This is a genomic window from Pseudomonas sp. A125 (genome assembly GCF_055409485.1).
In genome coordinates, this window is sequence record NZ_JBUZVP010000001.1 from 167,358 (window position 1) to 225,028 (window position 57,671).

Here is a 57,671-nt window from a genome sequence, read left to right on the forward strand (position 1 = left end):
AAATAAAATAATTCACCGCGTGAGCGATCGCGACACCTTCAAAGTCAAACACTTTGACAAATAATACCGTGAGCAAATAAAAACTCAGAGAAAATATTATTTCAGTGACCACGTAGAGTTTTACAAGTGGCCTGCTCAACATGATATAGGCAAGCATCCAGCCGCACGTCTTGAACAGGTCTCCCACCAATTGCCAGAAAAACAAATCACGCATTGGCGAAAAATTTTCTGTGAAGAGAAGAGAAATAACCAGGTCGCGCAATCCAAATACGACTGCGCCCCCCACCATGACCAAAGGCACCAACAACTTAAGACCTGACAGCACTTCTTTTTTTAGAATTGCTTTATCGCTCTCCGCTGAAAGCCTCGGTAAAAAATAGACACTCAGGGTCGTGGTAATCAACAAGAGGTACGCAGCACTCAAACGCCACATGGCCTCCCAATACCCTGCTTCGTCCCAACTCAGGTTTTCACCGAGGTAGTTACGAACCAGAATATGACTGACCGGCACGCACAGCGCAGAGGTCAAGGCCATGAGTGTGTACTTCGATAAATTAATCGCCGTGGCAGCGTCTATTCGCCCTATAAACAGATCAAGCTTGAACCATTCCAACCGGATGCAGAATATAAACGTCGCCAGAAAACTCAGCGACTGATAAACCGCAAGCCCAACAAGCGCGCCATACAAGCCTAGTTTTATCGCCAGCACCGCGGTGATCACCAGCGAAAATATGCTACCTGTTATATTGGCGAGCACATATCGAACGATTTCCCTTTTTCCGTTCAGGATCGCCAGTAGCAGCGAATTCAACGAGAAAAAAACCAAAGCCAAAGAAAACCATACGAAGACACTGGCAAACTTGACGTCCTTCAGAAACCAGCGGGACAGATCGTTCGCGAAAATAAATATCACCGCGCTCAGTAACACTGACGCCCCGATGGAGATAGTGCCAGCGGTACGCCAGACTGTCCGTTGCTTCCCTACGTCACCTTCGTACTCGGCGGTATACTTGGTAACCCCGGTATTGATAGCCCCGCTTGCGAATGTCGTTATCATCTGGACAGCGTTCTGAAACTGCCCGACGGCAGCGTAGCCGGCGGGCCCTACATAGACAGCGAGAACTTTATTGATACCCAGCAACGCTATCATCTTTATGATGACAGCTACGCCGTTCAACAAGCTCGTCCGAATCAGGTTCATCTTACGAGTCGCTGACAGAAAAACGATTGCACGCTTCTATTACCGCGCTCACTTCAGCATCTGTCATGACGGGGCTAATGGGCAAACTTAACACTTCCTTATGCATCGACTCAGAAATCGGGTAGCTCTCGTCATGAAACTGGGGATACGCCTGCTGCTTGCTTGGGGGTATTGGATAGTGGATCAGCGTTTGAACGCCGCTGGCTGTCAAATGTGCCTGAAGGGCATCACGGTACTTGGAGCGAATTACAAACAAGTGCCAGACATGCGACTCAAATTTCTCAGCATCCATTGACGCAGACAACGGCAAAACAATAGCTTTATTAACGATACCCTTAAGGTAAGCGTTCGCAATCACTTTACGGCGCTGGGTATGTTCATCGAGATAACGAAGTTTGACGCTCAGGACTGCCGCTTGAATTTCATCCAGCCGACTATTCACACCTTGGTATAGATTTTTGTACCTTTCGTGAGAACCATAGTTGCGTAACGCACGTAGCGTTTCCGCAAGCTCATCATCATTGGTGGTAATTGCTCCGCCATCTCCCAGTGCACCCAGGTTTTTCCCTGGATAAAAACTGAAGCCGGACGCATTGCCCCAGCTTCCTGCTTTACGCCCCCCAATACTGGCGCCATGGGATTGCGCAGAGTCTTCAAGGACCAATAAACCGTGTTCTTCGGCAATCGCAAGGATAGCCGGCATATCGGCCAGCTGGCCGTACAGGTGAACAGGCAAGATTGCCCTTGTCTTGGAGGTGATCGACTCGCGTATAGCCTGCGGGGAAAGGTTATAGCTAAACGCGTCAGGCTCCACCAATACAGGCACCAAGCGATTTTCGGTAATCGCGAGGACGCTCGCTATATAGGTGTTGGCCGGGACAATAACCTCATCGCCCTCTTTCAGCTTGCCCAGCTCCTTCCAGGCGCGCAATGTCAGCGTGAGCGCGTCAAGGCCATTGGCAACGCCAATGCAGTGCTGGGTACCGCAATAATCGGCAAACGCCTTTTCAAACTCAACCAGTTCATTACCCGCAATATACCAACCTGACTCAATGACACGCTTGCAGGCGGAGAGAAGTTCTTCATTCATTACTGAATTCAAGCTCTTCAAGTTGAGAAAACTGATCATTTACAACTCCATCCGATAAAAATCATGGACCACAGCTCTTGCGCCAAAGCCTTCTTTTTGTGATACCAGCCCCTCGTTCAGGACAGTGCCACTGTCTTCGGTAGATATTCCGAAGCTAAAATACTTTCTTGAACCATAAACATCCGTTATGAGATTGTTCAATACAAAATCCAACGCGCCTACCTGCCTGCCGCTATCACTGGCAGCCAGATACTGGGTATGTACAATATGCCCAAAGTCAAATACCAGGGCACCGGCCAGTAGGGAATTATCTTTCACCGCACCGTACAGCTTTATTTCGTCAGGAAATCGTGACATCAACAACTCTAACTCAGCCAACGAATGCACGGGTTTGGAGTCAAATCGTTCAAGCACTTTTGATAGCAACCCATGAAAATCGGACGCGCTCACTTCTGCACTGAATGACACGTCATTTTTTTCAGCCTTTCTGATGACGCACTTTCTGGAGTCGGATAGCTTAGGTGCTTTTGCAATCTCGATAACCGATGACACATCTCGACGAAACAGCTTCGCGTCGTTTCTAAACAACGCATACAGGTCTTCCTCGGCTGGATAGCTGGTAAACACCGAAGGAATACATTTATATACTAAACTTGACGCGCCAACTTCCTTATAATACGTTTTCAGCGCATCAAAAATAGACAATATTGCGCTGCAGCCAATGTCCTTGGAAAAGATCAGCCCTGCATAGGTCAACCCGGAATGGCTATACACGGTATCGCCGATAAGGTTGGCCGGAAAAATTGCAACTGGGCGATTTTTTTTGTAAACAATTATCGAAACGTCCTCAAAACGTTCTTCGTGATAACGAAAATACTGAGACATATGTAAAAAGTTGCCGTTCTTTGAGTTTTCGACAACCTGGTCCCACTCGACACTCAAGGAAGCGTGATACTTTTTAATTTCAAACATTAAGGTTACCGCCTATGTCAATTTTCATTAGGCGGAGCCCTTCAACGTCGCCATTTGCCTTAAATCCAATTTTTTCGTACAGCTTTATAGCGCGGATGTTCTCGGGGCTTACCTTAAGAACAACGCACGTCACACCGATTGAACGCGCAAAAACAAAAACCTCACCGATAATTAACTGACCGAGGCCTTTGCCCCACAGCTCTTTTTCACCAATATACCCCCAATACTCACCCACTCCGGCTTCGATATTTTTCAGCCCGGCAGCACCAATCTTTCGGCCCTGGTAATCAATACCGAAGATCCGGTAATCTTTTCTCGAGGGTAGGGAGGAGAAAAAATCACGTTGTTGCTGATCAGTAAAATCGGGGGTATGGGTTAGATTTTTTATTTCGCTATCACGAAGCCACTTACTGCTAAGCGCAAGATAACTTTCATCATAATCGACTAGCTGGATCATCAATTACTCTCTTACCAGCTTTACAAATTCATTGTAATCTCGAATATAGTCACTTTCTTCATACGGCTCACTGGCAAGCACCAAAAGTACACAGTTTTCGCTGAAGTCGTGCATTTCACGCCATGTAAGGCCTTCAATAAGAATCCCCTTGGTAGGGCAATCAAGGATTACTTCTTCTCGACTGAATCCATTATCGAGCACCATGCGGCATTGGCCCGCCATACAGATGGCGACCTGCTTTAACTGGTGATGTGCATGAAAACCACGGCTCACGCCTTCGCTAGTTCGGTATATGTAGTAAACCCGCTTTATCTCAAAAGGGATAAGCTTCCCTTGCTCGATTGAAACCAGGCTTCCTCGGTGATCACCAAGGATTTGAAAATCTATCCACTTTACCAGACTCACCACTCACCCTCCGTGTCATATCAGTGATAACGTAATTAACATACTTATCTAAAAACCGCGTATCCACGCATTCTTGTTATTGTACTGATGGACTTCATATTTCGCTCAGGCGCCCGGATTGGCTTCATCTGCTCCAGGGACGGCGACACATGCCTAACCGCATCCGAGCTCGCCGCCCCAGGGCGCTGCAAAATTCTCAGGCCGTGGTTGGGCTCCACAGTGCTTCAGAGCCTCAAACGGCTAACGCGCACGCGCGTTTTTGAAAATTAGTGTCCGCATGGGAGCTTGGAATTCTATCACCTGCGTGGCACCAAGACATCCCTGCTGCCACTCTTTCCCAAGCATAAGCTCGACGGAGCGCCTCAGCGCTGCCGTTCCAAGCAAAGGTTTTCTTCGATAAGGCGCATTTTGGGAGGGCCCGTGGATATCCGATGCTGAGGCCAAAAAAAACCCGCCGGAGCGGGTTTTTTTATTAACGCAATGTCATACGCGATAGTGCGGGCTCACCATAAAATTTGAGTTCACCCTCCTCCCACCAGGTGGCGAAGTTCTGTCCAATGCCACCGGGAACAACTGCTTGAGTGGTGTCTACCGCAAAAGGCAAGCCCTGGCTCGACACCTCAGGCAACGACAGGAACCCGGTTACAACACAGCCCTTTGGCGAAACGTCCGGTGCAGCATTGCGTCGCTCCAGCACCACAGAGCCAAGTGCTGATGTGCCTGTTTGCTGGACGAAAACATTTGATACCCGAACATAATCCACGTCGGTTACCAATACTGCTGCGTCGCCACAGTCTCCGTAAACGCCATCGATCTCTACGTCGAAGCTACCAACCCCAAAAATATCGACCAACTGGCCGGTTACGTTATCACCAACGTTGTCAATAAACTTGTTGTTGCCGTAGGAAGTAACAAGCTCGTAGCAGTCTTCCGGCGCCCCATCTGCCCAGCACTCTCGGACCAAGAGCCCGGAGGTTTCCCAAAACTCACACACTTCGTTGCCCGCATTATTAGTTCCATCGACCTTGTGGAAGTAACACTGGCGCAGAGTGACATTTGTAGTCCGGCGCCATTCAAAAAGGCGGCGTTCAGCGACGTTACCTTCGAACGAGCAATTTTCAAATACGCAGTTATCCGCACCATTACCATACGCCGCAGTTTGGGTAACCTCTGGCGTATAGGTGAAGCGCACATTCTTGAAGGTGCTGTTTTTGATCATGTTGGGGATCTGGCTATAAATATTGCCCCCGGGCTTCAGATAATTGAGATCACCGATGCCAACCGCACAACCGCTGATAACCGAATCGCGAACCATCGCGTACTCAATTGTCCAGCCATTGCCGATGTGCCAATGGAAATGGCTGGACGCAAACAGGCATCGGTAGACCTCGACATGGAATTCACCTGCACCGTAGGCATAGAAAACCCCATTGGTCGCCGTACTCTTCGCTGTCCCCGACACAATACAATCGGTCAGCTTGACGCTCTTCGCAGCCAAACCGTTGCCAAAGAAGCAGTAGTTCGACACGCCTGCAATTTCACAGCCGTACATCTCGAGCGAGCCGCTGGTGAGGTAAGCGAGCAACTCATCAGCCGTACCGTTCGCACCTTGGAACTTGCAGCGCTCAAACACTACCGGTGTACCGAAACCAACCAGATTGATGATCGAGGAACCATTCGAAGATCCCGAAGCAAGGACGTTATAAAAACGAATGTAATAGGTTGCCTGGGGATCATTCAAAACGAAACTTGGGTTACCACTCGAAAAGACAATGTTCTTGTCCTTGATAATGTAAGGGTCAGCTTGTGTCCCCGTTCCCGTTGCCGCCAAGGCAGCAGCGCTCGCTTGAGAGGTAATCGTAATGATTGCGGCATCTGCACGGGCATCGCCAGTAATGCCAACTTTTGTGATATCCGCAGGGCCAAGAGTAACCCACGGCTGACAGCCGGCATTACGGCGAATGGCCTCCGCCTTGAACATTGCTTGTGTCCTTACAAGTTCAGAGAGGGACGCAGTGCCTACGGTTGTCGAGATAAAGGAATCCCCGGCGAGCTCTTGGCCCAGATCGAGGGTGTTATTGGTGTTAGAAATCATACATTTATCCTTTTATAGCAGGTCATATTGTAGGTCGACTGGCAATGCACGCCTTGGAGTTCAGCAACTCAGATGAACCACTCGGTGCCAGCACACGAGGAACCAATCTCACTCCGACGCTAACTCACGGCTATTACCGTCATTTCGCAGCCTTTCTGAGTGGCTCGCAGCCATAATATGCACAAATGCAAAATCATTCAATGCAAAAATGCATTTATGCGAAAATATTTGCACTTGTGCATTTTTCCGAAAAAAGATGCCCAAGGTAGGCCAAGGGTAAACGTTAAGGTCATTGCGGGATGAAACGCATGGAGGGAGATGTGGCTACGGCGGGATGCGCGGGGAATGGTGTGCGAGCAGTCTGAGACGTCTTTATTCTAGACAGATGTAACCGGCTGGCCAGGGTACCAGCCGGTTCAAAACATTGAAGCAAATGAGTTGACTTGAACCAGCGCAACTCTCCAAGTTTATCTGTGCGAAAAACCCTAGGCGCAGCTTCGGGACCTTACGACTCTAGTCGACGCTGCTGGTAAATCCAGTCGACAATTTCACCATCCGGTGTGTACCCGCTGACTGTCTCACGCAGCAATTGGCGTACACGACTGTAGTCGTCCCGGTCCACCGCTGCGAGCAATTCGGTCAGTTTGGCCTTGAGCACATCCCAATGCAGATGATCTTCATTGGCGCTCATGATCATCGGATGCTGAGTGGCGACAACATTGTCCCCGATCAGCAATTCTTCATAGAGTTTTTCGCCAGGGCGAAGGCCAGAAAACTCGATGGAGATATCGCCATTAGGATTTTTTTCAGATCGAACGCTCAGGCCTGAAAGATGGATCATTTTCTCCGCCAATTCGACAATTTTCACCGGTTCTCCCATGTCTAGGACGAAGACATCCCCCCCCAACCCCATGGAACCCGCCTGAATTACAAGCTGTGCCGCCTCAGGAATCGTCATGAAATAACGTGTGATTTTCGGGTGCGTGACCGTCAATGGTCCACCGGACTTGATCTGCTTGTGAAACAACGGAATCACCGAACCGGATGAGCCCAAAACATTTCCGAAGCGCACCATGGTGAAGCGGGTCTTATTGACCCGCGAAACGTTTGAGCTATCACCAAACAATACGGGCGCCAACTCACGGCTCAAAGCCTGAAGAGTCAGTTCAGCCAGGCGCTTGGTGCTACCCATCACATTGGTTGGACGGACAGCCTTGTCTGTAGAAATGAGCACGAAATTCGCCACGCAACACTGAAGTGCAGCTTGGGCCGTATTCAGCGTACCTATCACGTTGTTCAACACACCTTCGGCAATATTGTGCTCGACCATTGGTACGTGCTTATAGGCGGCTGCGTGATAAACCGTGTTGACTCGCCACGTCTTCATAACATCCAGCAGCTTGGGCTGGCTACGTACGGAGCCAAGAATAGGCAGCAGCTTTATTGGCAGCGATTCGCGGGTTATCCGTTGTTCAAGCTCCGACAGGATACTGTAAAGATTGAATTCGCTGTGTTCGAACAGCAACAAAGTCGTTGGACGTAACGACAGGATCTGGCGGCAAAGCTCTGAACCAATCGAGCCACCAGCGCCGGTCACCAATACGCACTGACCTTTTATACAATGCTCCAGCAACTCTTCCTGCGCGGGTACCGCGTCACGCCCCAGCAAGTCAGCAATATCGACTTCCTGGATATCGTCGACCTTGACCCGCCCGCTGGCTAAATCCATAAAGCCGGGCACACTGCGCACATGCAGCGGAAGCCCTTCGAGGAAGCCCAGGATTTCACGGCGGCGACCCCGATTGGACGACGGGATTGCCAGCAGTATTTCCTGCGCACCGGTAGCTTCGATCATGCGCTGAATATGCTTGGGCTTATAGACCTGCAACCCAGCGATAACCCGATCCGAGATGCTTGTATCATCGTCGATAAAGGCAACAGGGCGCATCACGCGCCCCATCCGCAACGCTGCAACTAATTGGTTTCCCGCAGCACCGGCGCCATAAATGGCAACGCGCGGAAGACCGTCTTCACGGTTGGTGAATGGAACATGCTGCGCCGCCGTGAACCAGTCGCCGAGGAAGTATTGGCGCATGGCCAGGCGCAAGCCGCCAACCATGATCAGGCTCAACCACCAGTAGTTGAAGATGATAGAGCGCGGCACGACGTTCTGGTGATCGCTATACCAATAGACGACAACCCCAAGGATCAAGGATGAAAGACTAACCGCCTTGATAATAGCGATCAGCGCGTCGTTCCCAAAGTAGCGCATGACAGCGCGGTACATTCCGAAACGGATAAATAACGGGATGGCTATAACAGGCGCGCTCAGAAACAGCCATCGATGCAGGCTTAGTGGATTGATCATTTCATCCACGCCCAAACGGACGACAAAAGCCATCCACAGCGCCACCCACACCAGGATAACGTCAGCCACGACTTGCAGAATCCGCTTTTTACGGCGGGGTAGGCCTAACAAAAATGACCGCATCGTATCCATAAACCCGTTCAACACCTCTTGAAACTCCTGACGCCACGACCACCTTATGCCGATTGAGCACTAGAGTGAGTCAATAGCCCTTAAATCGACCGGCCCGAGGAGCTAGACAACCTTTTCCAATTCGCCTGCCTTGTATTTTATAGCCAGCAAGACGAGTGGTAGATAAGCGATAACCAGCCCAAGCAGGCCGTTCAACCCGTACAGCGCGACACACATTGCGATGGGCAATAGCCAAAACACGTTAATAGCTACCACCGAAAGTGTCACTGGCAAATGCTTCCCGAACTGGCGCGATGCAAATTGGTAAGCATGGCTGCGGTGAGCTTCGTAAACCTTGTCTCCTCTTGCCAAGCGACGTATCAGCGTAAACGTTGCATCAACAATAAATACGCCCAGCAAGATTAGCCAGACCCAAAATAAATCAGCGGAACGCCATGCCGCCTGCAGCGAGAGCAGCCCCACCAGAATCCCCAGGAAACCACTGCCCGCGTCCCCCATGAATATCTTTGCCGGCGGAAAATTCCAGAACAAGAAACCTGCAACCGCCATGCTTAACAGGAGAGGCAGTGAAATCAGATCCTGATAACCCACCAGCCAATAAATCAGGCAAGCCCCCATGCAAACACAAATCGCTTCTGCACTGGCAAGACCGTCGATACCATCCATGAAGTTATAAAGGTTGAGCATCCACACCAGATAAAGGGCCGCAAGGACATGACCCAGCCATCCTAAATCGATAGTCAGGCCAGGCAAACTGATGGGCGGGAGGCCATTAAGCCAAAACAATGCCCAGGCAGCAGCACTGAAATGCCCCAGTAAGCGCCATCGCGCAGCAATATGCCCATGATCGTCGAGGAAGCCCAGTATGGCTATCGTTGCGCCAGACCCCAGCAAAGCCAGCATGACAGAACGGGTAATCTCGTCGTTGACCCAAAGTAACGGAACCGCGATCAAAAAGCTGACAACAATCGAAACCCCTCCCCCCCTGGGGGTCGGGACAGAGTGTGAACTGCGCGCATTAGGGATATCGATCAGGCTACGTGCAAGCGCGTAACGACGTAAGAGCCACGTAAAAACCAACGCCAGAATTGCAATGAGAGGCGCAAGCCACAGTAAATCGTTCATCAACAGCTCCAATTTCAGCTCCATGTAGGGACCACTTCTATTTCAGGCTTCCCTGGAAACTCTTGGCCGTTTTGCTTAATGCTTGCTTGACTGTTGAAGGCGGTTTCCAACTCAGCAACTCGCGAGTTTTGCGAATATCAACCTGCAAGGAACCGCACAGACGCTGGGCAACCGCTTTGCGCCCGAGCATTGATGCGCCCTTGAGCAGCAGCGCCGCAGAAACAGGAATCAGCCGAGCCGGCTTATCTAGCGCTACGCCCATGCGAGTCAGTAGTTCAGTCGTCGACATGTCGTCACCGTCACTGACCATAAAGGTTTGGTTGGCAGCGGCCGGGTGATCCAGGCAGGTCACTATCAGATCTACAAGGTTATCCAAAGCAACCAGGCTGCGCTGATTGTGAATAGCACCCAGCGGAAGAGGGATACCTTTGTTCAACCAACTCATCATGCTGCGAAAGTTGGCCTTGACGCCCGGCCCGTAGACCAGCACAGGCCGAATGATGACAATCTCCATACCTGTTCTTTGCCCCAACAAGATGAGTTGTTGCTCCGCTTCCATTTTGGAGATGCCGTAAGCATCCACAGGAGCGGGTACATCATCTGCAGTGTAGGCTTTGCCCCTAGGCGTTCCTTCTCCGTTGACCTTGACAGAGCTGATGAAGATAAATCGTCGAACACCAGCACGAGCCGCCTGCTCGGCCAATCTCAACGTGCCAACAACGTTAACTTTACGGAACTCAGCCAACGGATCGCTGGAGCGGTCGGCCATCACGTGCACTCTCGCGGCGCAGTGGATCAATACCTGGACTGCTGAAATGGGCAGGTCGCCATCGGCAAGGTAGTCTGCATCGACACGTATGGGCACTACATGCTCGGGAAGCGCCACACGGTCCTGTCGCACAAGCGCCATGACCCGGGAGTTCGTCTGTCTGGCCAAGCGCTCAATAAGCGCACTGCCTATGAAGCCTGTTGCACCAGTAACAAGAAAGGTCTGCTGCCGACTCAAACTGCACGCTCCAACTGCTTGTATACGTCCAAATGCTGATCCACGATCTGCTCGATTGCAAAAGCCTGCTTCGCCAGTTCCCGGCCCGCCTGACCCATTTTCCGACGCAGCACCGGATCCTCAATGAACACCTGAAGACTGTCTGCCAATGCGCGACTGTCACGTACTGGTACGAGAAATCCGGTTACATCCGGGTCTATGGCGTCTCGACAGCCTGGCACGTTGGTAGTGACCACTGCTCGACCGCAAGCGGCAGCCTCCACCAATACCTTGGGCAGACCTTCTCGATAAGAAGGCAACGTCACGATATTCGCCTGAGCGAACAGCGCTGCAATATCGTTGCGATAGCCGAACATTTCCAACAAGCCTTCATTACGCCACTCTTCAAGTTGCGCCGTGGTGACTGTTGCCGGGTTGCCCGGATCGATATCTCCAATCAATTGGAAGCGAGCATCCACGCCACGCCCTTTGAGGATCCTCGCAGCCTCGACAAACTCGACCACGCCTTTATCCAACAGCAGCCGCGCGGCCAGACATACGACCGGCGAGCCTACTGGTTCAGGAACGGCAGCATACTTTGAAAGATCAACGCCTGACCCTCGAATCATTACCACTTTGGAAGGTTCAAGGCCTCCCTTATCCAGCAGCAAATCACGGTCATCCGGGTTTTGAAATATCGCACGCAAGTTACGTTTGCCCAGCGCAAGACGGTAAAAAGTACTAACGACACACCTAGTCAATACAGCTTTGAACCCTCTGGACAGGAACACAAAGCCCAAACCGGAGATTGCCGCGACCACACCTTTGACCGGAGCAAGACGAGCTGCAACACCGCCATACAGAACCGGCTTTAGTGTGACCAAATGCAACAAGTCTGGCTTGAGTCGCCAAAGCAGCTTCCAGATCGAAAAGATCAACCCAATTTCTGCCACCGGGTTTGTACCGCTACGTGACAGCGGTAACGCATGAAATTCGAAGCCCTCTTTAACGATGGCGTCGACTGCGGAACCAGGCATGCAGGCAACATGGACCTCGTAACCTGCAGCCCGTGCCCCTTTAGCCACGGGCAGTCGGTGCGAGATAAAAAAACCAGGATCGTTGACTATGAATAACAGGACACGACTCATGCTTGTTCATCCAACCATGCTTGAAACATCAGAATCGTCCATAGATGTGACTGCCAACTTCCTCTACCCGCAAGGTGCTCTTCCCACATACGTCTGATTGGTCCGGGATGGAAATAGGCCTCCTGGCGTAACCGCGTTTCGTTTAGCAGCGATTCAGCCCAGTCGCGCAGGGGGCCGCGTAGCCAGTCACCCAACGGAATACCGAAACCTTGTTTCGGTCGCTCAATCAGTTCTTTTGGCACATGGCGGTAAAGAACTTCACGCAACAGCCACTTACCCTGGCCGTCACGAATTTTCAAATTGAGCGGCATTCGCCACGCCAACTCTACGATACGGTGATCCAATAACGGGACCCGCCCCTCGATACTGGCGGCCATCGCCGCCCGATCCAGCTTGACCATGATGTCGTCAGACATGTAGGTCTGGGCATCCATCGCCATCATCCAATGTTCGAAACTGTCGGTGTCTGGCCAACGAGCACTGTCAGTGAAAATGGTTGGGGGCTCCTCGCCACCAATTACGACGCTACCCGGGTCACTCCAATGGCTGTTGAGTTGCAGGTAGAACTCATGCCCATCGGCGAGCGCCAGTACGTTCGCCAACTTATGAGCCTTATCACCTGGCGTACTGACGTGCATACGTTGCGGCAGAAGCGGCTTGGCCAATCGAAACAGACTATCCCACGTGGAGGGTGACACTGATTTCAAAACCCGAGCGGCCGTATGCCGCGCCACGGGGGGCAACGACTGCATTTTCGACCAAACCTTTTTCGCACTCAGGTAACGGTTATAACCGCCAAAAAGTTCGTCACCACCGTCACCACTTAGAACCACTTTCAACTGACGGCTCGCCAATTGACTCACCAAGAAGGTCGGAATTTGCGAGCTGTCACTAAAAGGCTCGCAGTACATCGAGGGTAACCGCGGAATAACATCCAGGGCGTCCTGGGAACTCACATAAAGCTCGGTATGTTGAGTCCCCAGGTGCTGGGAGACCGCTTTGGCATGAACGGCCTCGTCATAACCACCTTCTTCGAAACCGATGGTAAAGGTACGAATTGCCTGGGTGCTCTGGGCCTGCATCAACGCAACGATGGTACTGCTATCAACGCCACCACTCAGGAACGCGCCCAACGGCACATCCGCCACCATTTGCTGGCCGATGCTAGAAAGCAGGCTCGACTCCAACAAGTCGGTTGCTTCAACTGATGTACCTACAAACGGATCTGCAATACCGTTGGCCACTGCGTCGTTAAGTCGCCAGTAGGCTTGGGAAGTAGCATTTTTCGCAGCAGGAATATCGCCTAGCGGCAGCGAAACGTAACGCCCCGGCTCAAGCTTCGATATGCCCTTGTAAATGCTGTAAGGAGCAGGAATGCAGTTGTGACGTAGCAATAACGTCAATGCGTTACGATCGATCTCGGCTTTAAAACCGGAGAATGTCTTTATTGCCTTGAGTTCCGAGCCAAACAGTAACGTGTCACCCTGCCAGCCGTAATAGAAGGGTTTTTCGCCCATCCGATCCCGAGCAAAGGTCAACATCTGCTCCTGCTTGTCCCATAGCGCGAACGCAAACATGCCGACGCAGGCCTGCAAGGTTTTCTCGATTCCCCAATTCGCAAGGCCGCACAGCAAGACCTCTGTGTCCGAATGACCATGCCAACCCTGCGAGGCCAGTCCTTGATTCTCCAATTCGTGGCGAATTTCGGCGTGGTTGTAAATTTCACCGTTAAATACGATGACAAAACGCCCGGAATCGGACTGCATCGGTTGATGGCCTGCTGCCGACAAATCGACAATTGCCAAACGTTGATGCCCTAACCCCAGGCCAGCGTGTTCATCCTCCCAAATGCCACTGCCATCGGGCCCTCGGTGGTGGATGGCTGCATTCATGCGGGCTACGATTTCCGCTACGCTGCCATCTTTAACATTGAAAATACCGCTGATTCCACACATTAATCAGTATCCCTACAAGAAGCTATTTGCTAACGACCTTTAGCTATGCCGTGACGTGGGCAATAGTAAAATCAGTCGCAACGTGCCTCATCGACGCAAAACAACAATTTCAAACAGGTAGCTGCATGGGTAGAAAGTTAACGCCCTATTCCAGCCAACGAAATCACTTTAAGAACGCTGCGTACCACGGCATGGCCACTTCAATGCCTTGTTGAATACTAAACTTGGGGGCATACCCCAACAACTGTTGTACCTTTGAGATATCCGCTTGTGAATGCCGGACATCGCCCGCACGAAACTCACGATAAATCGGGTCTTTCTCGTAGACAACACCACTGTTGAGCAGCGCTTGACGAAGCGTCGAGAACAAAAGGTTCAAATCCGTACGACCACTGACCGCGACGTTATAGACCTGATTGCGCACAGCAGGATCAGTAGCCGTAGCAGCCAACAGGTTTGCTTGCACCGTATTTTCTATGAAACAAAAGTCTCGACTGGTCTCGCCATCGCCGTTAATAAAAATATCTTCATTTTTTATCATCGACGCCGCCCACTTCGGGATAACAGCCGCATAGGCGCCGTCCGGATCCTGGCGTTTACCGAACACATTAAAATAACGCAAGCCAATCGTCTCAAAGCCATAGCAACGTGCAAAAACTTCTGCATAAAGCTCATTAACGTATTTGGTGACCGCATAGGGAGAGAGAGGCTTGCCAATGGTGTCTTCCACCTTCGGAAGACCAGGGTGGTCACCGTAGGTGGAACTACTCGCCGCGTAAGTAAAACTCTTTACGTTCGCATCTCTGGCGGCAACCAATATATTCAGGAAACCGTCAATATTAGTAGCGTTAGTAGTAATCGGATCATTTAACGATCGAGGTACAGACCCCAGGGCGGCTTGATGAAGAACGTAATCTACGCCTTCACAGGCTTGATGGCAGTCATTCAAGTCGCGTATATCGCCTTTCAGAAAACGGAAACGCGCCCATTGTTCAGCCGAAACAGTATCGCGTACTTCATCAAGGTTACGCTGGTGCCCCGTGACGAAGCTATCCAACCCAACCACGTCCTGACCAAGACCTAGCAATGTTTCCAACAAATTTGAGCCAATGAAACCCGCTACCCCGGTAATCAACCATGTTTTTGGCGAGGATGGGAGTGTGTGTAGTAACGCTTCGTAGCGGGTCATCAATTCAGCTCACTGTCAGTTAAATTTAAATCATTCTGAAATGGTTTTTTCAATAATTAAAGACGAATATCCGACTCTTCACGGCTCAACAGATACTTCAGATCGTAAAGAATATGCTCTGCCTTACCGAACTTCCGAATATTTTTAGCGCCCAAATTCCTGAACTCATCATGAGCAACGGCAAGCACCACGCCATCGTAAGCGTTGATACCCGGTTCAGTCACCGGCGTAATGCCATATTCATGCTCTGCCTCAGCAACACTTACCCACGGATCGTAGACATCAACCGCAATATTATATTCAGCCAACTCTCGAACTATATCCACAATCCGGGTATTACGAAGATCAGGGCAGTTTTCTTTAAACGTAAGCCCCATAATCAGAACCCGTGCACCATCGACATGTATGCGTTGTTTCAACATAGCCTTCACAAGCTGGGAAACAACATACGCCCCCATTCCATCATTCAGCCGGCGACCCGCAAGAATAATTTCAGGATGATAACCGATTGATTGGGCCTTGTGAGTCAGGTAATAAGGGTCGACACCGATACAGTGTCCACCTACCAACCCGGGACGGAACGGTAAGAAGTTCCACTTTGTGCCAGCAGCCTCAAGTACGGCCTCAGTATCAATTCCCATCTTATTGAAGATGATGGCCAACTCGTTAATGAGGGCAATATTGAGGTCGCGTTGGGTGTTTTCAATAACCTTGGCTGCCTCTGCCACTTTGATGCTACTGGCTTTGTGCGTACCGGCAGTAATGATCTGGTTATAGAGAGCATCTACAAGATCGGCGACTTCTGGCGTAGAGCCGGATGTTACTTTTTTGATCGTTGTAACTCGATGCTCTTTATCACCTGGATTGATCCGTTCCGGACTGTATCCCGCAAAAAAATCGACATTAAATTTAAGACCGGAGACTTTCTCAAGGACAGGAACACAATCTTCCTCGGTTGCACCGGGGTAAACCGTCGACTCATAAATAACGAGATCGCCTTTTTTCAGTACCTTGCCAATGCTTTCAGACGCCTTGATGAGAGGAGTAAGGTCAGGCTGATTGTATTCATCTATGGGTGTTGGCACGGTCACTACAAATGTATTACAACTTCCCAACTCTTCGAGGTTACAGCTGAAGCTTAGAAGATTTGCCTGCTTCAGCTCCTTATCACTCACTTCCAGCGTAGAGTCATGCCCATCCTTTAGTGCCTGGATGCGAGGCTGGTTAATGTCAAACCCAATCACCGTCCGGTGCTTGCCAAACTCGACTGCGAGCGGCAGGCCAACATAACCAAGGCCGATAATGGCGAGCTTAATATCTTCCAGTTTTTGCATATTCAACGCCTACGTAATCAAAGAATTCAGAATTTCACTGAGCGGTTCCCAGCGTAAAATGCTTAAAACGCGCTGTTCCCGCAGAATTTTGTGACAAATCTTAACAAGCAATCTGAGAACTAGCCCAGCTCCGCAATATGGGCGTCTCCTGGTAAATCGACGCCGCGACCACTGGTGTGGAATGCTCGCCCTTGGCGACCCACAAGAGGTGGACCGCCATTACGCCCGGTACGTCCTTGCATCCAGGTACACCGATCAGAAATACCAATACGTCTTCGCTTGGCTACGTCGCCTCAGAATTCACACGGGATAAAAGGTGGTGACCCAAGGGCGACAATCATACTACGCGAGGTGAATCACACAACCCGCGACTAGCCCTATCATCAGCGGCCTCGCGTAAATGAAAGAGGACAAGAAAGAAAACATTAGGGCGAATACGAGGATGGCCATTTACCAGCACCACCCAAAACGGCCTAAGCCTGCTCCAACTCGGCTAGGCGGACTCAGTACTACCTTCTTTCTGCGTAAGGGCAGCAGTAGCAGAAACAGGAAACACTACCCGTATTGCCTGCTCTCTACGCCGACTGTCAAGAGCCACGCGGATTATCGCTATCGCTATACCGAGCAAACAACCAAGGACTAAACCCAATGCAATAACCAGTGACTTTTTTGGATAGACAGGACTCAGCGGCTCAAGCGCCTGCTGGTCGATGGTTACGAGCTTCAGACGACTCATATCAAGGTTGAGGTTTTTGAGACGAGCCTGCTCCGTCCGCAGCGGCTCAACACCGCCCAGGAAAATATCTTCATTCTCACGACTATTGAGGACTTCAATCTGACGGTTCGACTGTAGTAACTGAAGCTCTTTGGCAATCTCAGCGATTCGAGCCTCGGTAAAATCATCTGACTTGCGCCGCACCAGAGCGGCACGTTCAGCCTCCAGTGCTTCGACTCCCATAAAATACAACGGGATAGCCTGATTATTGATTTCGGTGCGAATCATATTTGGCGAGCCGCCACGATCAGATTCGCCAAGAGACGCAGGTGTAGCCGGCTTCCTGATTCCCAGCGATTTGGCGATACCGATGGACTCATCCAACTGTGTTATGCGATCCGCACGCTGGACCTTAAGGCGAGACCTCAGCGCCTTTAGTTCATCCTGAAGCAAGGCGCGATTCAAGACGTCCTTCTCGGTTAGAGTCGCAATTTTTGCCTCTTTATCATTTTCATAATTAGCACGCGCGGCGTCCATCTTTCCGTTAAGTTCATTTAATCTATTTTTGACAATGACTTCCAGGTCGGCGGAAATTTGCAGACGCTCCATCGAAATAGCGTAATCAACAAAGCTGTTTAGGATTTCCGGACCATTCACCCCTTGCGGGTAATTCATTTCGAGCTTGATATACGCACTCAATGAATCAGCCTTATTTGGATCAGGAAGTATTAGGTTGATAGACTTTCGATTGAACTCCTCAAAGCTTTGCTCAAGCGTTCGCCCAGGACGCTCAAACACCTTGAAAAGTCTTTGATTAGCCCGAAAAAAACCTAAACGAGTTTCATATGATTCCAGTGAGGCACCCACTTTAACGAGTGCATCTCCCGGTGGTAATTTGTAAACATCAGACCGATTTAACGCATCTAATTCATTAATCGCAGCCGGGCGCAACACACTACTGACTTTATATTCCGGGACAACCCAAAATACATAAGCTGTCGCGATCAACCCCACAATAAGTGCGGTGACTATGATGAGTGCCTTCTGCTGCCATAGCGCACGAAAAAGCGCGACAAGATCAATTTCATCGGACGGCGGTACCGGAGGGGCATCGAAACTACGACTCACAACAAAAACCTGCCTTCAAAGAGAAACTGCGGGCTCGTTATGCAGGCATTTTGCGGTGCTTTTAGAATTATATCCGCCAACAGCCCCGGCTTCTCTGCTGGGGGTAAGGCTCACAAAATACCTGTTCTCGAGAACAGAAAGCATTTTGCCATCTAATGACTACATTACAAGCCTTGACATTCCGTAGGACCTTTCCTAAAAGGTTAAAAAACCCTACAAAAAGTCTTTAAAGTGACAGCTTTTCATACGAGGCACTCAGTTTTTGAGCACGACAGGTTTCACGCCGGCCCTATGGCCCACCCTCAACGCCGCCCCAACCAATGGGCCGATGATCATCCCGACAATCAAAGAAATCGTCACGAAAATAGAAACAGGTGCCTGTGGCGTAGACCACCCCAAAAATGACAACGTGGCAGTCTGCTGATTCTCTAAAACGAACGTCAGCACACCCAGCACGATGACCAAGATGATCAGTACCAATAAAACGCGTTTAGCCCCACGCATATTCTTCTCCTACCGCCAAAACACTCAGACGCCCTCTTCCTCGTCTTCGTTCACCCGATCACGCAATTCTTTGCCCGGCTTGAAATGCGGCACGAATTTGCCGTCTAGGCTAACGGACTGACCAGTCTTCGGGTTGCGCCCCACGCGAGGTGCGCGATAGTGCAGCGAAAAACTGCCAAACCCACGAATCTCAATCCGATCCCCAGTCGCCAGGCACTGTGACATCTGTTCAAGCATGGTCTTGATGGCCAGCTCAACATCCTTGGATGAGAGCAGCCCTTGATGGGTGACAATTCGTTCGATCAACTCCGACTTCGTCATATTTTTCCCTTCTTTTTCAAGCAGCTAGGAAAAGCGCTTCGAAGGTTTTAGCATGACCCGACGCTTTTGAACAGCCCACGCATTAACTTATCTGCGTGACGGACATATCCCCACAAAGGGCTTCTACCCGATCAATTGCAGGTCACCAGCATCGTGCGAGTAACGGCACCCGCCGGATTCCACCCGAAGAGATAATCACCCTCCTCGTCCTTGGCATCGCTGGACCGGGCCACGACCTTGTAACCCCGGCCATTGCACTCGCGCTCTGCGCGCTTCTCGCACCGGCCCCAGTTGCCCCCCAACCCCGAACAGTCAATTTCAACACCGCTTACACCATGCCGAGCATGCGTCTTGGCCCCAGCGGCGCACCCGGCCAGCATTGCCAAGGCGACAACCAAGATAAGCTTGTTCATTGCGCCCCCTATTACCGGAGAGCCTGGGAACAGGCCTCCAAGACCTATATACGGTTCTGACATCTATAAACCCTTCGAGGTTCTGGATCGCCAAGCTATTAAATTACAGGCACAAAAAAGGGCGACCGAAGTCGCCCTTTTTCTATGGTCTAGCAGAACTTAGTTCTGTTTTTCCATTTGTGCGCGCAGCAGAGCACCAAGAGTGGTGTCAACTGGAGCATCAGCAGCAGCTGGCTTATCGCGCAGGCTCTGGATTGCTTCTTTCTCTTCAGCATCATCTTTCGACTTGATGGAGAGTTGGATTACGCGGCTCTTGCGGTCAACGCTGATGATCTTGGCTTCTACTTCTTCGCCTTCTTTCAGAACGTTACGCGCGTCTTCAACGCGGTCACGGCTGATTTCGGAGGCTTTCAGAGTCGCTTCGATATCGTCGGCCAAAGTGATGATGGCGCCTTTAGCGTCAACTTCCTTCACGATGCCCTTAACGATTGCGCCTTTGTCGTTCTCTTGTACGTACTCGGAGAACGGATCGCTTTCCAGTTGCTTGATACCCAGGGAGATGCGCTCACGCTCTGGGTCAACCGACAGGATAACGGTGTCCAGCTCGTCGCCCTTCTTGAAACGACGAACAGCTTCTTCGCCTACTTCGTTCCAGGAGATGTCGGACAGGTGAACCAGGCCGTCGATGCCGCCGTCCAGACCAATGAAGATACCGAAATCGGTGATCGACTTGATGGTGCCGGAGATTTTATCGCCCTTGTTGAACTGGCCAGAGAAATCTTCCCATGGGTTAGATTTGCACTGCTTGATGCCCAGGGAGATACGACGACGCTCTTCGTCGATGTCCAGAACCATAACTTCCACTTCGTCGCCGACTTGTACGACTTTCGAAGGGTGGATGTTCTTGTTGGTCCAGTCCATTTCGGAAACGTGTACCAGGCCTTCCACGCCTTCTTCCAGCTCTGCGAAGCAGCCGTAGTCGGTCAGGTTGGTAACACGCGCGGTAACGCGAGTGCTTTCTGGGTAACGAGCCTTGATAGCGACCCATGGATCTTCGCCCAGCTGCTTCAAGCCCAGGGAGACACGGTTGCGCTCACGATCGTACTTCAGAACCTTGACATCGATCTCGTCGCCAACGTTGACGATTTCCGATGGATGCTTGATACGCTTCCAAGCCATGTCGGTAATGTGCAGCAGGCCATCGACGCCACCCAGATCGACGAATGCGCCGTAATCGGTGAGGTTCTTGACGATACCTTTGACTTGTTGGCCTTCCTGCAGGGATTCCAGCAGAGCTTCACGCTCGGCGGAGTTCTCTGCTTCCAGGACGCTGCGACGGGAAACGACAACGTTGTTGCGCTTCTGGTCGAGCTTGATGACCTTGAATTCGAGTTCTTTGCCTTCCAGGTGCGTGGTGTCGCGCACAGGACGAACGTCGACCAAAGAACCTGGCAGGAACGCACGGATGCCGTTAACGTCGACAGTGAAGCCGCCTTTAACCTTACCGTTGATAACGCCCTTGACCACTTCTTCAGCTGCGAAGGCTGCTTCGAGAACAATCCAGCATTCAGCGCGCTTGGCTTTTTCACGGGACAGCTTGGTTTCACCGAAACCGTCTTCAACCGAGTCCAGAGCAACGTGAACTTCGTCACCGACATTGATAGTCAGGTCACCAGCATCGTTGTAGAACTGTTCCAGCGGGATCAGAGCTTCAGACTTCAGACCAGCGTGAACGGTTACCCAGCGAGCTTGGTAATCGATATCAACGATAACACCGGTGATGATGGAGCCTGCCTGAAGGTTCAGGGTTTTTAGGCTTTCTTCAAAGAGTTCCGCAAAGCTTTCGCTCATTTTAATTCCTGTTGATAAGGGCGAAGAATACGCCCATCTCCACACCCCAGACGGTATGGGTCAGTTTCAATTAAAAGAAGCACCACAGGACTATGACTGGTCCCCTGCGGCCTTCTTGGTCATCCGGCGATATCGCGAATGGCGATTTCACTCAAGATGCGTTCCAGCACCTGCTCGATGGACAACTCCGTGGAATCCAGCTGTATGGCGTCAGCCGCCGGCTTGAGCGGGGCTACCGCACGCTGGGTGTCACGCTCATCACGTGCACGGATCTCATCTAGCAGACTCGACAGACTAACACCATCGACTTTGCCCTTCAACTGCAAGTAACGGCGACGGGCCCGTTCCTCGGCGCTGGCGGTCAGGAAAATCTTCAGTGGCGCCTCGGGAAATACCACCGTGCCCATGTCGCGGCCGTCCGCCACAAGCCCCGGCGGTTCCTGGAAAGCCCGCTGGCGCTGCAGCAACGCGTCGCGCACCGCCGGCAATGCGGCGACCTGGGAGGCCCAGGAACCGACTTGCTCGTTACGCAAGTCATCGGTCACATCGTCCCCTTCCAGGATGATGCGCTGAGGATGACCTTCCGTCGCCCCGACGAACTGCACGTCCAAATGCGCAGCCAGCAACTTCAGCGACTCTTCGTTGGTCAGGTCGACGCCATGGTTGCGTGCGGCAAAAGCCAGCAAGCGGTACAGCGCCCCGGAATCCAGCAGGCACCAGCCCAGGCGCTTGGCCAGGATGCCGGCGATCGTGCCTTTGCCCGAGCCGCTTGGCCCGTCGATGGTAATCACCGGTGCTTTGATATTCACAATTGAGCCTCTTGGGCAACACGAATGCCGACGTGGGCACACAGTGTAAGAAAATTCGGAAAAGACGTAGCCACGTTGGCACAGTCATGGATACGAATCGGCGCGGCCGCTCGCAGCGAAGCCACGCTGAAGGCCATGGCAATCCGGTGATCGCCATGGGCATGGACTTCACCACCGCCTATCACGCCACCATCAATAATAATCCCATCAGGTGTAGGTTCGCACTTTACGCCCAGCGCGAGCAGACCGTCGGCCATGACCTGGATCCGGTCGGACTCCTTGACCCGCAACTCCTGCGCCCCGCGCAATACCGTTCGGCCTTCAGCGCACGCCGCCGCCACGAACAGCACCGGGAACTCATCGATAGCCAGCGGAACCAACGCCTCGGGAATCTCGATCCCCTTCAGCGGCGCCGCGCGAACGCGCAGGTCCGCAACAGGCTCGCCACCCACTTCCCGCTGGTTTTGCAGGCTGATATCCGCGCCCATCAGCCGCAGGATATCGATCACCCCGGTACGGGTCGGATTGATGCCCACATGCTCAAGCAACAGCTCGGAGCCTTCGGCAATCGAAGCGGCCACCAGGAAAAACGCCGAGGAGGAAATATCCCCCGGCACCTCGATATGCGTCGCGGTAAGCGAATGATCCGACTCGACCGAAGCCGTAGCCCCCACTACCTCCACCGGACAACCAAAACCCCGCAACATCCGCTCGGTATGGTCGCGTGTAGGCGCCGGCTCGGTTATCGAGGTTTTACCCTCGGCATACAACCCGGCCAGCAACAGGCAGGATTTAACCTGGGCACTGGCCATCGGTAATGCATAGTCCAATCCCTTGAGCGCCTGACCGCCCCGAATGGTCAGCGGCGGCCGCCCTTGCGGCCCGGTCTCGATCACCGCGCCCATCTCGCGCAATGGCTTGGCCACCCGGCTCATGGGGCGCTTGGACAACGATGCATCACCGGTCAACACGCTGTCGAAGCGCTGGGCCGCCAGCAAACCGGACAACAGCCGCATGGATGTACCGGAGTTACCGAGGTAGATCGGGCCTGGCGCCGGCTTCAAGCCATGCAGGCCAACCCCATGAATGGTGACGCGCCCATGGTGCGGGCCTTCAATCACCACGCCCATGTCGCGAAACGCCTGCAAGGTTGCCAGGGCGTCTTCACCCTCCAAAAAACCTTCTACCTCAGTAATACCGTCTGCGAGGGAGCCCAGCATGATCGAGCGATGAGAAATCGATTTATCCCCGGGCACCCGAATCTGCCCGCTCAAGCGGCCACCAGGGCTGGCGAGAAACACCAGGTCATCCGCATTTGCAGCAGCATCCATATAAGCCCGACGCGCCAGAATCTTGCTGAAATGCTCCCGCGCCACCCGCGCACGGGTGAACACGCCCAACAACTGATGCCCGTCGCCGGCATCGACCGCATCGCGCAAGGCGTCGAGGTCGCTGCGGAACGTATCCAGGGTGCGCAACACCGCATCGCGGTTGGCGAGGAAGATGTCATGCCACATCACCGGGTCGCTGCCGGCAATCCGGGTAAAATCACGGAACCCACCGGCGGCGTATCGGAAAATATCGAGGTTCTCATTGCGTTTGGCCAGCGAGTCCACCAGGCCAAACGCCAGCAAATGCGGCAGGTGGCTGGTCGCCGCCAACACTTCATCGTGGCGCTCGACCTGCATATGCTCAACATCCGCGCCCAACTCGCGCCAGAGCCGATCCACCACGGCCAGTGCCGCAGGATCGGTTTCGTCCAGCGGCGTCAGAATCACTTTATGGCGACGGAATAACTGCGCATTGGACGCCTCCACCCCACTCTGCTCGGAACCGGCAATCGGGTGCCCGGGCACAAAGCGCGCTGGCATGCCTCCAAACGCCATCCGCGCGGCACGCACGACATTGCCCTTGGCACTGCCGACGTCGGTAAGGATTGCCTGGCCAAGATCCATACCGGCCAACAGCGCCAGCATTTTTTCCATGGCCAGGATCGGCACCGCCAACTGAATGACATCCGCCCCCTGACAGGCAACCGCCAGGTCCGCCTCGCAACGATCCACCACACCCAACTCAACCGCCAACTTGCGCGATTGCGGGTCCAGGTCCACACCGACCACCTCGCCACACAGGCCGCTTTCCCGCAAGCCCTTGGCGAAGGAGCCGCCGATCAATCCCAGACCGACCACCACCAGGCGACCGATCATAGGCACAGCAGGTTGCAATGCAGTGACATCAACCACGAGCCAGAACCTTGGCCAGCGCCTCAAGGAAGCGGCTGTTCTCAGCAGGCAGACCAATGGTGATGCGCAGGTGGTTCGGCATGCCATAGTTGGCCACCGGACGCACGATCACACCCTCACGCAGCAAGCCCTGGAACACAGGAGCAGCCACTTGACCAAGGTCGACACAAATGAAGTTGCCCTTGGACGGGATCCAGCCCAAGCCCAACTCACGAAAGCCTTCCTGCAACTGCAACATGCCGCTTTCGTTGAGGCGACGGCCTTCTTCCAAGCACTCGGCGTCCTGCACCGCAGCGCAAGCCGCCGCCAGCGCGAGGCTGTTGACGTTGAATGGCTGGCGAACACGGTTCAGCACATCGGCCACCACCGCAGTCGACAGGCCGTAACCGACCCGCAGCGACGCCAGGCCATAAGCCTTGGAGAAAGTGCGTGAGACCAGCAAGTTCGGATAAGCCGCAAGGAAATCCAGGCCGTCCGGCAGGTCACTGCCTTCGGCGTACTCGATGTATGCCTCGTCGAGCACCACCAGTACATGCTCCGGCACGTCCTGCAGGAAGTTGTCCAGCACCTCGGCGCTGAACCAGGTGCCGGTCGGGTTATTCGGGTTGGCGATGAACACGACGCGAGTCAGGCCATCAATGGCCGCCAACATGGCCGGCAGGTCATGGCCCCAATCTTTCGCAGGAATCACGCGCGCTTCAGCGCCCACGGCCTGGGTCACGATCGGATACACCGCAAATGCGTGTTCGCTGAACACTGCGTTCAGGCCCGGCGCCAGATAGGCACGGCCGACCAGCTCCAGAATGTCGTTGGAGCCGTTACCCAGGGTCACCTGGCTCAGGTCAACCCGGCATTTTTCCGCCAACAGGGATTTGAGCGCAAAGCCATTACCATCGGGATAACGGGTCAACTCAGCCAGCGCATCACGAATCGCCGCCAATACCTTTGGGCTTGGGCCCAACGGGTTTTCGTTACTGGCCAGCTTGACGATCTTCGACGGATCCAGGTTCAGCTCACGCGCCAGCTCGTCCACAGGCTTGCCCGGAACGTAAGGCGACAGTTGTTGCACGCCCGGCTGTGCCAGGGCGAGGAAGTTGCCACTCATGTTAAAGCCTCACAAAACCGCTTTCGGGTAAGAGCCCAGCACCTTGAGTGCCACGGCTTCCTGACTGATTTTCTCGAGCACACCCTTGACCAGCGGGTCACGGTGGTGGCCGACGAAATCGATAAAGAACACATAAGTCCATTTACCGCTGCGCGAAGGACGAGTCTCGATTCGCGTCAGGTCAATCCCGTTGTCGTGGAACGGCACCAGCAGCTCATGCAGCGCGCCGGGCTTGTTGCTCATGGAGACGATGATCGATGTCTTGTCGTCGCCGGTCGGCGGCACTTCCTGGCTGCCGATCATCAAGAAGCGCGTGGAGTTATCCGGGCGATCCTCGATTTTCTCGGCCAGGCGCGTCAGGCCGTACAGGCCAGCGGCCATATCACCGGCAATTGCCGCCGAATTCCACTCGCCCTTGACCCGCTTTGCCGCTTCGGCGTTGCTCGACACCGCCACGCGCTCCACGTTCGGGTAGTGCGCGTCCAGCCACTTGCGGCACTGGGCCAGGGACTGGGCGTGGGAGTAGATGCGACTGATGCTGTCGGTCTTGGTGTTTTCGCCCACCAGCAGGTGGTGGTGGATACGCAGCTCGACTTCGCCGCAGATCACCATGTCGTGCTCAAGGAAGCTGTCGAGGGTGTGGTTGACCGCGCCTTCGGTGGAGTTTTCTACCGGCACCACGCCAAAATTCACCGCACCAGCGGCCACTTCACGGAACACTTCGTCGATCGCAGCCATTGGCTTGCTGATTACGGCGTGGCCAAAGTGCTTCATGGCGGCGGCTTGAGTGAAAGTGCCTTCAGGGCCCAGGTAAGCCACTTTCAGCGGCTGCTCCAGTGCCAGGCACGAAGACATGATTTCGCGGAACAACCGCGCCATCTCTTCGTTGCCCAACGGCCCCTTGTTACGCTCCATCACGCGCTTGAGCACTTGGGCCTCACGCTCCGGACGGTAGAACACCGGCACTTCGCCTTCAGCCAGGGAGGCCATTTTCACCCGTGCAACTTCCTGGGCGCACCGCGCGCGCTCACTGATCAGCTCCAGGACTTTCTCGTCCAGGCTGTCAATGCGTACGCGCAGAGCCTTGAGTTCTTGCTCAGACATTAGCCGTGTTCCTTTTCGAACTCTGCCATGTAAGCCACCAGCGCCTTGACGGCGTGGATATCGACAGCGTTATAGATGGAGGCGCGCATGCCACCTACCGAACGGTGGCCCTTGAGGTTCAACAAGCCGCGCTCGTCGGCGCCAGCCAGGAATGGCTTGTCCAGGCGGTCATCCGCCAGGCGGAACGGCACGTTCATCCACGAGCGGTCCGTCAGGTTGATCGGGTTGCTGTACAGGCCGCTCGCGTCGATGAAGTCGTACAGGGTACGTTTCTTCTCTTCGTTGAGCTTGCCCATGGCAGCCACACCGCCCTGCTCTTTCAGCCATTCGAACACCAGGCCCGACAGGTACCAGGCGAACGCCGGCGGGGTGTTGTACATCGAGCCGTTATCGGCCGCGACCTTGTAATTGAGCATGGTCGGGCACACCGAGCGGGCGCGACCCAACAGGTCTTCACGGATGATGTTGACCACGATGCCGCTCGGGCCGATGTTCTTCTGCGCGCCGGCGTAGATCATGCCGTACCTGGATACATCGATAGGGCGCGACAGGATGTCCGAAGACATGTCGCACACCAGCGGTACATCACCCACCTCCGGCACCCAGTCGAACTCCAGGCCGCCGATGGTTTCGTTCGCTACATAGTGAACATAGGCCGCGTCTTTCGAGAGTTTCCACTCGTTCTGACCGGGAATGGCGAAGTAGTCGTAAGGCTTGGCCGTGCCCGCCACGTTGACGTGACCATAACGAGAGGCTTCTTCAATGGCCTTCTGGCCCCAGATACCGGTGTCGATATAGTCGGCAGTGCCGTCTTCCGGCAGCAGGTTCAATGGAATCTGGGCGAACTGCTGGCTCGCACCACCCTGCAGGAACAGCACTTTGTAGTCGGACGGAATGCCCAGCAAGTCGCGCATATCCTGCTCGGCCTTGGTGGCAATGGACACGAACTCATCGCTGCGATGGCTCATTTCCATCACGGAGAGGCCTTTTCCATGCCAGTCGAGGAGTTCACCCTGCGCACGCTGCAGGACTGCTTCAGGAAGCGCCGCGGGACCGGCACAGAAGTTATAGGCTCTCTTGCTCACATCCAATCTCACTTTGATTTGGTGGGGCTGCAATCATATTTGGCCACAACCTCTGCCTGGAGCGTACATCTGTGGGAGCTGGCTTGCCTGCGATAGCCGCGCCGCGGTATCACTGAATGACCGAGGCGCCCGTATCGCAGGCAAGCCAGCTCCCACACTGATCGCGTCCAGGCCGAGGACGTGTTGTTTCATAAGGGACAAACAACAAGGGGGCGAATCTTCATCCGCCCCCTGTGTGTCCGCTTATTCCTGCGGTTCTTCTTCGTCTGCAGCAGCGTCGAGTGTTGGCTCGTCGACGGCGTCATCACCAGCGGCGATCACCTCGCCCTCAACCTCTTCGCCTTCCAGCTCCTCGCCTTCGACTTCCGATGGTTCCTGGACACGCTCCAGGCCTACCAACGTCTCGTCGCTGGCCAGTTTGATCAAGGTCACACCCTGGGTGTTACGACCCAGGCTCGACACTTCATCAACTCGGGTACGCACCAAGGTGCCCTGGTCGGAAATCAGCATGATTTCCTCGCCATCCAGCACCTGCACCGCACCGACCAGGCGGCCGTTGCGGTCGTTGCTGACCATGGCGATAACGCCCTGGCCGCCACGCTTGTACTCAGGGAATTCGCTGATAGCGGTACGCTTGCCGTAGCCACGGGCCGAAGCAGTGAGGATCTCGCTGCCTTCTTCCGGGATCAGCATCGAAATCAGCTTCTGCCCTTCTGGCAGGCGCATGCCGCGCACACCGCGGGCGGTACGGCCCATGGCGCGAACGTCGGATTCCTTAAAGCGCGTGACCTTGCCGCCGTCGGAGAACAGCATGACTTCACGCTCGCCATCGGTGATGGCCGCGCTGATCAATACGTCGCCTTCGTCCAGTTCCAGGGCGATGAGGCCCACGCTGCGTTGGCGGCTGAAAGATTCCAGCGGGGTCTTCTTCACGGTGCCCATGGCAGTGGCCATGAAGATGAAGTGACCTTCGGTGTACTCGTCTACCGGCAGCATGGTGGTGATGTATTCATCACTGTCCAGCGGCAGCAGGTTGACCAACGGACGACCACGGGCAGCGCGGGAGGCTTCCGGGATTTCGTAGGTTTTCAGCCAGTACACCTTGCCCTTGCTGGAGAACAGCAGCAGCGTGGTGTGGCTGTTGGCAACCAGCAGGTGAGCGATGTAGTCCTCATCCTTGACGCCGGTAGCCGATTTGCCTTTACCGCCACGACGCTGGGCCTGGTACGCAGCCAATGGCTGGGTCTTGGCATAGCCACCGTGGGAGATGGTCACGACGCGATCTTCTTCCGGGATCATGTCACCCAGGGTCAGGTCGAGACGGGCATCGAGAATCTCGGTGCGGCGCACGTCGCCGTATTCGGCGCGGATCACTTCCAGCTCTTCGCGGATCACTTCCATCAGGCGCACAGCGCTGTTGAGGATGCGGATCAGCTCGCCGATCTGGTTGAGAATCTCCTGGTACTCGGCCAGCAGTTTTTCGTGCTCCAGGCCGGTCAGGCGGTGCAGACGCAGCTCCAGGATGGCCTGGGCCTGTTCCGGGGACAGGAAATACTTGCCGTCGCGCAGGCCGTATTGTGGGTCCAGGGTCTCCGGACGGCACGAATCGGCACCGGCACGCTCAACCATCGCCACTACGGCGCTGGATTCCCACGGCATCTTGATCAGGGCTTCTTTGGCTTCCGACGGAGTCGGCGAGGCCTTGATCAGGGCGATGACCGGGTCGATGTTCGACAGCGCAACCGCCTGGCCTTCCAGGATGTGGCCGCGCTCGCGGGCCTTGCGCAGTTCGAACACTGTACGGCGGGTTACCACTTCGCGGCGGTGACGCACGAAGGCTTCCAGCAGGTCCTTGAGGTTCAGGATGCGCGGGCGACCGTCGATCAGCGCTACTACGTTGATACCAAACACGCTTTGCAGCTGGGTCTGGGCGTAGAGGTTGTTGAGGATCACCTCAGGCACTTCGCCACGACGCAGCTCGATCACCACCCGCATACCGTCTTTGTCAGACTCGTCGCGCAGTTCGGTGATGCCTTCCAGCTTCTTCTCTTTAACCAGCTCGGCGATCTTCTCGATCAGACGCGCCTTGTTCAACTGGTAAGGCAGTTCGGTGATGACGATCTGCTGACGGCCACCGACCTTGTCGATGTCTTCGATCATCGAGCGGGCGCGCATGTAAATGCGCCCACGACCGGTGCGGTAGGCTTCGATGATGCCGGCGCGACCGTTGATGATCGCGGCCGTCGGGAAGTCTGGGCCGGGGATGTATTGCATCAGCTCATCGATGGTCAACTCAGGGTTGTCGATGAGGGCCAGGCAACCGTCGATGACTTCACCGAGGTTGTGTGGCGGGATGTTGGTGGCCATGCCCACGGCGATACCGCTGGAGCCGTTGACCAGCAGGTTGGGAATACGGGTTGGCATGACCGCCGGGATCATTTCGGTGCCGTCGTAGTTCGGCACCCAGTCCACGGTTTCTTTGTGCAGGTCAGCCAGCAACTCGTGCGCCAGCTTGGTCATGCGCACTTCGGTGTATCGCATGGCCGCGGCGTTGTCGCCGTCGACCGAGCCGAAGTTGCCCTGGCCGTCTACCAGCAGGTAGCGCAGGGAAAACGGCTGGGCCATCCGAACGATGGTGTCGTACACCGCAGTGTCGCCGTGAGGGTGATACTTACCGATCACGTCACCGACAACACGGGCAGATTTCTTGTACGGCTTGTTCCAGTCGTTACCCAGCTCGCTCATTGCGAACAGCACACGCCTGTGCACGGGCTTCAAGCCATCGCGCGCATCAGGCAGTGCCCGCCCGACAATCACGCTCATCGCGTAGTCGAGGTAGGACTGTTTCAGCTCGTCTTCGATATTGACCGGGAGGATTTCTTTGGCCAGTTCGCCCATGAGAAGCCTGATTCCTTTTTCGGGTGAAACCTCGTCACATCCATATGGGACGAACGAAGCTCGCCGCTACCGGCATGGTGCCTGGCAACGACTTACGACAAATCAACGAGTTATGACACGGATCTGCGCATTAAAGGTTACCCCTTGAGGTGACCCTGGAAACCGCCGAATGTTATCACAATCGCCGCCACGCACCTATCCCCCTGATGAGCATGGAGCATAGTAAGTTGACGGACGACAGGCTTGACGGCGACGAGAGGGCCTTAGAGCCGGTTCCAAGGCGTTTTTTGCGGGTAAATAGCCTTAATGCAGGCGTTTACGGCACATCAATTGCGCCATCTTCGCCGTGTCGGGGCGCTCGACGATGCCTTTTTCGGTGACGATCACATCAATCAGGTCTGCTGGCGTCACGTCAAACACCGGGTTGAAGGCGTCTACGTCGGCGGCGACACGGGTGCCGCCGACTTCCAGCAGCTCCTGGATGTCGCGCTCTTCGAGCGGCACGTCATCACCACTGGTTGCCATCATGTCGATGGTGGAACTGGGCGCCACCACCATGAAGCGCACACCGTGATGCATGGCGCACACCGCCAACTGATAAGTGCCGATCTTGCTGACCACATCACCGTTGGCCGTAATACAGTCGGCGCCGACAATCACCCAGGTCACGCCTTTGGTCTTGAGAATGTGCGCGCCAGCCGAGTCGGCATTCACGGTGACCGGAATTCCCTCGCCGGCCAGCTCCCAGGCCGTCAACCGCGAGCCTTGCAGCCAAGGCCGGGTCTCGTTGGCGTAGACCCGCTCTACCATGCCCTCCAGAAATGCTGCGCGAATCACACCCAGCGCCGTGCCGACGCCGCCGGTGGCCAGTGCACCCGCGTTACCATGGGTCAGGATCGCCTGGACGTTGCCCTGGTGCTTGCGGATCAGTTCCACCCCCAACTGCGCCATGGTCAGGTTGGCTTCACGATCACTCTGGTGAATCGCCACCGCCTCGGCCTCCAGCACCTTCAACGGGTCAGCGTGTTTCTTGAGGCGATCCAGACAATCGCGCATGCGTTTCATGGCCCAGAAAAGGTTCGACGCCGTCGGACGGGTATCCGCCAGCAGCGCGTAGTCCTCTTCCCAGGAGGCCTGCCAGTCATCACCCTCGGCGATGCGCGCACGGGCGGCCAGCACCAGGCCATATGCGGCACTGATACCAATGGCCGGCGCACCGCGCACCACCATCGAGCGAATGGCCTCGGCCACCTCGGCGGCGCTGGTGCAGGCCATCCAGGTTTCTGCAGACGGCAACACACGCTGATCGAGCAGGTACAGTGCGCCATCACACCACTCGATGGCCTTCACTTTCTCCGCAGCCAACAGTCGATCGCGCATCCCTCACCCCGCACTCATGAACAAAAGCCGCCGATTATAGCGATCCGCCAGCCAGGACGCTCGGGTATACTTCGCCGTTCTTTATAGATGCCTGGGAAACTGCCCTCGATGACGCCGACTGCCGCCCCGCTCGACTTATTACTGCTGCCCACCTGGCTGGTACCTGTCGAGCCTGCCGGTGTAGTGCTCAAGGAGCACGGCCTGGGCATTCGTGACGGGCGCATTGCGTTTATCGGCCCACGCGCCGCGGCCTTGAAGCTCGCAGCGAGCGAAGTGCGTGAGCTGCCGGGCATGCTCCTCAGCCCCGGCCTGATCAACGCCCACGGCCACGCGGCCATGACACTGTTTCGCGGCCTGGCCGACGACCTGCCGCTGATGACCTGGCTGGAAAACCACATCTGGCCCGCCGAGGCCAAATGGGTCGACGAGGCCTTCGTGCGCGACGGCACGGACCTGGCGATCGCCGAACAGATAAAGGGCGGCATCACGTGTTTCTCGGACATGTACTTCTTCCCGAAAGTCGCCAGCGAACGCGTGCACAACAGTGGCATGCGTGCACAAATCGCCATCCCGATCCTGGATTTCCCGATTCCTGGTGCCGCTGACGCCGACGAGGCGATTCGCCAGGGCGTCGAGCTGTTCGGCGACCTCAAGCATCACCCGCGGATCAAAATCACCTTCGGCCCCCACGCGCCGTACACCGTGTGCGACGAAAACCTGGAAAAAATCCGGGTGATTACCGAGGAGCTGGACGCCTCGATCCACATGCACGTACATGAAACCGCCTTCGAAGTGCAGCAGTCCGTTGAGCAGCACGGTGAGCGCCCGCTGGCACGGCTTGGCCGCCTCGGCTTGCTGGGGCCGCGCTTCCAGGCCGTTCACATGACCCAAATCAGCGATGACGACCTGGCTTTACTGGTAGAAAGTAATACCAGCGTGATCCACTGCCCGGAATCCAACCTGAAACTGGCCAGCGGCTTCTGCCCGGTAGAGCGCCTGTGGCAAGCCGGCGTCAATGTGGCAGTAGGCACCGACGGCGCCGCCAGTAACAATGACCTCGACCTGCTGGGCGAAACCCGCACCGCCGCGTTGCTGGCCAAGGCCGTCGCTGGCTCGGCCACCGCCCTGGATGCCCATCGCGCATTGCGCATGGCCACCCTCAACGGCGCCCGGGCCATGGGCCTGGAAAGTCAAATCGGCTCGCTGGAAGTCGGCAAGGCTGCCGACCTCGTGGCCTTTGACTTGTCGGGCCTGGCGCAACAACCCATCTACGATCCGGTCTCACAGCTTATATATGCCACCGGACGTGATTGTGTGAAACACCTTTGGGTCGGCGGCAAGCAATTGCTCGACGACCGGCAACTGACCCGCCTGGATGAACAACAGTTGTGCGCCACGGCCATCGCCTGGGGCCAGCGCATCAGCGGACACACCGAATAACGCCCGCCCTGGCAGTGCATGCCAGGACCGGCAAAAACGTTTTATCAGATTTAGAGGATTCCCCATGAGCAACGTCGACCACGCTGAAATCGCCAAATTCGAAGCCCTCGCCCATCGCTGGTGGGACCGCGAAAGCGAGTTCAAACCCCTGCATGACATCAACCCGCTGCGGGTCAACTGGATTGACGAGCGCGTCAACCTGGCCGGCAAGAAGGTACTGGACGTGGGTTGCGGCGGCGGGATTCTCAGCGAATCCATGGCCCAGCGCGGCGCCACCGTGATGGGCATCGACATGGGCGAAGCGCCACTGGCCGTGGCCCAGCTGCACCAGCTGGAGTCGGGCGTGAGCGTCGAATACCGGCAGATCACCGCCGAAGACCTGGCCGAAGAAATGCCCGGCCAGTTCGACGTGGTCACTTGCCTGGAAATGCTCGAGCACGTGCCCGACCCGTCCTCGGTGATCCGCGCCTGCTTTAGCATGGTCAAGCCCGGCGGCCAGGTGTTCTTCTCCACCATCAACCGCAACCCCAAGGCCTACCTGTTCGCGATCATCGGCGCCGAATACATCATGAAGCTGCTGCCGCGCGGCACCCACGACTTCAAGAAATTCATCCGCCCTTCCGAGCTGGGTGCCTGGAGCCGCCAGGCCGGGCTGACCGTCAAGGACATCATCGGTTTGACCTACAACCCGCTGACCAAGCACTACAAGCTGGCCAGCGACGTTGACGTCAACTACATGATCCAGACCCTGCGCGAGGAGTAAGCCTGTGAAGTTGCAAGCGGTTCTTTTCGACATGGACGGTACCCTGCTGGACACCGCGCCAGACTTTATCGCCATCTGCCAGGCCATGCGGGCTGACCGCGGCCTGGCGCCGATAAACGACCAGCACATCCGCGATGAAATCTCCGGCGGCGCCCGGGCAATGGTCGCCGTGACTTTTTCGATGGACCCCGAGTCCCCAGGCTTTGAAGAACTGCGCCAGGAGTTCCTGGAGCGTTACCTCAAGGGTTGTGCGATCCACAGCAAGCTGTTCGACGGCATGGAAGAGCTGCTGGTAGATATCGAGAAGTCCAGGCTGGTGTGGGGCGTGGTCACCAACAAGCCACTGCGCTTTGCCGAACCGATCATGCAGCAACTGGGCCTGGCGCAACGCTCTGCGCTGCTGATCTGCCCGGACCACGTGAAGAACAGCAAGCCGGACCCGGAACCGTTGATCCTGGCGTGCAAGATGCTCGACCTGGACCCGGCCAGCGTGTTGTTCGTAGGTGATGACCTGCGGGACATCGAGTCGGGCCGCGACGCCGGCACCCGCACCGCCGCGGTCACCTACGGCTACATCCACCCGGACGACAACCCGCGTAACTGGGGTGCGGACGTGGTGGTGGATCACCCGCTGGAACTGCGCAAAGTGTTGGATAGCGCGCTGTGCAGCTGCTGATCGGGAATGCTTGAGGCTGATGCAACTTTGTGGCAGGGGAGCTTGCTCCCGTTCGACTGCGCAGCAGTCGCGAAAAACCGGGGCTGCTTCGCAACCCAACGGGAGCAAGCTCCCTCGCCACAGAAGCCTTAGCCAGCCTTAGCCGCAATCAATCACATGGATTTTCTGTGAACTTTGTCGAGGTTGTTTATGTTTGATTACTCCGCACGTCCAGAACTGCTCAAGGGCCGGGTCATCCTGGTCACCGGCGCCGGTCGCGGGATCGGCGCAGCGGCGGCAAAAACCTATGCCGCCCATGGCGCCACCGTGCTGTTGCTGGGCAAGACCGAAGCCAACCTGGCGCAGGTCTATGACGAAATCGAAGCCGCCGGCCAGCCACAGCCCGTGGTGATCCCGTTCAACCTGGAAACCGCCCTGCCCCATCAATACGATGAGTTGGCAGCGATGATCGAAAAGGCATTCGGCCACCTCGACGGCCTGCTGCACAACGCTTCGATCATCGGCCCGCGCACGCCGATCGAACAGTTGTCGGGTGAGAACTTCATGCGGGTGATGCACGTGAACGTCAACGCGATGTTCATGCTGACCAGCACATTGTTACCGCTGCTCAAGCTGTCACAGGATGCGTCGGTGGTGTTCACCTCCAGCAGCGTGGGCCGCAAGGGCCGTGCTTATTGGGGTGCGTACGGGGTGTCGAAGTTTGCTACCGAAGGCCTGATGCAAACCCTGGCGGACGAGCTGGATAACGTCGCACCGGTGCGCGCCAACAGCATCAACCCGGGCGCTACCCGCACCAGCATGCGGGCCCAGGCGTATCCAGGCGAGAACCCCGCCGATAACCCGACACCGGAAGAAATCATGCCGGTGTACCTGTACCTGATGGGCCCTGACAGTACCGGTATCAACGGGCAGGCATTTGACGCGCAATAACAAACACTGGCTTTCGTGGTGAGCGGGCTTGCCCCGCGCTGGGATGCGAAGCAGCCCCAATAAAGACACCGCATGCTTTCAGACAGAATGAGGTGACCGGCTTCAGGGCTGCTTCGCAGCCCAGCGCGGGGCAAGCCCGCTCACCACAAAAGGGCTGGCCACACATTAAAGGGCTGGCCCCACATTGGGTTTACAACGCTTAGTTTTTCACCACGTCCTCAAGCGTGAAGCGCCCCAACGGGTTTTGCAGGAAGTTGCTGACGTTCTTGCGTGAGATGTTGATGTACGGGCTGTAGTACAGGTCGATCCAGTTCACATCCTGTTTCGCCATTTTCTGCAGGTCGACGTACATCTGCTCACGCTTGACAGGGTCGGCCTCGATCCGCGCGGCCGCCACCAGGTCCTTGACCTTGTCGTTCTTGTAACGGGTCATGTAGTTCTGGTTGGTGTCGTGGCCCAAGACGAAGGTGGTCTTCTGATCCGGGTCGAGGATGTCGTTGGTCCAGTACATCACCGAAATATCGTAGTCGCCGTCCACCAGCATCTGCCAGCTTTGAGTCGGGTCGACCTTTTGCAGGTTGGCCGTGACGCCGACCTTGGCCAACTGGTCCTTGATCATCACCGCAATCTGCTCGTCGGCTTCGTTGCCGGCGTTGACCACGTAGTTGAGTTTCAAGTCCTGGGCACCGGCAGCGGCCAACAGTTTCTTGGCTTCGGTGGGGTCATACGGACGCTGCAGGTTGTTGGCGTAGTGGTACAGCGAGCCTTTTGGAATGTAGGAATAAGCCACAGTGCCTTGGCCGAAGGTGGCGGTTTTCACCAGCGATTGTTTATCGATGGCCATGTCCAGCGCCTGGCGCACTTGCGGCTTGGCCAGCAGGCCGTGAGCGTGGTTGATCAACAGGTGATCTTCACGGGTCGACGGGTCGGAGTGCACCACCACGTTCTTGTCTTTTTTCAGCTCTTCAACCCGGGAGAACGGCACGAAGATCGCCGTGTCCAGTTCGTTGTTCTGCACCATGCGCATGCGCGTATTGTCGTCGGTCACCGACACCCACTCCACGCCATCCAGGCTCACCTTGCCGGCCTGCCAGAAGTTCGGGTTCTTCTTCAAAATCACCCGGTCCCCTTTGCGCCACTCGTCCACGGTAAACGCGCCGGAGGTCACCGGGTTTTCCGAGTAGGCATCCTCGCCCATTTTGGTCATGGCCTTTTCCGACAGGATCGATACGGTCGGCGAGGCGAGTTGCGAGAGGAAGGCCACCGCTGGAGTTTTCAGCGTCACCACCAGGGTTTGCGGGTCGCTGGCCTTGGCGGTGTTGATCAGGCTGAACGGGTCGCTCCACAGCGAGGCCTTGTTGTCGCGGATGCGCAACAGGCTGAACGCGGCGTCGTCTGCGGTGATCGGCGAGCCATCCGAGAACTTCGCGGCACGCAGTTTGAAGGTGTACGTCAGGCCGTCCTTGGAAATGTCCCAGCTTTCTGCCAGCCCCGGCTCCATCCTGGTGCCCAGGTTATCCACGCGCACCAGGGTGTCGTAGACGTTGGCGAACACCCAGGTATCGCGGTTCTGCGCGCTTTTGATCGGGTCAAAGGTGGTGCTGTCTTCGCGGCAGCCGATGGTGAGTACACCAGCAGCCTGGGCGATACCCGCGGTCAGCGACCACGCGGTGAGTGTGGCGGCGGCGAGCAACTTCAAGTGACGGGATTGCATGTCATAACTCCTTGTCTATAACGGCGGTTGTTCATGATCGGCAGGAAGGGTTCAAAGCAAAGGTTCTTCAAGCACGCAACTGTACCGATGCGTTTGCACAAACTGAGTCGGCGGCAATGCTTCGGCACACACGGCGCGTGCATACCGGCAACGCGGGTGAAACGCGCAACCTTTGGGCAATTTCAGCGGGCTCGGCGGCTCGCCCGGCAACGGTTCGCTGGGCAGCGGGCGGTACGGGTCAATCTCCGGGATCGCCTGGATCAACGCTGCCGTATACGGGTGGCGCGGGGCCATGAAGACCGCTTCCACCGGGCCTTCCTCGACGATTTTCCCCAGGTACATCACCGCCACTCGGTCGCACAGGCGACGGACGATGGCCAGGTCGTGGGCGATAAACAGGATCGCCAGGTTCATGCGCTGTTGCAGTTCCAGCAGCAGGTTGATGATTTGGCCCTGGATCGACACGTCCAAGGCGGCTACGCATTCATCGGCGATGATCAGCCGGGGCTCAACCGCCAGCGCCCGGGCGATGCCGACGCGCTGGCACTGGCCACCGCTGAGGGAGCCGGGCTTGCGGCTGGCGAGTTCGGGGCGCAGGCCTACCAGGTCGAGTAACTCGTCGACCCGGCGCGGGATATGTTCTGACGGCACCTTGCGCTGCACCCGCAGGACTTCGGCAATCGTTTCGCCGACGGTAAGGCGCGGGTTCAGGGCGGCGTAGGGATCCTGGAAGATCATTGCCGTCTCGTGCCGCAAACGCGCGATGTCGACCGGCCCGGCGTGGGCCATGTCGATGCCGTCGAACACCACCTGCCCGGCGCTGATCGGGTTGAGGTGCAGGATCGCCCGCCCCAGCGTGCTTTTGCCGCTGCCGGACTCACCCACCAAACCGAGGGTTTCACCGGCAGCCAGGGTCAACGACACGCCGTTGACCGCCCTCACCCACTGTTTATTCAGGCCGAACAGGCCGCTGCCGGCGGCGGCGAAACGCACCTCAAGGTCATTCACCTGTAGCAACGTCATGGGCGAACTCCCAAGGGATAGTGGCAGGCAACCCGTGCGCCTTCCGGCAACAGTTCGGTGCACAAGGGGCCGACCTGCGGGCAACGCGGGTTGAACCGGCAGCCTTTGGGCAATGCATCGAGCAACGGCGGTTGCCCGACGATGGTGCGCAACAAGGCGTGGCCGCTGCTGGTGGCGGGCTGGCACTCGATGAGGCCGGCGGTGTACGGGTGTTGCGGATGCGCCAGCAGCTCGTATTTGCTGCCGTGCTCGCACAGGCGGCCGGCGTACATCACGGCAATGGAGTCACAGGTTTGCGCCACCACGCCCAGGTCGTGGGTGATCATGATGATCGACAGGCCGCGCTGGTCCCGCAGGTCCAGCAACAGGCGCAGGATCTGGGCCTGCACGGTGACGTCGAGGGCGGTGGTCGGCTCGTCGGCGATCAGCACGTGGGGGTTGCAACCCAGGGCCACAGCGATCATCGCCCTCTGGCGCATGCCGCCGGAAAACTCATGGGGATAATTGTCGACACGCGCTGTGGGATCGGGAATGCCAACCTGGCGCAACACCTCGATGGCTTGCCGGCGCGCCTCCTTTTTCGACGCGCCCTGGTGCAGGCGGATGCCTTCGGCGATCTGATCGCCAATGCGCATCAGCGGGTCGAGGTGGCTGCTGGGATTCTGGAAAATCATCCCGAGTTGCCCGCCGCGCACCGCGCGCATGCCGGCATCATCCAGCTCCAGAAGCTCCTGGCCCGCCAAGCGTACCGAGCCACCCTGCACCCGCAAGCTCGGGGACGGCAGCAACCGCATCAGCCCGCGACAGGCCATGGTCTTGCCCGAACCGCTTTCACCTACCAGGCCGAGGATTTCACCTTCGGCCAGGTCGAAAGACACCCGGTCCACCAACGTCACGTCGCGCCCGGTGTTATTGGCGATCACGCTCAGGTCTCGCACCTGTAACAGGCTCATGAGCGATCCCCCAACACGTGCGCCACACCATCGGCCAGCAGGCTGAAGCCCATGGCCAGGGTCACGATGGCCAGGCCCGGGAAGGTGCAAATCCACCAGGCCGTGGTGATAAATGCCTGGCCTTCGGCGACCATGGTGCCCCACTCGGCGGTCGGCGGCTGTACACCCAGGCCGAGGTAGCTGACCGCCGCGCCGTTGAGCAGCACCAGCACCGCGTCAGACATCGAGAACACAATCGAGCCGAACATCGCGTTGGGCAACAAATGCCGGAACAGAATGCGCCCATGGCCAAAACCCAGGCTTTTGGCGGCCAGGGCGAAGTCGCTTTCCTTGAGTACCAGGATTTGCGAACGAATCAGCCGCGCGTAAGACACCCAGCCCACCAGCGCCATGGCGATATAGAAGCTCTTCAAGCCCGGGCCGAGGATGGCCATGATCGCCAGCATCAGCACCAGGAACGGAAACGCGAGAATCACGTCGATGACCCGCATGCAGAAGCTGTCGAAACGCCCGCCGATATAACCGGACACCGCGCCGACAAAGGTGCCGATCAGGAATGGAAAGATCACCCCGACCACCGCCAGTTGCAGGTCGATGCGGGCGCCCCAGATCACCCTCGAAAGAATGTCGCGGCCGTAGTTATCCGTGCCAAATGGATGGGCCAGGCTGGGGCCCAATAAACTGATGTCGGTGTTTTGCGCAATCGGATCAAAGGGTGCGACCCAGGGGGCGAACAGCGCCAGCGCCAGCCATATCAGCAGAATCAACAGGCCCCAGGCCGCAGTCAGTCGGCCGTTGCGAAATCCAAAGCGCAGGCGCAAGCGCCACGGGGCAATCAATGGGCGCGTGCTCATTGCATCTTCACTCGTGGGTCCAGCGCTACCGTCACCACGTCGGCGAAAAAGTTGACCAGCACGGTTGCGCAGGCCAGCACCATCGCCACGCCCTGCACCACCATGTAGTCGCGGGTGAAGATGCCGCGCACCAGCAACTGGCCGATGCCGGGAATCGCGAACAGGCTTTCGATCACCACTGTGCCGCTGATCAGCCAGCCAATGTTCACCGCCAACAGGTTGACCGCCGGCACCAGGGAATTGGGCAGCACGTGGCGACGAAATACAGCGGCCTCCGACAAACCCCGCGCCCGGGCAGCGGTCACGTGGTCGGCCTGCAATTCCATCAACATGCTCGCCCGCAGGTTGCGCACCAGCACCGCCGATAACGCGAGGGCGATGGTCAGGCACGGCAGGAGCATGTGGTGCGCCTTGTCCAGCCAGGTGCGCCCATAACCGGAGACCGGGAACAGGCCCCATTGCACGCTGAACAACAGGATCAGCATCAAGCCCAGCCAGAACGCCGGCATGCCCAGGCCGACGGTGGTGAACAGACGGACCAGGTTATCCGCCCAGCCGCCTTTATTACGTGCGGCCACGGTGGCCAGCGGCACCGCGATCAATAGCGCCAGCAGCACACTGCCCAGCACCAGGAACAGGGTCGGCTCGATGCGGGTGACGATCAGCTTCAATGCGTCGACCTTGTACAGCAGCGACTGGCCAAGATCGCCCTTGAGCAGGTTTTTCAGGAAGTAGAAATATTGCAACCACAGTGGTTGGTCGAGGCCGTACTGGGCGCGGATCTTCAGCAACGCATCCGGGGTGCTGCGCGAACCCAGCAGGGCCCGCGCCGGGTCGCCGGGAATCGAGCGCACCAGCACAAAGGTGATCAGGCTGATGCCAAACAGCACCGGCAGCAATTGCAGCGGCCGGGACAGCACGAAACGGTAACGCGCCAGGTTCATCCGTCAGCCTCGGTGACGAGCAAGGAAGTCCAGCAGCACCGGGAAGTAAGCCTGCGGCTCCTCGTAAAACGGCATATGGCTGCTGTTGGGGAACACGTGCAGCTCGGCATGCCTGGCTGCGCTTTTCATGCGCATGGCGCAGGCCGGGGTGAGTTCGTCATGCTGGCCGGTGGTGATCAGTATCGGCATCTTGAACTCGGCCATCTCGGGGATGCGGTTCCAGTCCTTGAGGTTGCCGATGTAGAGGAATTCGTTGGGGCCCTGCATGGTTTCGTAAGGCCCCATGTTCCAGTCGCCGAGGGAGCGCTGGACCGGCGCCGGCCACTCGTCCAGGCGGCAGACATGACGGTAGTTGAGCAAGGTGATGGCGGCCTGGTACTGCGGGTGGTCGAGGGTGCCCATGGCTTCGTGGCGTTGCATCATCGCCACGGTTTCGCTGCCCAGGGCGCCGCGCAGGCGCTCCAGCTCCAGGGACAGGTGCGGAATGTCGCCGACGGTGTTTTCCAGGATCAGACTTTTCAGCGCGTCGGGGTAGTGAATGGCGTATTCAATGCCCAGCCATCCACCCCAGGAATGCCCCAGCAGGTGCACGCGGCCAAGGCCAAGGGCCTGGCGCACGGTTTCGACTTCTTCGACATATCGGCTGATTTCCCACAGCGAAACATCGGTCGGCCTGGCTGATGCGCCGGTGCCAAGCTGGTCGAATGCAACCACTCGCAAGCCGTTTTCCTTGAGCCAGCCATGAGCATCGCGCAAGTAGTCGCAAGGCAGCCCTGGGCCGCCATTGAGGCACAGCAGCACCTCATCGCCTTCGCCAAAGCTGTAGGCCACGAGGTTGTGGCCGTCGACTTGCACGTTGTACTGCTGGTCGGGGGCAATTTCACGCCACATGCATACATTCCTTGTTGTGTGTCGGCCCTGTGGAGAGTGGCCGTTTAGAGGCCAACACTACCGAGGATGCCGCGCGTCCATAACCTGGTAATTCTTATAGGTTTGGTCTGGCAGTCCTTCGCCGGGGCGTGGCATTCTACTTGCAGCAAGACGAGATTCAAATGAATTCGGGAGCAGAACGGATGCTGGCCAGGCTAACTGCATTTAATGACCGTCTCATCCCCGGCAGGAGCCTGGATGAACAGATGGACAACACCCTCGTATTGGCCCAGCACCTGGGTTTCGATGCGTTGGTCTACGATTACACCCCCGTTCCCATTGACCATAATGGTGCACTGATCACCCCGTCTGTGCTGCAACTGCGCAATACGCCGCCCGACTGGTACAACTTGTGGTGCAGCGCCGGGTTTTATCAGATTGACCCGGTGCAACACCTGGCACTGTCTACGGTTTCTCCGTTTGTGTGGTCCTACGAGGCCAAGGCCGACACCGCACTGCAAAAGATCATCGACCCCTGCCACGCCCCCGTTTCGAGCTACCTGCACGACCGGCAGATGACCTGCGGCGTCAGCGTGCCGATCCACTTGCCCCGGGGCGGCTTCGCTTCACTGACCGGCTTGCGTACCGGCAAGGCCAGCACGGTATTACAGGATGCCCGCCATACCTTGTCGGAATTCAGCCTGATCACCCATGCCTTGCAGGAAGCTGCCTACCCGCTATTCAGTAAGGAACTGCGCTCCTACCCGCATATCCGCCTGACCAAACGTGAGCGCGAATGCCTCAAATGGGCCGCCGACGGTCTGACCGCCGCCGAAATTGCCACGCAATTGAGCCGTTCCCTGGCCGTCGTCACCCTGCACCTGGCGTCAGCCATGCACAAGCTGGGGGCCAAAAACCGGGTTCAAGCGGTGGTACGCGCCACCCACTACCGGCTACTGGAAGACTGATCCGAAGGAAAAACCTAGCTGTTTTGCTAGTTACTTAAACGTTGCGTGCCGGCTATCGTGTACCTGATCACTTTTTCTCAGGGCAGGGCACGAAATGGAATTCATCGAAACAATCCGCGAAGGCTATGCGGCCTTTCGCGACTACCAAACCTGGTATCGGGTAACCGGCGACCTGCACAGTGGCCTCACGCCGCTGGTCATCCTGCATGGCGGCCCGGGTTGTACCCATGATTATGTCGACGCCTACAAGGACGTTGCGGCCAGTGGCCACGCGGTCATTCACTACGACCAACTGGGCAACGGCCGCTCCACGCACCTGCCAGACAAAGACCCGTCGTTCTGGACCGTAGGCTTGTTTTTGGAAGAACTGGACAACCTGCTGGACCACCTGCAAATCAGCAACAACTACGCCATCCTGGGGCAATCCTGGGGCGGCATGCTTGGCAGCGAGCACGCGATCCTGCAACCTGAGGGCTTGCGTGCGTTTATCCCGGCCAACTCGCCAACCTGCATGCGTACCTGGGTCAGCGAAGCCAACCGCCTGCGCAAATTATTGCCTGAAGGCGTGCACGAAACCCTGCTCAAGCACGAACAGGCCGGCACCTATCAAGACCCTGAATACCTGGTCGCTTCGCGGATTTTCTATGACCAGCACGTGTGCCGGGTCAATCCGTGGCCGGAAGAAGTCGCCCGCACATTTGCCCAGGTGGATGCAGACCCCACGGTGTATCACGCCATGAGCGGCCCGACCGAATTCCATGTGATTGGCAGTTTGAAAGACTGGAACGTGATTGGCCGGCTGTCGAAGGTCAATGTACCAACCCTGGTGATTTCCGGTCGGCATGACGAGGCCACCCCGTTGGTGGTCAAGCCGTTCCTGGATGAAATTGCCGATGTGCGCTGGGCGCTGTTCGAAGACTCCAGCCACATGCCCCATGTTGAAGAGCGGCAGGCGTGCATGGGCACGGTGGTGCAGTTTTTGGATGAGGCTTGTTCCGTGCCCCACAAAGCACTCAAGACTGGCTAACCAGCCGTAGCAGCTGTCGAGCCTTGGCGAGGCTGCGTAGCGGTGTGTCAGATACACCGCCGACGCAGCCTCGCCAAGGCTCGACAGCTGCTACGCAAAGATCGTCTGCTCCTTCAGACCTCGCTGGTCTGCGCCCTGCCCGGCACCGCCGCTTTCTTCGGCACATCAGCCAGCAATGGAATCTCCTTGCCCTCGGCATCAAACAACTTGCCGCCGCTGAAGTAATCCCCATCCCGCAACGCCGCTACATCCTGGAAGCACAAGCTGCGCTCGGTCCCGGCGACAAACACCGACTGCTGGTCCGAGTTGCCGGTGGTGAAGTGGTTGAACGCCAGGTTCAGCAGGATGGCCATGATCGCCGACGAACTGATGCCCGAATGGAAAATGGTCGCGAACCAGCTTGGGAAGTGGTCATAGAAACTCGGTGCCGCAATCGGGATCATGCCAAACCCGATGGAAGTGGCGACGATGATCAGGTTCATGTTGTTGCGGTAATCGACCTTGGACAAGGTACGGATACCACTGGCAGCCACAGTGCCGAACAGCACGATCCCGGCACCGCCCAACACTGAAGTCGGCACCGCCGCAATCACCCGGCCCATGAACGGCAGCAGGCCGAGGATCACCAGGAATACCCCGCCGGTGGCGACCACATAGCGACTCTTGACCCCGGTTACCGCCACCAGACCGACGTTCTGGGCGAAGGCACTCTGGGTGAACGAGCCAAAAATTGGCGCAAACATGCTCGACAGCATGTCGGCGCGCAGGCCATTGCCGAGGCGTTTGGAGTCGACCTTGGTGTCGATGATTTCACCCACCGCGAGAATATCCGCCGAGGTTTCCACCAGCGTTACCATCACCACGATGCACATGGAAATGATCGCTGCCAGGTGGAAGGTGGGCATGCCGAAATGGAATGGCGCAGGGAAGCCGAACATCGGGCCCTGGGTCACGCTGGAGAAATCAGCCATGCCAAGGAACACCGCGATCACCGTACCGATCACCATCGCCAGCAAAATCGACAGCCGCGAGATAGTCGCACTGCCGATCTTGCTCAACAGCAACACCAGCGCCAGGGTCAGCGCCGCCAGGCCGATGTTCGGCATGCTGCCGAAATCCGCGGCGCGGCTGTTGCCGCCCATGGCCCAGCGGGCGGCGACCGGCATCAAGGTCAGCCCGATGGTGGTGATCACGATGCCGGTGACCAGCGGCGGGAAGAATTTGGTTATTCGAGAGAACACCGGGGTGATCAACAAGCCGATCAGGGAGGCGGCCATCACCGCACCGAGAATCGCCGGAATACCGCCCGCGCCGTCGCTGCCAACAATCGCCACCATCGTCGCCACCCCGGCAAAGGACACCCCTTGCACCAGCGGTAACTGGCAGCCGAAGAACGGCAAGCCCAGGGTTTGCAACAGCGTGGCCAGGCCACCGGCAAACAGCGAGGCGGCGATCAGCAGGCCAATATCGGCCGGCGACAACCCGGCCGCCTGGCCGACGATCAACGGCACAGCCACGATGCCGCCGTACATAGTCAGTACATGCTGCAGGCCGTAAGCCATGTTGGCCGCGACGCCGAGATTCTCATCTTCTGGCCGCTGCGGTGACGCCTTCGGGATAGTCATGGTGGGGTTCTCTGTTTTTGTTGTGCACTCACTGTATGCAATAGAAAGATTGGATGTCCATAGAGTTGTATACAATCACTTTCACAAAACAACCATGAACGCCGTTACAAAAATCCATTCAGCCGCCGTGCCCCGTGGCTTAGAGCGCTGCGCACAAGGACTTGAAAAAAATGCTCAATCGCAAGCTGCGCATTCACGCTCCGGCGATTTACTACTTCGACATGGTTCGCCGCTGCCATTCGATCCGCGAAGCTGCGCGCCGCCTGAACGTGGCCTCTTCAGCGGTGAACCGGCAGCTTCTCAAGCTGGAAGATGAAGTCGGCGCGGCACTGTTCGAGCGCTTGCCCGGCGGGTTGCGCCTGACTGCGGCCGGGGAAATCCTGACCCGCCATGTGAGCTTCCTGTTGCAGGATGTGGAGCGCGTGCGCGGCGAACTGGATGGCTTGAACGGCGTGCAGACCGGCCATGTGGAAATCGCCACGGTGGAAGGTGCCACCGTGGAACTGCTGCCCGCCGCCCTCAAGCGCATGCGTGAGCGCTATCCGAAGGTGACGATTGGCGTCACGGTGCAGGGTTCGCAGTCGATTCCTGGTGCTGTGGTGAATGGCCAGGCTGACCTGGGGCTGGCCTTTGCCTTACCGCGCAGCAGCGAAACCATCCAGGTGTGTGTCGGCCATTTCCGCCTGGGCGCGCTGATGGCGCCGGGGCATCCATTGGCCGGCGAGGCCAGTGTGAGTTACGCGCGTTGTTGCGAACACGGGGTGATCCAGGCCAAGAGTGAATTGTCGGTTCATCACCTGATTGCGCCGCTGCACAAGCGGTCCGCGGCGGCGAACAAGCCACTGCTGCACAGCAACTCCATGGAACTGGCCCGGCAATTGGCGCGCCAGCAACTGGGCATCGCGTTCCAGACGCGTATCGGCGTTGAAGCGGATTTAGCCCGCGGCGAACTGCTGCATATCCCGCTCAGCGACCAGGGCGGGATCTTCAGCGACCTCGGCTTGTACGCCCGCAAAGACCGCGACTTGCCGATGGCGGTGCAAGCCATGGCCCATTTGCTCAGTGAAGAAATCAGCCTGCGCGAACATCAGGAAACACCCTGGACACCGCGTATTTCCTGACTCACGGGCCAGCTTCAGTGCTGCCGTTTCGGCATCGCCCCAGGCGAGATTCTGTTCTTTGGAACCCACAACGGATGTGCGGATACTGCGCCCGGCGACCCTTGCACGGTTGCCATGAGCCAAAACGCCAAAGGAATTAAAACAATGAAAAAGGCACTGCACGGCGCAACCGTTTTACTCACACTGTTCGGCGGCGGGGAGGCTGTCGCGCTGGAATGGATGAACAACAGCGTAGGATTTCGCTACGGGCAACAGTTCACCAATCCGAACAACCCGGACGACTTCAGCAAGCGCATCTACAGCTTCACCCACGCCAGCGGTTACCAGTACGGCAGCAATTACCTGAACCTCGATGTGTTCCTGTCCGACAGCCGCGACCCGCGCAAGGGCACCGACCACGGTGGCAGCGAAGTGTATGCCGTGTACCGGCATCAGCTGTACGCCTCACGGGTGTTCGATGTGCCGCTGGGCACCGGCGTGATCAAGGATTACGCCCTCACCTTCGGCTTTGACGCCAACCGCAACAACAACCTGGCGTCGGCGAAAAAGCGTGCGCTGGTGATTGGCCCGACCTTGAAGTTCAACACCGTGGGCGTACTGGACCTGAGCTTGATGTACTACAAGGAACGCAACCATTCAGGCATCCCTGGTGCGAAAGAACCCGACCACACCTTCGACGATACTTACATGGTCAACCTGACCTGGATGCGGCCTTTCGAGATCGGCAGCCATGGGGCCAAGTTCCAGGGGTTTATCAACCACGTCGGGGAAAAGGGCGAGGACTTCCATGGCCGCGATACCGCGCCGGAAACCCTGATGCGCACCGCGCTGATGGTGGCGGTGCGCCCAGGCAAGAGCGTCAAGCCTAACCTGTATCTGGGCGTGGGCTACGAGTACTGGCATAACAAGTTCGGCGTGGACGGCGGCCGGGGCAGCCGCACCTCCACGCCGACGGTGAACATGGAAGTGACGTTCTAGTCCCCCATGCTTGCTCAAGGAAGCCGATCAACTGTGGGAGCTGGCTTGCCTGCGATAGCGGTGGGTCAGCCAATAATGATGTCGGATATGCCGCCCTCATCGCAGGCAAGCCAGCTCCTACACTTTGACGGCATTATCAGATCAAGCAGGTGCAAGTTCCGAGTCACTCCCCTTCGGCCGCGCCAGCCAGTAGCCCAACACGGCCAATGGCGCGGTCGCCAGCATCACGATCGCAGTGATCAGCAGCGGCTGGTCGATCATCGACGACACGACCAAGCTCGCGAGAAAGCACAGGCCCAATTGCAAGGTGTTCTGCAACGCCGCAGCCTTGCCGGAATTTTCCGCAAATGGCATCAGTGCATTCGCCACCACGATCGGGTAGCTGGCGCCGTTGACCAGCGCCATCAGGCAGAATGGAATCAGCAAGGTGGTGAGCGTCGGCACGGTCATGGTCGCAACCAGATACAGCGCCACCATGCTGATGCAATACGCCAGCAGCAGCCATGGCAACAAGGTCTTGCCCTGAAACCGCTGCAACGCGCTGCGGCAACTGTAGCCACCGATCAGGAACGACAAAGTTGGCAGTACGTAGCTCAAGCCAATGTCGTTGGGGCTGTAGCCCATGCCGCCGAGGATGAACGGCGAAGCGGTGAGCCAGGCGAAGAAACTGGCCGAGCACGCGGCAAAGATCATCACGTTGCCGGTGAACACCCGCGACTTAAGCAATTGCCCATAGCCGAGACGGGAAGGTTCTGCATCGGTTGTCAGGCGTTTCGGCAGCGGTTTGAGAAACAATGTCGGCAACAGTAGCAACAGCGCCACCACCAATAACACGCCGAAAATTGCCTGCCAGCCCCAGTGATTCAACATCAACGCCCCCAGCAGTGGCGCGAGGGCCGGTGACAGCGACATCAGCGGCATGATTCCGGCAAAAACCCGATGCGCCTTGTCTGCCGGGTAGCGGTCAATTACCAGCGCCTGCCAGCTGACGGCGGCGGAACACACGCCAATCGCCTGCACAAAACGCAAGGCCAGCAGCTGCGGTGCGGTCTCGACCCAGAACATACCCAGGCAACCGAGTACAAACAAAGAGAGGCCGGTGAGCAGGATCGGCTTGCGCCCCAGCCGGTCGGAAAGCGGCCCCCACAACAACTGCCCCACGGCGAAGCCGGCGAGGAAAATGCTCAGGCTCGCGCCCACCGCGCCGGGAGAAATCTGCAATTGCTCGCCCATGGCGCCAAACGCCGGCAAGTACATATCCATGGCCAGATAGCCGAGCATGCTCAACCCCGCCAGGTACCACGTGAATCCAAAAGAATTTTTCATTGAAGCCTTGTATAACCTGCCATCAAACTATTTGCTGACTGGCGCCTATTATGAAGCTGAGTGCTTCCCTGTGAAGCGATAATAATTGGAGTCTCTTATCAATTTTTTTGAAGGCAACGCCCATGTGGTCTGAATATTCCCTCGATGTCGTGGATGCGGTGGCCCGCCACGGCAGCTTCAGCGCCGCCGCCCAGGAACTGCACCGCGTGCCATCGGCCATCAGCTACACCGTGCGCCAAATCGAGGAGTGGTTGGCGGTACCGCTGTTTGTCCGACGTCACCGAGACGTGGAGCTGACACCCGCCGGTAAATTGTTCGTCGACGAAACCCGCAGCGTCATGAAAAAAATGCTTGGCACTCGCCGGCTGTGCCAGCAGGTGGCCAATGGTTGGAGCGGCCAGTTGAAAGTCGCGGTGGATTCCATCGTTAAACAGCAGCGCTGCCGGCAACTGGTGCTGGATTTTTACCGGCAGTTCCCGGAGGTGGAATTGCTGCTCGATTACGAGGTGTACAACGGTGTGTGGGATGCCCTGGCCGACGAGCGGACCGACATCGTGATCGGCGCCACCAGCGCGGTGCCGGTGGCCAGTCAATTTACCTTTCGCGACATGGGCCTGTTGAACTGGTTGTGCGTGGTCAGCAGCCGCCACCCGCTGGCAGCGGTAGAGGGCCTGCTCAACGATGATCAACTAAGGCCCTTTGCCTCCCTGTGCATGACCGACACCTCGCGCAACCTGCCCAAGCGCGACACATGGACCCTGGATAACCAGCGCCGGTTGGTGGTGCCGCACTGGGCTTCGGCGATTGATTGCCTGCGCGATGGCCTGTGCGTCGGCATGGCACCGGCGCACCTGGTGCAGCCGTGGATCGAGCGCGGCGAGTTGAGCGCCCTGCAACTGTCCCGGCCCTTCCCCGCCAGCCCATCGTGCGTGGCCTGGGCGCAAAATAAACTGTCGCCCGCCATGGCCTGGCTGCTCGACTATCTGGGGGATACCGAGACCCTGAACCAGGAATGGCTGAACGGCCCCGTAGCCGCTGTCGAGCTTTAGCGAGGCTGCGTCGCCAGCGCCACCGTCATCGAGTCTGGCCCGAGACCGAGGTGCGGCCGACGCAGCCTCGCTGGCGCTCGACAGCTGCTACTACGGGGGATGGGGAGATCTAGTCCAGTAGGCGGCACAGCGCCCGCACGATCATCTCCACTTCCTTGGCATCGAGGGTCAGCGGCGGCAGCAGGCGAATGATCTTGCCCCGCGTGACGTTGATCAGCAGGCCATGCTCGTGGGCCGCACGCTGGGCCAGGTCGCGGTGAGGCGTCGCCAGCTCGATTCCGATCATCAGCCCCTGCCCACGAATCGCCAGCACCTGTGGATGCTCGCTCAACTCCACCCGCAGGCGCGCCAGCAAGCGCTCGCCCTGTTGCGCCGCGTTGTCCAGCAAGCCTTGTTCTTCAATGATCTCCAACACCGTACAGCCCACGCGACAGGCCAGCGGGTTGCCGCCAAAAGTGCTGCCGTGGCTGCCGGGAGTAAACAGTTGCGCAACGGCAGTTCGGGCCAGGCACGCGCCGATCGGCACCCCATTGCCCAGGCCTTTGGCCAGCGTCATCACGTCGGGCACGATGCCCTCATGCTGAAAGGCAAACCAGCGACCCGTGCGGCCGATCCCGGTCTGGATTTCATCGAGCATCAACAGCCAGCCTTGCCGGGTGCAGTGCTCGCGCAAGGCCTTCAGATACCCCGGCGGCGCGACTTGCACGCCGCTTTCGCCCTGGATCGGTTCCAGCAGCACCGCGACAACGCGCGGGCCGAATTCCTGGGTCACCGCCTCCAGCGCAGCCATGTCACCGAAGCCGACCTTGATAAAATCCCCGGGTAACTTTTGAAACCCCAGCCGCACCGACGGCCCGTCGCTGGCCGACAGGGTGCCCAGGGTGCGCCCATGAAAGGCATTTTCCATCACCACCACCAGCGGCTGTTCGATGCCCTTTTTCCAGCCATGCAGCCGGGCCAGCTTAAGTGCCGTCTCGTTGGCCTCGGCCCCGGAGTTGTTGAAAAACGCCTGGTCCAGGCCGGAAAGCTGGGCCAGGCGCTGGGCCAGACGTTGCTGCCAGTCGATGCTGTAGAGGTTTGAGGTGTGCAGCAGCAAACCGGCCTGTTCGCTGATCGCCGCCACCAGCCGTGGGTGGGAGTGACCGACGTTGGTCACCGCCACGCCCGCCACGGCGTCCAGGTATTCGCGGCCCTGCTGGTCCCACAGGCGCGTGCCAAGGCCACGGGTAAAGCTCAGGGGCGAGGGTTGATAAGTGGTCATCAGGCAGGCGGCGGTCATGGCGTCAGGCTCCAGTGCATCGTTGTGATGGCACCAGTATCGTTAGCCACCCGAGCTGGATAAACTGCACAACACTGCGATCACTTTAAATCAGGGCTTTACAATGGATCTGTTCCAGGCGATGACGGTGTACGTGAAAGTGGTGGAAGCCGGCAGCATGACGGCCGCGGCTCAGTCGTGCGGCATGTCTACCACCATGGTCGGCAATCACCTGCGCGCACTGGAGCAGCGGCTGGGAGTCAGCCTGCTCAAGCGCACTACGCGCAAGCAAAGCCTGACCGAGTTTGGCGGGATTTATTACCAGCGCTGCCTGGAAGTGCTGGGGCTGGTGGCCGACTCCGAGCAGATGGCCGAGCAAGCCAACAGCGACGTGCCCAAGGGCCTGCTGCGGATCACCGCACCACCGGCCTTTGGCACCGAGCGCCTGGCTCCGGCACTCAGCGAGTTTTCCCAGCGCTATCCACAGATCAAACTGTACGTGGTACTGAGCAACCAGCGGATGGACATGGTCGACAGCGGCTTCGACGTGGCCATCCGCCTGGGCGAACTGGACGCTCCCAGCCTGATTGCCCGGCCCATGCAGGATTACACCATCACCCTCTGCGCGTCCCCCAGTTACCTGGCGCGCCGGGGCACGCCTCAATTGCCCGACGATCTGCAGCAGCATGACTGCCTGGCATTCGCTTACCCCGCAACCGACGATTGGCGCAATGCCGACAAACTCTGGCGAATGCGCGGCGCAGAGGGCGAGGTGGAAATTCCGGTTGCCGGCTCATTGACCATCAACAGCTCGCAGGCCTTGCGCCAGGCTGCCCTGGAAGGCATGGGTATCGTGATGCTGCCGGATGCACTGGTAGAGCCCGACCTGCGGGCCGGGAAACTGGTGGCACTGCTGACGGACTACCAACTGCCCAGCCGGCCTATGCACTTGCTGTACGCCCAAGACCGCTATCGCCTGCCCAAGCTGCGGGCGTTCGTGGATTTCGTCATGCAGAACTGGGCGCGCTAGAGGCTTACCCCCAGTGCTTGCAGACGTTCGCGGGTATGTGCCGCCGAGACGTGGTGGACCCCCTGCCAACCCAGGGCAATGGCCGCCTCGACATTGCTGGCCACGTCATCAATAAACACCACTTCGCCCGGCTGAATATCCGGCAGATGGGCGCGCACCTGCGCCAGGCTGGCGTGGTAGATCGCCGCATCAGGCTTGATCAGTTTGATTTCGCCGGATACCACGATGTCGCGAAAATACTGCAGGAACGGGTAATTGGCCCGAGCATACGGAAAGGTTTCGGCAGACCAGTTGGTGAGGCCGAACAGCGGCATCTTCGCTTCATGCAGGGCTTCGAGGATCGCCACGCCCTCGGGCAACGCGCCCCGCAGCATCTCGTGCCAGCGGTCGTAGTACGCCTGGATCAAGGGCTCGTGCTGCGGGTGTTCGGCAATTAGCGTGCGGGTCGCCTCGGCCAGGCTGCGCCCGGCGTCCTGCTCGGTGTTCCAGGCCTGGGTGCAGACCGTGTCCAGGAACTGCTGGCGTTCATGGTCGTCGGCAATCAACTGGCGGTACAGATGGTGCGGGTTCCAGTCGAACAGGACACCGCCGAAATCAAAGACTACTGCGCGAATCGTCATAAGGACATCTCCGTTTCAAACACCTGCAGATGCGGGATAAATGGACTGCATAACTACGTCTCGAACCACTTCAGATATGTCCGACAGACCGGACTAGACGGGTTGCTTAGCGTCGAAGGTGCAATCGCTCACACATTTGTCCGGAAGGGAACTCCACAAAACTTACGACACATCGCAATGAAGTTGGAGGTAACCCATGAACACTATTAATACTTCCCTTATTTCTCCATCAAACGCGAGTAGAGCAATGATGGAAAGTCGCCAAATTGAACAGAATGGCGGATCGGTCCCGCTGGAAAAGCCGTCCGTGGAGTCGGCGATCGAACGGGTCAAGGGCCAGACCGGAATTGCGTCAGGCCATCTTGCACCTTTCCAGCGCCTTGCCGCCGAGCACAATACCATCATCGGGGTACGTGCCGTCGAGCCAGTGGCAACCGGGCTGATTGAGGCAGGGCATCCCACCAAGGACTTTCATATCAAAGGCAAAAGTGCCGACTGGGGGCCGCAGGCCGGCCTTATCTGCGTGGACCAGGCGCTCAGTAAACTGGAGAAGTTTGCCGAAAACAATCCGCAGAAAATCGCCAAGGCCAACGAGCAAACCACCGGCAGCATCCAGGATGGCTCTGCGGTTTCAGTTCCGTTGACGGTGTCGAGCAACCGCCTTAACGACCTGCTGAAGCTCGGTAAAATTGATCAGCTCCAAGCCGAGACCCCACACGGCGTCATACGTTTCAGTGCACAAGGGCCAAGCCATCAAATGTATGCATTCGAAGGCAAGCGCCAATCCCCTTTAGATAACAACTTTCAAATCACGCACCAAGGCAAGCCTGTCGAAGTGCTGGCAAAAACCGAAGGTGGCAAGGCCCTGACGGCTGACTATGACTTGTACTTGATCGGCCCTCACCTAAGTGACTTGGGCCCGCAAGACAAACTGCCCGTGCCGGATATCGCCCACAGTGTGTTTAAAGAACGGATTGATGGCTACAAACAGCGCAGTGCAGATCCCAATCAATACGAGGCGCCACATGAACTGCGCGAAGACTATGAAAGCGCCGGTCGTTTTTATCAAAAGGAAGACAGCAACATCGGCAATGCCACGTCGCGAATAGCAAACATGATCCCGGCGATCAATGAGGCGCTGGTGGGGAGCGGAGAGTGGGTAGTTCACCACAATGCTGATTCAGGAAGCCCGGCAACAGATGTTGCTGCCAACTATCCAGTGACCTTTTTCCTGCCTGCCAAACTCGGACGGTTCGACGAAGTCTCCATCATCAGCGACGGCAAGGAAATGGCAGAACTGATCCGGACAGCCAAAGACAGTGGTTACCACATGCCCTTGAACCCACTGTGGGAAAAAGAGGTGGTAAACGTCAGGCGGCCCGCGTTCAGCGAGGCACAAGCGCGCCTCTCTTCATCCCGGACCGCCTGAGGTTGTGAAGTAACCCGGCCACGGCCTTGATAACACTTCTTCAAGGCCGCGGCCTGCTCACTTCGCTTAAGCCTGAACCAGGCCTTTGATCTTCACGGTCGGATTGACGTCAGCGTCGTAGTCCACGCCGTCAATCTCAAAACCGAACAGGCGCAGGAACTCTGCCTTGTAGCCGGCAAAATCGCTGATCTCGTTGACGTTGTCGTCAGAGACCTGATTCCACAGCGCCGCGACCGCGTCCTGAACCTTCGGCTCAAGTTCCTTGAGGTCGGCACGCAGGCGGCCATCGGCGTCGAGCTTGGGCTCTTTGCCATACAGGCTGTCCTTGAACAGGCCGTAGACCTGCTCGATGCAACCTTCGTGGGTGCCCTGCTCTTTCATCACTTTAAACAGCAGCGACAGGTACAGCGGCATGATCGGGATCGCCGAGCTGGCCTGGGTTACCACGGCCTTGAGTACCGACACACGGGCGTCGCCCTTCAGTGCAGCCAGGTTCTCGCGCAGGGTCAGGACTTTTTTGTCCAGGTCTTTCTTGGCCTCGCCAATGGAACCGTTCCAGTAGATGTCCTGGGTCAGCTTCTCGCCGAGGTAGGTGAACGCGGTGGTCTTGGCGCCTTCGGCCAATACATCGGCGTCACGCAGGGCGTCGATCCACAGCTGCCAGTCTTCGCCGCCCATGACTTTCACGGTGCCGTCGATTTCTTCCTGGGTGGCCGGCTCAAGGGTAGTGTCGACCACGACGCCCTTGTCGGTGTTGATGCCGCGCAGGGTTACGGCCTTGCCGATCGGCTTGAGCGTGGAGGTGTGCACCACGCCTTGCGGGTCGGTACGGCGCGGCGCGGCCAGGCTGTAGACCACCAGGTCGATCTTGCCCAGGTCTTTCTTGATGGTTTCGATGGTCAGGCGCTTGATCTCATCGGAGAACGCATCGCCATTGATGCTCTTGGCGTACAGGCCTTTTTCCAGTGCAAACTTCTCGAAGGCGGCGCTGTTGTACCAGCCGGCAGAGCTCAGTTTGCCTTCTTCGCCTTCTTTCTCAAAAAACACGCCCAGGGTGTCGGCACCGCAGCCAAAGGCAGCGCTGATGCGCGCGGCAAGGCCGTAGCCGGTGGAAGCCCCGAGGACCAGCACCTTTTTCGGGCCGCCTTCAATGGCACCGTGTTCGGTCACGTAGTCGATCTGCTCTTTGACATTCGCTTCACAGCCAACCGGGTGAGCGGTCACACAGATAAAGCCACGAACCCGCGGTTTGATGATCATAAAATTTCTGCCTCTTCCAAGGTGCCGAAGGCCAATGGTGGCCATTACAGCGTCAATCGTACCGGTCTATGACGCCCGGAAAACCGAAGCGTCACGATAGTCGCAAATCTTCTGTTCACAAAATGCTATCCGCAACACGCCGGATCCGGCTATCAGCGCGGCATTTTAAGGGGACAACGGTAAAAATCTGTGTAGTGGCTTCACACATTTCCCGCATTTAAAACGCCACGTGCACGCGATAACACCCTATCATGACCGAATCATTTCGATATGTTTCAGCTCAGGCATGATGGCCCGCGGGTTGACTGACGCCTTTGCCTTGGCCTGCGAGTCCATCGCGGACGGTTTTGAAGCAATCGAAAGCCGCCCGATGGAGCCACGTTTCATGAGTAAGAGTGTCATCCGCAAACGCCTGGCGTCCGCCGCCTGGGTACTTGGCGTGTTGCTGTTCATTTATTGCTTCCCGCGCACCACCCTGGTGTTTCTGCTGCTGGTGGTGTTCTGCGGGCTGTACGATTTTTTGCGCAATGGCCTGTACGACGGTGCGACCATTAAAAAGTACTTCATCGGCAACGGCCGCAATACCTGGCTGCTGGCGCCGTTCAATACGCTGTTTGACCTGGTGAGCCAGCGTAATCGCCACGTTTATAAAATGAACGACCTGCCGCCGGCCTGGCGCGAAGACCTGCAAAAGGTCATCGACGATGCGATGGCCAACAAAGACGAAATCATCCAGTACCTGGATGAGCGCATGGCCGAGAAAAAGCGCGGCATGTTGTTCTTCCAATGGTACGGCCGCCCGATCGAGACCAGCCTGGATATCCCGCAACTGCGGGAAAAACTGCCCTACGTGAAAACCATCGGCGTGTCGGTATTCAATGAAAACCGCTCCACCTCGTTTCACTTCGGCCCGCTGCGCATGATGTTCCGCGTGCTCTACAACATGGCACCGGCACCGCATCACGAGGGCGTTTACATCCAGGTCGGCAAGCACAAGCATTACTGGCACGATAACCCGCTGTTTATCTTCGATGACACGCTGATGCATGCCTCCTTCAATAAGAACGATGCCAAGCGCTACTGCCTGTTCATCGATATCGTGCGGCCAACCCGGGTACCGTCCCTGCTCAATGGCCTGATCGCGGGCTTTGCCGGAGCGGTCTTTACCTTGCGGCGGTTTTTCTACAAAAACTGGAAGCTGATTCAGTAACTTCTGCGGCATGATGGTGCGCGACGGTGTTTGCGCTCGGCTCCAGTGCCGAGGAAAATAACCGTCCAATGCGACCGAAAACGGCGCGTACTATCCTCAAGCCACTGGCCTTCCATGGTCCGGTGGCTGTGCTTTCAGGGAATCAGAATGCCCCAAAGACAAGTCATCAATGCCTCCGTAAGCCCTAAAGGCAGCCTTGAAACGCTGTCGCAACGTGAAGTCCAGCAACTGAGCGAAGCCGGTACCGGCAGCATCTACACCCTCTTTCGTCAATGCGCCCTGGCCATCCTCAACACCGGCGCGCATATCGACAACGCCAAGACCATCCTCGACGCCTACAAAGATTTCGAAGTGCGCATCCACCAGCAAGACCGCGGCGTGCGCCTGGAACTGCTGAACGCCCCGGCTGACGCCTTCGTGGATGGCGAAATGATCGCCAGCACCCGTGAGATGCTGTTCAGCGCCCTGCGCGACATTGTCTATACCGAAAACGAACTGGACAGCCAGCGCATCGATCTGAGCAGCTCCCAGGGCATCACCGACTACGTGTTCCACCTGCTGCGCAACGCCCGCACCCTGCGCCCGGGCGTG

General features: G+C 57.1%; 49 protein-coding genes (2 of these 49 cut by a window edge). 13 read left to right on the plus strand and 36 right to left on the minus strand.

Features of this window, described 5'->3' with window-relative positions; translation table 11 throughout:
* The 25 genes from ACZRN6_RS00830 to mtnA all read right to left on the minus strand — a co-directional run.
* Nucleotides 1-1,201, minus strand: the 5' portion of a protein-coding gene (locus ACZRN6_RS00830; RefSeq protein WP_464007001.1) for an O-antigen translocase. Its footprint begins 62 nt before the window's first position; only the first 1,201 of its 1,263 coding nucleotides appear in the window; the start codon lies at nucleotides 1,199-1,201; its stop codon lies beyond the left edge, outside the window.
* A 1-nt stretch (nucleotide 1,202) separates the two neighbouring features.
* Nucleotides 1,203-2,330, minus strand: a complete 1,128-nt coding sequence (locus tag ACZRN6_RS00835) for a DegT/DnrJ/EryC1/StrS family aminotransferase (RefSeq protein WP_464007002.1) — start codon at nucleotides 2,328-2,330, stop codon at nucleotides 1,203-1,205.
* Entirely contained in the window at nucleotides 2,331-3,263 is a 933-nt protein-coding gene (locus tag ACZRN6_RS00840; protein WP_464007003.1) for a GNAT family N-acetyltransferase, read from the minus strand.
* Nucleotides 3,256-3,720: a GNAT family N-acetyltransferase gene (locus ACZRN6_RS00845; RefSeq protein WP_464007004.1), complete on the minus strand. Its 465-nt coding sequence runs from the start codon at nucleotides 3,718-3,720 to the stop codon at nucleotides 3,256-3,258. Before ACZRN6_RS00845 ends, ACZRN6_RS00840 begins: the two co-directional genes overlap by 8 nt.
* Nucleotides 3,721-3,723: 3 nt before the next feature.
* On the minus strand, nucleotides 3,724-4,125 hold the full coding sequence (locus ACZRN6_RS00850) for a sugar 3,4-ketoisomerase (protein WP_464007005.1): 402 nt from the start codon (nucleotides 4,123-4,125) through the stop codon (nucleotides 3,724-3,726).
* Between the two features lie 472 nt (nucleotides 4,126-4,597).
* Nucleotides 4,598-6,220, minus strand: a complete 1,623-nt coding sequence (locus ACZRN6_RS00855) for a hypothetical protein (RefSeq protein WP_464007006.1) — start codon at nucleotides 6,218-6,220, stop codon at nucleotides 4,598-4,600.
* Between the two features lie 505 nt (nucleotides 6,221-6,725).
* Entirely contained in the window at nucleotides 6,726-8,720 is a 1,995-nt protein-coding gene (locus tag ACZRN6_RS00860; RefSeq protein ID WP_464007159.1) for a polysaccharide biosynthesis protein, read from the minus strand.
* A 102-nt stretch (nucleotides 8,721-8,822) separates the two neighbouring features.
* A complete protein-coding gene (locus ACZRN6_RS00865) occupies nucleotides 8,823-9,845 on the minus strand; it encodes an MraY family glycosyltransferase (RefSeq protein ID WP_464007007.1) in 1,023 nt (340 codons plus the stop codon).
* A gap of 37 nt (nucleotides 9,846-9,882) precedes the next feature.
* Complete coding sequence (locus ACZRN6_RS00870; RefSeq protein WP_464007008.1) at nucleotides 9,883-10,851, minus strand: UDP-glucose 4-epimerase family protein; 969 nt, start codon at nucleotides 10,849-10,851, stop codon at nucleotides 9,883-9,885.
* Nucleotides 10,848-11,978 (minus strand): glycosyltransferase family 4 protein, encoded by a 1,131-nt coding sequence (locus ACZRN6_RS00875; protein WP_464007009.1) that lies wholly within the window; start codon nucleotides 11,976-11,978, stop codon nucleotides 10,848-10,850. The genes ACZRN6_RS00870 and ACZRN6_RS00875 overlap by 4 nt, the downstream gene beginning before the upstream one ends.
* Nucleotides 11,975-13,933, minus strand: a complete 1,959-nt coding sequence (gene asnB / locus ACZRN6_RS00880) for an asparagine synthase (glutamine-hydrolyzing) (RefSeq protein WP_464007010.1) — start codon at nucleotides 13,931-13,933, stop codon at nucleotides 11,975-11,977. The genes ACZRN6_RS00875 and asnB overlap by 4 nt, the downstream gene beginning before the upstream one ends.
* Nucleotides 13,934-14,096: 163 nt before the next feature.
* Nucleotides 14,097-15,122, minus strand: a complete 1,026-nt coding sequence (locus ACZRN6_RS00885; protein WP_464007011.1) for an NAD-dependent epimerase/dehydratase family protein — start codon at nucleotides 15,120-15,122, stop codon at nucleotides 14,097-14,099.
* 56 nt (nucleotides 15,123-15,178) lie between these two features.
* Nucleotides 15,179-16,456: a Vi polysaccharide biosynthesis UDP-N-acetylglucosamine C-6 dehydrogenase TviB gene (gene tviB / locus ACZRN6_RS00890; RefSeq protein WP_464007012.1), complete on the minus strand. Its 1,278-nt coding sequence runs from the start codon at nucleotides 16,454-16,456 to the stop codon at nucleotides 15,179-15,181.
* 493 nt (nucleotides 16,457-16,949) lie between these two features.
* Nucleotides 16,950-18,299 carry a Wzz/FepE/Etk N-terminal domain-containing protein gene (locus ACZRN6_RS00895; protein ID WP_464007013.1) on the minus strand — a complete coding sequence of 450 codons (1,350 nt, stop codon included), beginning with the start codon at nucleotides 18,297-18,299 and terminating at the stop codon, nucleotides 16,950-16,952.
* Between the two features lie 255 nt (nucleotides 18,300-18,554).
* Nucleotides 18,555-18,803 carry a LapA family protein gene (locus ACZRN6_RS00900; RefSeq protein ID WP_322144033.1) on the minus strand — a complete coding sequence of 83 codons (249 nt, stop codon included), beginning with the start codon at nucleotides 18,801-18,803 and terminating at the stop codon, nucleotides 18,555-18,557.
* A 24-nt stretch (nucleotides 18,804-18,827) separates the two neighbouring features.
* On the minus strand, nucleotides 18,828-19,124 hold the full coding sequence (ihfB, locus tag ACZRN6_RS00905) for an integration host factor subunit beta (protein WP_003218804.1): 297 nt from the start codon (nucleotides 19,122-19,124) through the stop codon (nucleotides 18,828-18,830).
* 131 nt (nucleotides 19,125-19,255) lie between these two features.
* Nucleotides 19,256-19,537 (minus strand): hypothetical protein, encoded by a 282-nt coding sequence (locus tag ACZRN6_RS00910; protein ID WP_322144032.1) that lies wholly within the window; start codon nucleotides 19,535-19,537, stop codon nucleotides 19,256-19,258.
* A gap of 159 nt (nucleotides 19,538-19,696) precedes the next feature.
* The gene (rpsA, locus tag ACZRN6_RS00915; protein ID WP_322144031.1) at nucleotides 19,697-21,388 is read right to left on the minus strand and encodes a 30S ribosomal protein S1; all 1,692 of its coding nucleotides are present in this window, start codon (nucleotides 21,386-21,388) and stop codon (nucleotides 19,697-19,699) included.
* 119 nt (nucleotides 21,389-21,507) lie between these two features.
* Complete coding sequence (cmk, locus tag ACZRN6_RS00920; protein WP_003172653.1) at nucleotides 21,508-22,197, minus strand: (d)CMP kinase; 690 nt, start codon at nucleotides 22,195-22,197, stop codon at nucleotides 21,508-21,510.
* A complete protein-coding gene (locus ACZRN6_RS00925; protein ID WP_464007160.1) occupies nucleotides 22,194-24,404 on the minus strand; it encodes a bifunctional prephenate dehydrogenase/3-phosphoshikimate 1-carboxyvinyltransferase in 2,211 nt (736 codons plus the stop codon). Before ACZRN6_RS00925 ends, cmk begins: the two co-directional genes overlap by 4 nt.
* Before the next feature lie 28 nt (nucleotides 24,405-24,432).
* The gene (hisC, locus tag ACZRN6_RS00930) at nucleotides 24,433-25,545 is read right to left on the minus strand and encodes a histidinol-phosphate transaminase (protein WP_464007014.1); all 1,113 of its coding nucleotides are present in this window, start codon (nucleotides 25,543-25,545) and stop codon (nucleotides 24,433-24,435) included.
* 9 nt (nucleotides 25,546-25,554) lie between these two features.
* On the minus strand, nucleotides 25,555-26,649 hold the full coding sequence (pheA, locus tag ACZRN6_RS00935; RefSeq protein WP_003218812.1) for a prephenate dehydratase: 1,095 nt from the start codon (nucleotides 26,647-26,649) through the stop codon (nucleotides 25,555-25,557).
* The gene (gene serC, locus ACZRN6_RS00940; RefSeq protein WP_322144029.1) at nucleotides 26,649-27,734 is read right to left on the minus strand and encodes a 3-phosphoserine/phosphohydroxythreonine transaminase; all 1,086 of its coding nucleotides are present in this window, start codon (nucleotides 27,732-27,734) and stop codon (nucleotides 26,649-26,651) included. The genes pheA and serC overlap by 1 nt, the downstream gene beginning before the upstream one ends.
* Nucleotides 27,735-27,977: 243 nt before the next feature.
* Nucleotides 27,978-30,632 (minus strand): DNA gyrase subunit A, encoded by a 2,655-nt coding sequence (gene gyrA, locus ACZRN6_RS00945; RefSeq protein WP_464007015.1) that lies wholly within the window; start codon nucleotides 30,630-30,632, stop codon nucleotides 27,978-27,980.
* Nucleotides 30,633-30,935: 303 nt separating this feature from the next.
* Nucleotides 30,936-32,012 (minus strand): S-methyl-5-thioribose-1-phosphate isomerase, encoded by a 1,077-nt coding sequence (gene mtnA, locus ACZRN6_RS00950; protein ID WP_464007016.1) that lies wholly within the window; start codon nucleotides 32,010-32,012, stop codon nucleotides 30,936-30,938.
* A gap of 108 nt (nucleotides 32,013-32,120) precedes the next feature.
* Between mtnA and ACZRN6_RS00955 the strand changes: the two genes are divergently transcribed.
* The 4 genes from ACZRN6_RS00955 to ACZRN6_RS00970 all read left to right on the plus strand — a co-directional run bounded on the left by ACZRN6_RS00955 (nucleotide 32,121) and on the right by ACZRN6_RS00970 (nucleotide 35,821).
* Complete coding sequence (locus ACZRN6_RS00955) at nucleotides 32,121-33,452, plus strand: TRZ/ATZ family hydrolase (protein ID WP_464007017.1); 1,332 nt, start codon at nucleotides 32,121-32,123, stop codon at nucleotides 33,450-33,452.
* A 64-nt stretch (nucleotides 33,453-33,516) separates the two neighbouring features.
* Complete coding sequence (gene ubiG / locus ACZRN6_RS00960; RefSeq protein ID WP_464007018.1) at nucleotides 33,517-34,215, plus strand: bifunctional 2-polyprenyl-6-hydroxyphenol methylase/3-demethylubiquinol 3-O-methyltransferase UbiG; 699 nt, start codon at nucleotides 33,517-33,519, stop codon at nucleotides 34,213-34,215.
* 4 nt (nucleotides 34,216-34,219) lie between these two features.
* Nucleotides 34,220-34,891 (plus strand): N-acetylmuramic acid 6-phosphate phosphatase MupP, encoded by a 672-nt coding sequence (gene mupP / locus ACZRN6_RS00965; RefSeq protein ID WP_322144024.1) that lies wholly within the window; start codon nucleotides 34,220-34,222, stop codon nucleotides 34,889-34,891.
* A gap of 189 nt (nucleotides 34,892-35,080) precedes the next feature.
* Complete coding sequence (locus tag ACZRN6_RS00970; protein ID WP_322144023.1) at nucleotides 35,081-35,821, plus strand: YciK family oxidoreductase; 741 nt, start codon at nucleotides 35,081-35,083, stop codon at nucleotides 35,819-35,821.
* 199 nt (nucleotides 35,822-36,020) lie between these two features.
* On the opposite strand, the gene ACZRN6_RS00975 is transcribed toward ACZRN6_RS00970, so the two are convergent.
* The 6 genes from ACZRN6_RS00975 to ACZRN6_RS01000 are packed head-to-tail and all read right to left on the minus strand — an operon-like array spanning nucleotide 36,021 to nucleotide 42,200.
* Nucleotides 36,021-37,535 carry an ABC transporter substrate-binding protein gene (locus tag ACZRN6_RS00975; RefSeq protein WP_464007019.1) on the minus strand — a complete coding sequence of 505 codons (1,515 nt, stop codon included), beginning with the start codon at nucleotides 37,533-37,535 and terminating at the stop codon, nucleotides 36,021-36,023.
* Between the two features lie 51 nt (nucleotides 37,536-37,586).
* Nucleotides 37,587-38,558, minus strand: a complete 972-nt coding sequence (locus ACZRN6_RS00980; protein WP_464007020.1) for an ABC transporter ATP-binding protein — start codon at nucleotides 38,556-38,558, stop codon at nucleotides 37,587-37,589.
* Entirely contained in the window at nucleotides 38,555-39,511 is a 957-nt protein-coding gene (locus ACZRN6_RS00985) for an ABC transporter ATP-binding protein (protein WP_464007021.1), read from the minus strand. The genes ACZRN6_RS00980 and ACZRN6_RS00985 overlap by 4 nt, the downstream gene beginning before the upstream one ends.
* A complete protein-coding gene (locus tag ACZRN6_RS00990; RefSeq protein ID WP_322144019.1) occupies nucleotides 39,508-40,365 on the minus strand; it encodes an ABC transporter permease in 858 nt (285 codons plus the stop codon). Before ACZRN6_RS00990 ends, ACZRN6_RS00985 begins: the two co-directional genes overlap by 4 nt.
* Nucleotides 40,362-41,309 (minus strand): ABC transporter permease, encoded by a 948-nt coding sequence (locus ACZRN6_RS00995; protein ID WP_322144018.1) that lies wholly within the window; start codon nucleotides 41,307-41,309, stop codon nucleotides 40,362-40,364. Before ACZRN6_RS00995 ends, ACZRN6_RS00990 begins: the two co-directional genes overlap by 4 nt.
* A 3-nt stretch (nucleotides 41,310-41,312) precedes the next feature.
* A complete protein-coding gene (locus ACZRN6_RS01000) occupies nucleotides 41,313-42,200 on the minus strand; it encodes a proline iminopeptidase-family hydrolase (protein WP_322144017.1) in 888 nt (295 codons plus the stop codon).
* A gap of 182 nt (nucleotides 42,201-42,382) precedes the next feature.
* On the opposite strand from ACZRN6_RS01000, the gene ACZRN6_RS01005 reads away from it, so the two are divergent.
* Both ACZRN6_RS01005 and ACZRN6_RS01010 read left to right on the plus strand, forming a co-directional pair.
* The gene (locus ACZRN6_RS01005; RefSeq protein WP_464007161.1) at nucleotides 42,383-43,147 is read left to right on the plus strand and encodes a LuxR family transcriptional regulator; all 765 of its coding nucleotides are present in this window, start codon (nucleotides 42,383-42,385) and stop codon (nucleotides 43,145-43,147) included.
* Nucleotides 43,148-43,241: 94 nt separating this feature from the next.
* A complete protein-coding gene (locus tag ACZRN6_RS01010; RefSeq protein ID WP_322144016.1) occupies nucleotides 43,242-44,174 on the plus strand; it encodes a proline iminopeptidase-family hydrolase in 933 nt (310 codons plus the stop codon).
* A gap of 113 nt (nucleotides 44,175-44,287) precedes the next feature.
* Here ACZRN6_RS01010 and ACZRN6_RS01015 read toward each other — a convergent pair whose 3' ends face one another.
* Nucleotides 44,288-45,799: a nucleobase:cation symporter-2 family protein gene (locus ACZRN6_RS01015; protein WP_322144015.1), complete on the minus strand. Its 1,512-nt coding sequence runs from the start codon at nucleotides 45,797-45,799 to the stop codon at nucleotides 44,288-44,290.
* A gap of 170 nt (nucleotides 45,800-45,969) precedes the next feature.
* Here ACZRN6_RS01015 and ACZRN6_RS01020 point away from each other — a divergent pair, with 170 nt between their 5' ends.
* Nucleotides 45,970-46,920: a LysR family transcriptional regulator gene (locus tag ACZRN6_RS01020; protein WP_464007022.1), complete on the plus strand. Its 951-nt coding sequence runs from the start codon at nucleotides 45,970-45,972 to the stop codon at nucleotides 46,918-46,920.
* Nucleotides 46,921-47,064: 144 nt separating this feature from the next.
* A complete protein-coding gene (locus ACZRN6_RS01025) occupies nucleotides 47,065-47,898 on the plus strand; it encodes a nucleoside-binding protein (RefSeq protein ID WP_322144013.1) in 834 nt (277 codons plus the stop codon).
* A 141-nt stretch (nucleotides 47,899-48,039) separates the two neighbouring features.
* On the opposite strand, the gene punC is transcribed toward ACZRN6_RS01025, so the two are convergent.
* Nucleotides 48,040-49,224: a purine nucleoside transporter PunC gene (gene punC, locus ACZRN6_RS01030; protein WP_322144012.1), complete on the minus strand. Its 1,185-nt coding sequence runs from the start codon at nucleotides 49,222-49,224 to the stop codon at nucleotides 48,040-48,042.
* Between the two features lie 122 nt (nucleotides 49,225-49,346).
* Between punC and punR the strand changes: the two genes are divergently transcribed.
* A complete protein-coding gene (gene punR, locus ACZRN6_RS01035; protein WP_323570967.1) occupies nucleotides 49,347-50,273 on the plus strand; it encodes a DNA-binding transcriptional activator PunR in 927 nt (308 codons plus the stop codon).
* Between the two features lie 109 nt (nucleotides 50,274-50,382).
* Here the strand turns inward: punR and ACZRN6_RS01040 are convergent, their stop codons facing one another.
* Nucleotides 50,383-51,552, minus strand: a complete 1,170-nt coding sequence (locus ACZRN6_RS01040) for an acetylornithine/succinylornithine family transaminase (protein WP_464007023.1) — start codon at nucleotides 51,550-51,552, stop codon at nucleotides 50,383-50,385.
* Nucleotides 51,553-51,655: 103 nt separating this feature from the next.
* On the opposite strand from ACZRN6_RS01040, the gene ACZRN6_RS01045 reads away from it, so the two are divergent.
* Nucleotides 51,656-52,561 (plus strand): LysR family transcriptional regulator, encoded by a 906-nt coding sequence (locus ACZRN6_RS01045; protein ID WP_322144010.1) that lies wholly within the window; start codon nucleotides 51,656-51,658, stop codon nucleotides 52,559-52,561.
* On the opposite strand, the gene ACZRN6_RS01050 is transcribed toward ACZRN6_RS01045, so the two are convergent.
* Nucleotides 52,558-53,181 (minus strand): HAD family hydrolase, encoded by a 624-nt coding sequence (locus ACZRN6_RS01050; protein WP_464007024.1) that lies wholly within the window; start codon nucleotides 53,179-53,181, stop codon nucleotides 52,558-52,560. The genes ACZRN6_RS01045 and ACZRN6_RS01050 overlap by 4 nt on opposite strands.
* 196 nt (nucleotides 53,182-53,377) lie before the next feature.
* On the opposite strand from ACZRN6_RS01050, the gene ACZRN6_RS01055 reads away from it, so the two are divergent.
* A complete protein-coding gene (locus ACZRN6_RS01055; RefSeq protein ID WP_322144008.1) occupies nucleotides 53,378-54,610 on the plus strand; it encodes an anthrax toxin-like adenylyl cyclase domain-containing protein in 1,233 nt (410 codons plus the stop codon).
* Nucleotides 54,611-54,676: 66 nt separating this feature from the next.
* On the opposite strand, the gene fabV is transcribed toward ACZRN6_RS01055, so the two are convergent.
* Nucleotides 54,677-55,870: an enoyl-ACP reductase FabV gene (fabV, locus tag ACZRN6_RS01060; RefSeq protein ID WP_322144007.1), complete on the minus strand. Its 1,194-nt coding sequence runs from the start codon at nucleotides 55,868-55,870 to the stop codon at nucleotides 54,677-54,679.
* Nucleotides 55,871-56,255: 385 nt separating this feature from the next.
* On the opposite strand from fabV, the gene ACZRN6_RS01065 reads away from it, so the two are divergent.
* Both ACZRN6_RS01065 and ppnN read left to right on the plus strand, forming a co-directional pair.
* Nucleotides 56,256-57,080, plus strand: a complete 825-nt coding sequence (locus ACZRN6_RS01065) for an aspartyl/asparaginyl beta-hydroxylase domain-containing protein (RefSeq protein ID WP_464007025.1) — start codon at nucleotides 56,256-56,258, stop codon at nucleotides 57,078-57,080.
* 147 nt (nucleotides 57,081-57,227) lie between these two features.
* Nucleotides 57,228-57,671, plus strand: the start of a protein-coding gene (gene ppnN / locus ACZRN6_RS01070; RefSeq protein ID WP_322144005.1) for a nucleotide 5'-monophosphate nucleosidase PpnN. It continues 930 nt past the right edge of the window; 444 of the gene's 1,374 nt are visible here — the first part of the coding sequence; the start codon lies at nucleotides 57,228-57,230; the stop codon falls past the right edge of the window.

Bases quoted from the DNA above. Each gene is read 5' to 3' on its own strand.
- ACZRN6_RS00980 (WP_464007020.1), bottom strand. From the start codon at position 38,558: ATGACGTTGCTACAGGTGAATGACCTTGAGGTGCGTTTCGCCGCCGCC.
- ACZRN6_RS00955 (WP_464007017.1), top strand. From the start codon at position 32,121: ATGACGCCGACTGCCGCCCCGCTCGACTTATTACTGCTGCCCACCTGG.
- mtnA (WP_464007016.1), bottom strand. From the start codon at position 32,012: ATGCGCGATCGACTGTTGGCTGCGGAGAAAGTGAAGGCCATCGAGTGG.
- ACZRN6_RS01015 (WP_322144015.1), bottom strand. From the start codon at position 45,799: ATGACTATCCCGAAGGCGTCACCGCAGCGGCCAGAAGATGAGAATCTC.
- ACZRN6_RS00855 (WP_464007006.1), bottom strand. From the start codon at position 6,220: ATGATTTCTAACACCAATAACACCCTCGATCTGGGCCAAGAGCTCGCC.
- hisC (WP_464007014.1), bottom strand. From the start codon at position 25,545: ATGAGTGGCAACTTCCTCGCCCTGGCACAGCCGGGCGTGCAACAACTG.
- ACZRN6_RS01055 (WP_322144008.1), top strand. From the start codon at position 53,378: ATGAACACTATTAATACTTCCCTTATTTCTCCATCAAACGCGAGTAGA.
- ACZRN6_RS01045 (WP_322144010.1), top strand. From the start codon at position 51,656: ATGGATCTGTTCCAGGCGATGACGGTGTACGTGAAAGTGGTGGAAGCC.
- ACZRN6_RS01010 (WP_322144016.1), top strand. From the start codon at position 43,242: ATGGAATTCATCGAAACAATCCGCGAAGGCTATGCGGCCTTTCGCGAC.
- ACZRN6_RS01020 (WP_464007022.1), top strand. From the start codon at position 45,970: ATGCTCAATCGCAAGCTGCGCATTCACGCTCCGGCGATTTACTACTTC.
- ACZRN6_RS01025 (WP_322144013.1), top strand. From the start codon at position 47,065: ATGAAAAAGGCACTGCACGGCGCAACCGTTTTACTCACACTGTTCGGC.
- ACZRN6_RS01065 (WP_464007025.1), top strand. From the start codon at position 56,256: ATGAGTAAGAGTGTCATCCGCAAACGCCTGGCGTCCGCCGCCTGGGTA.
- fabV (WP_322144007.1), bottom strand. From the start codon at position 55,870: ATGATCATCAAACCGCGGGTTCGTGGCTTTATCTGTGTGACCGCTCAC.
- ACZRN6_RS01000 (WP_322144017.1), bottom strand. From the start codon at position 42,200: ATGTGGCGTGAAATTGCCCCCGACCAGCAGTACAACGTGCAAGTCGAC.
- ACZRN6_RS00975 (WP_464007019.1), bottom strand. From the start codon at position 37,535: ATGCAATCCCGTCACTTGAAGTTGCTCGCCGCCGCCACACTCACCGCG.
- tviB (WP_464007012.1), bottom strand. From the start codon at position 16,456: ATGCAAAAACTGGAAGATATTAAGCTCGCCATTATCGGCCTTGGTTAT.
- ACZRN6_RS00845 (WP_464007004.1), bottom strand. From the start codon at position 3,720: ATGATCCAGCTAGTCGATTATGATGAAAGTTATCTTGCGCTTAGCAGT.
- rpsA (WP_322144031.1), bottom strand. From the start codon at position 21,388: ATGAGCGAAAGCTTTGCGGAACTCTTTGAAGAAAGCCTAAAAACCCTG.
- ACZRN6_RS00900 (WP_322144033.1), bottom strand. From the start codon at position 18,803: ATGCGTGGGGCTAAACGCGTTTTATTGGTACTGATCATCTTGGTCATC.
- ACZRN6_RS00990 (WP_322144019.1), bottom strand. From the start codon at position 40,365: ATGAGCACGCGCCCATTGATTGCCCCGTGGCGCTTGCGCCTGCGCTTT.
- gyrA (WP_464007015.1), bottom strand. From the start codon at position 30,632: ATGGGCGAACTGGCCAAAGAAATCCTCCCGGTCAATATCGAAGACGAG.
- ACZRN6_RS00910 (WP_322144032.1), bottom strand. From the start codon at position 19,537: ATGAACAAGCTTATCTTGGTTGTCGCCTTGGCAATGCTGGCCGGGTGC.
- ACZRN6_RS00885 (WP_464007011.1), bottom strand. From the start codon at position 15,122: ATGACCCGCTACGAAGCGTTACTACACACACTCCCATCCTCGCCAAAA.
- ubiG (WP_464007018.1), top strand. From the start codon at position 33,517: ATGAGCAACGTCGACCACGCTGAAATCGCCAAATTCGAAGCCCTCGCC.
- ACZRN6_RS00995 (WP_322144018.1), bottom strand. From the start codon at position 41,309: ATGAACCTGGCGCGTTACCGTTTCGTGCTGTCCCGGCCGCTGCAATTG.
- ACZRN6_RS00970 (WP_322144023.1), top strand. From the start codon at position 35,081: ATGTTTGATTACTCCGCACGTCCAGAACTGCTCAAGGGCCGGGTCATC.
- ACZRN6_RS00835 (WP_464007002.1), bottom strand. From the start codon at position 2,330: ATGATCAGTTTTCTCAACTTGAAGAGCTTGAATTCAGTAATGAATGAA.
- ACZRN6_RS00865 (WP_464007007.1), bottom strand. From the start codon at position 9,845: ATGAACGATTTACTGTGGCTTGCGCCTCTCATTGCAATTCTGGCGTTG.
- ACZRN6_RS00925 (WP_464007160.1), bottom strand. From the start codon at position 24,404: ATGATCGGTCGCCTGGTGGTGGTCGGTCTGGGATTGATCGGCGGCTCC.
- ihfB (WP_003218804.1), bottom strand. From the start codon at position 19,124: ATGACGAAGTCGGAGTTGATCGAACGAATTGTCACCCATCAAGGGCTG.
- asnB (WP_464007010.1), bottom strand. From the start codon at position 13,933: ATGTGTGGAATCAGCGGTATTTTCAATGTTAAAGATGGCAGCGTAGCG.
- ACZRN6_RS00860 (WP_464007159.1), bottom strand. From the start codon at position 8,720: ATGGATACGATGCGGTCATTTTTGTTAGGCCTACCCCGCCGTAAAAAG.
- ACZRN6_RS01050 (WP_464007024.1), bottom strand. From the start codon at position 53,181: ATGACGATTCGCGCAGTAGTCTTTGATTTCGGCGGTGTCCTGTTCGAC.
- ACZRN6_RS00840 (WP_464007003.1), bottom strand. From the start codon at position 3,263: ATGTTTGAAATTAAAAAGTATCACGCTTCCTTGAGTGTCGAGTGGGAC.
- pheA (WP_003218812.1), bottom strand. From the start codon at position 26,649: ATGTCTGAGCAAGAACTCAAGGCTCTGCGCGTACGCATTGACAGCCTG.
- punR (WP_323570967.1), top strand. From the start codon at position 49,347: ATGTGGTCTGAATATTCCCTCGATGTCGTGGATGCGGTGGCCCGCCAC.
- ACZRN6_RS01005 (WP_464007161.1), top strand. From the start codon at position 42,383: ATGCTGGCCAGGCTAACTGCATTTAATGACCGTCTCATCCCCGGCAGG.
- ACZRN6_RS00875 (WP_464007009.1), bottom strand. From the start codon at position 11,978: ATGAGTCGTGTCCTGTTATTCATAGTCAACGATCCTGGTTTTTTTATC.
- ACZRN6_RS01040 (WP_464007023.1), bottom strand. From the start codon at position 51,552: ATGACCGCCGCCTGCCTGATGACCACTTATCAACCCTCGCCCCTGAGC.
- ACZRN6_RS00985 (WP_464007021.1), bottom strand. From the start codon at position 39,511: ATGAGCCTGTTACAGGTGCGAGACCTGAGCGTGATCGCCAATAACACC.
- punC (WP_322144012.1), bottom strand. From the start codon at position 49,224: ATGAAAAATTCTTTTGGATTCACGTGGTACCTGGCGGGGTTGAGCATG.